The organism is Streptomyces tritici (assembly GCF_048500665.1).
GTDB lineage: Bacteria > Actinomycetota > Actinomycetes > Streptomycetales > Streptomycetaceae > Streptomyces > Streptomyces tritici.
In genome coordinates this window covers 4767132-4824268 of sequence record NZ_CP183183.1, presented here as the reverse complement: position 1 = coordinate 4824268, position 57137 = coordinate 4767132, and the positions used below count along the sequence as shown (strand labels likewise).

Here is a 57137-nt window from a genome sequence, read left to right as displayed (position 1 = left end):
CTTCGCGCCGTCCTTCGGCAGGACCGTCACCACGGCCTGCGAGGCGGCGTTCTCGACCTGGCCGCCGCCCTTGCCCTTGTCCCCCGAGGCGCCCGGCCCCTCGGCGTCCCCGCCGCCGCAGGCGGTGACGAGAAGCAGCATCGCCCCCGCCGCCAGCGCCCGCAGACGCACGCCCCCACGCACGCCTCCGCGGCCGGCCACGGCCGATGCCCCGGATATCGGCTGCCCGTTCACTCTGGTCCACTCCCCTCGCACGGCCTGGCCCCGCCACGGCCCGCACCCCCGGGCGCAGTCCTCTCGCGCCCACGGCGCTAGATAATCACACCGCGGCCACGGAAAGTTCACTGGGAATGTCACCGTTCAGTCCCAACTCGTCCGGGACGTGCCGGGGGCCGCGCAACGGCGGCGAGCGGGGGCGTGACACCGGGTCAGCGCAGCGCGGAACCGGCCTTCCAGCGGTCCCAGTCCATGTTCCACCCGCCCAGGCCGTTGTCGGGAGCGACCTTTCGGTCACGGGAGTTCACGACCTCCACGACGTCCCCGATGAGGGTCCGGTCGAAGAACCACCCGGCGGGGCTGTCGGAGCTGCCGCCCTTCTCGTCCTGCAGGCCCACGCAGCCGTGGCTGACGTTGGCGTTGCCGAAGGTGTCCTCGGAGGCCCAGTAGTTGCCGTGCAGGAAGGTGCCGGAGCTGGTGAGCCGGATCGCGTGGGGCACGTCCTTGATGTCGTACTCGCCGCCGAAGCCGACCGTGCGGCCGTCCATCCGCGTCACGTCGTACATCTCCGTGACCACCATCTTCCCGTTGTACGTAGTGGTCTTCGGGGCGCCCGCGGTGATCGGCAGCGTCGCCAGGAGCTCGCCGTCCCGGCGCACCTCCATGGTGTGCGCGGCGGCGTCCACCAGGGAGACCTGGGAGCGGCCGACGGTGAAGCCGACCGTCTTGCGCTGGATGCCGTAGACGCCGGGCGCGCCCTCGACGTCGCGCAGCGCCAGCTCGACGGTGACCTCCGTGCCCGGCTCCCAGTAGTCACGGGGCCGGAAGTCGAGCCGCTCCTTGCCGAACCAGTGGCCGGCGATCTCGACGGGCGGGTCCGCGGTGACGCGGATGGCGCGCTCGACGGCGGCGCGGTTCTCGATCGGCCGGTTGAAGCCGAAGGAGACGATCATGCCGGTGCCGACGGTCGAGCGGTTCTCCGGCTTGAAGTAGCCGATGAAGCGTTTCTCGGGGACGACCGTGGCGAAGGTGGTGTGCCGGGCGGAGCGGCGGCCCTCCCCGTCCAGGGCGACCACGTCCACGCTGTACTTGGCGGCGAGCGCCAGCCGGGCCCCGGCGGCCGGGCGCCAGCGCAGCCCGTCGTCGCTGATCGTGCCCTCCAGGCGGGCCGGGCGGGCGTCCTCGATCTGGACGACGGAGACCCGTTCGAGCCGTCCCTCGTCGACGGCGATCTCGACCGGGCCGTCCGCGGGGACGGCCTTCGCGCCGTCCTCCGGGCTGATCCGGATGACGTCGCCGGGGGCCTTGGCCCGGCCGGGCAGCGGCAGCGTGAACCCGCCGCCCTTCTCCCCGCCGGGTCCGCCGTCGCCGGTGCAGCCCGTGGTCGCGGCCAGGAGGCCGGCCGCCGCCAGGGCGAGGCCCAGGCAGGTCCTCGCCCGCTTCAGTGCATGTCTCACGCCCGGCCCAACGACTGCCCCCCTCCAGGGGAAACGTGGGCGCCGGTCATGTTGGGAGCACGGCGCTCCGGGCAGAACAGGTGGGAGGCCCCGTGCGGGGAGGGGCGGCCGGGACGCCGCCGCTCGCTGGCGGCACGGGGCCCGACGAGCCGCGGGAGGCCGACAGGTGTCGAGCGCAGCCGAACAGGAGGCGGTGCGGGAGGGAGCGGCGCCCTCCCCTGCCGTGGAACAGGTCGCGGTGCCCCCGCGGCCGAGAGTGTGGCCGGGCGCCCCGACGCCGCTGGGGGCGCGCTGCCGGACCGGGCCGGACGGGGTGGCGGGCACCAACTTCGCGCTGTGGGCGGGCGGGGCGGAGGCGGTGGAGCTGTGCCTGTTCGCGCCGGACGGCACGGAGACCCGGCTGCCGCTGACCGAGCTGACCCACGAGATCTGGCACGGCTTCGTGCCGGGGGTGACGGCCGGGCAGCGGTACGGCTACCGGGTGCACGGCCGCTGGGACCCGTGGACGGGGGCCCGCTGGAATCCGGCCAAGCTGCTCCTCGACCCGTACGCGCGGGCCGTCGACGGGGACTTCACGCTGCCGCCGGAGGTGTACGGGCACGTCCGGGACTGGCCGCAGCAGCACGTGGCGGACACCGTGCGCGACGAGCGGGACTCGGCGCCGTTCGTGCCCAAGGGCGTCGTCGTCCAGGACGACGACGACTGGGCGGACGACCGCCGGCCGAAGACCCCGTGGCCGGACTCGGTGATCTACGAGCTGCACGTGAAGGGGTTCACGAAGCTCCACCCGGGCGTCCCGGAGCACCTGCGGGGCACGTACGCGGGCCTCGCGCACCCGGCGGCGATCGAGCACCTGACGCGGCTGGGGGTGACGGCGGTGGAGCTGCTGCCGGTGCACCAGTTCGCGCACGAGGACCACCTGCTGCGCCGGGGGCTGCGCAACCACTGGGGCTACAACTCGATCGGCTACTTCGCCCCGCACGCCGCGTACAGCGCCTCGGGGACGGCCGGGCAGCAGGTCGGCGAGTTCAAGCGGATGGTGCGGGCGCTGCACGCGGCGGGGATCGAGGTGATCCTCGACGTGGTCTACAACCACACGGCGGAGGCGGGCGAGCTGGGCCCGACGCTCTCCCTGAAGGGCATCGACAACCGGGGCTACTACCGGCTGCAGCCCGACGCCCGCCGGTACGCCGACTACACCGGCTGCGGCAACACCCTGCACGTGGTGCAGCCGCAGGTGCTGCGGCTGATCACCGACAGCCTGCGGTACTGGGTGACCGAGATGGGCGTGGACGGCTTCCGCTTCGACCTGGCGGCGGCGCTGGCCCGCTCGATGCACGACGTCGACATGCTGTCCCCGTTCCTCGCGGTGATCGCGCAGGACCCGGTGCTGCGCCGCGTGAAGCTGATCGCCGAGCCGTGGGACGTGGGCAACGGCGGTTATCAGGTGGGCGCGTTCCCGCCGCTGTGGACCGAGTGGAACGACCGCTACCGGGACGCGGTACGGGACTTCTGGCGCGGCGCGCTGCCCGACGTGCGGGACCTCGGCTACCGGCTGTCCGGCTCCAGCGACCTGTACGCCTGGGGCGGGCGCCGCCCGTACGCCTCGGTCAACTTCGTCACCGCGCACGACGGGTTCACGCTGCGGGACCTGGTCACGTACGAGCGCAAGCACAACGAGGCCAACGGGGAGGGCAACCGGGACGGCACGAACGACAACCGGGCCTGGAACTGCGGGGTGGAGGGCGAGACCGACGACCCCGCGGTCAACGCGCTGCGCCGCCGCCAGATCCGCAACCTGCTCACGACGCTGCTGCTGTCGACCGGGGTGCCGATGCTGGTCGCCGGCGACGAGATGGGCCGCACGCAGGGCGGCAACAACAACGCGTACTGCCAGGACAACGAGCTGGGCTGGGTGGACTGGTCGCTGCCGGAGCAGGAGGGCCCCCGCGGGCTGCTGGAACTGACCTCGCGGCTGCTGGCCCTGCGCCACCGCCACCCGGTGCTGCGCCGCCGCGCGTTCTTCGACGGCCGCCCGCAGGGCGCGGACGGGCTGCGGGACCTGGCCTGGTTCACGCCGGACGGCGCGGAGATGACGGAGCGGGACTGGTACGCGCCGACGTCGACGATCGGCCTGTACCTCTCGGGCCGCGACATACCGGGCCGGGACGCCCGGGGCGAGCAGGTCACCGACGACAGCTTCCTCGCGGTCCTGCACGCCTCGCCCCGCCCGGTGGAGTTCACGCTGCCGGGCCCGCCGTGGGCGGAGTCGTACGAACTGGTCGTGGACACCTCCCGCGAGGACCAGTCCCGGCCCCCCGGGACGCTGCACCGCGGCGGCGAGCGCTTCACGGTGGCGGAACGCTCGGTGGTGCTGCTGCGGGTGGCGGGTTAGGACTTCTGGGTTCCGGGGCCGCCGAGGATGCCGCGGTCGTAGGCGGTGGCGACCGCGGCGGCGCGGTCCTTGGCGTCGAGTTTGGCGAAGATGTGGGTGAGGTGGGTCTTCACCGTGGCCTCGCTGATGAAGAGTTCGGCGGCGATGGCCTTGTTGGAGGTGCCCTTGGCCACCAGGGCGAGGACCTCCGTCTCGCGCGCGGAGAGCGTGTCGTCCACGGGTCGCGCGGCCGGGGTGCGGACCCGGGTGACGAGCCGGGAGGCGACGGCCGGGGAGAGCACGGTGCGGCCGTCGGCGGCGGCGCGGACCGCGGCGAACAGCTCCTCGCGGGGCGCGTCCTTGAGCAGGTAGCCGGTGGCGCCCGCCTCGATCGCGGGCAGGGTGTCGGAGTCCGTGTCGTACGTGGTGAGGACCAGGACCCGGGAGCGGGCGCCCCGCCGGGTCAGCTCGGCGATCGCGTCGACGCCCCCGCCGCCGGGCATGCGCAGGTCCATCAGGACGACGTCGGGGTCGAGGCGTTCGGCGAGCGCGACGGCCGCGACGCCGTCCGGCGCCTCGCCGAGGACGGTGAAGGCGGAATCGGCGGCGAACATGCCGCGCAGCCCGTCGCGGACGACCGGGTGGTCGTCGACGATCAGCAGGGTGATGGTCCGGGGCTCAGTCATGGCGCACCAACGGTACGCGGGCGCTCACCGCGGTGCCCGCCCCCGGTTCGGCCTCGACCGCGACCTCGCCGGCGATCCGGGCGGCGCGGGCCCGCATGCCGGGCAGGCCGAACCCGCCCTCGGCGGTGCGGCCACGCAGGGCGGCCGGGTCGAAGCCGCGGCCGTCGTCGCGTATGTCGAGGGTGACCTCGTCGCCCATGTACGAGAGGGTCACGCCGGCGCGCGTGGCTCCGGCGTGCTTCGCCGTGTTGGCCAGGGCCTCCTCGGCGATCCGCAGCAGCGTGGCGGCGACCTCGTCGTGGAGCGGCTCCTCGGCGCCGGTGACGGTGAACCGGGCGTCCACGCCGGTGCGTTCGGCCCAGAGCGTGACGGTCTTGCGCAGGGCCCCGGGCAGTCCGTCGTGCTCCAGGGCCGCCGGCGCCAGGTTCTGCACGGAGCGGCGGGCCTCGCCGAGGGAGTGCCGGGCGAGGGCCTGCGCCCGGTCGAGGTGGACGCGGGCCGCCTCGGGGTCCTCGGCGGCGGTGACGGCCTGCAGCTGGGCGATGATGCCGGTCAGGCCCTGCGCGAGGGTGTCGTGGATCTCGGCGGCGAGCCGGCGGCGCTCGTCGGCGACGCCGGCCTCGCGGGCCTGGACGACGAGCTGTGCCTGGAGCGCGGCGTTCTCGGCGAGGGCGCGCTCCAGGGCGTCGATGGTGGCGGCCTTCTCGCGGGCGTGCTCTGCCTCCTTGGCGCTGATCTGCCCGAAGACCGCGGAGAGCCCGGCGTTCACCGCGAACAGACCGCCGAAGACCAGCCATTGGGTGGTCGAGCGGGGCGGCAGCCCGCCGGACTGCGAGCCGGCCATGGTGGCGGCGACGACCAGCAGCGCGGGGCGCAGCAGCCGCGGCCGGACCACGTGGGCCACGTCGAAGTAGCCGATGGAGGCGTGGATGGCGAAGAACGGGTTGAGCCAGGTGAGCGCGAAGGCGAGCACCGTGCGCGTCGCGTAGTAGCACTCGCCGCGCAGCGAGGGTCGGGGCAGCGCCAGGCCGTTGGCGGCGCTCCACCACCCCTGCAGGGCGAGCATCGCGACGAGCAGGACACCGGCCGCGTACAGCTCGCCGGTCGTCATGGTCTCGCCGACGATGGCGGCGCCGACGGCCGTGGACAGGGCGAGCAGCGCGTACGGGCCGTACGCGTAGAACTGGGCCCAGCGCTGCTCGGCCGGTGTCGGCGTCACGCGTCCCTCACTCCCAGGTGAACCGGCGTCGGGCGAAGGCGACCAGGACCACGGTCCAGACGGCGGTCACCGCGAGGTGCGTCCACCCCGGCCACTGGCCGGCGGCGGCCTGATCGAGGGCGCGGGCGGAGGCGCCGAAGGGGGTCAGGCCGACGATGTCGCGCAGGGTGCCGGGCATGGCCGCCACGGGGAGCCAGACGCCCGAGGTGAACATCGCCGGGAAGAATACCGCCGAGCCGACCGCCTGGGTGATCTTGGTCGTGCGGCTGATCGCGGAGATCGCCGCGCCCAGCGCGAGGGCGGAGAGCGCGGCCAGGACCAGGGCCGGCAGATAGCCGCCGAGCTGCCGGGGCAGGGCCACGCCGAAGACGAGCCGGCCGACGGCCAGGGCGATCAGTGCCGAGGCGAGGACGGCGGCGCCGTGCAGGGCGATCTGGGCGCCGATGAGCGCCCCCGGCTTCATGGGCGTGGTCGCCATGCGGCGCAGGATGCCGCGCTCGCGGTAGCCGGTGAGCAGCGGCGGCATGGACTGGATCCCGGAGGTGATGGTGGCGAGCAGGATCGCGATCGGCACGTAGAGGTCGACCGTGCGCAGCCCGCCGAGGTCGGGACTCGGCTCCCGGAACACCGGGATGCAGCCGATGATCACGAGCAGCAGCGTCGGGAAGGCGAGGATCCAGAACAGGGCGGCCGGTTCGCGGGTGAAGAGCCGGGCCTCGGCCTTCAGGACGGCGGTGTGGGTGCGGCGGAGGGTCGCGGTGCTCACTGGTCGGTTCCTGTCAGGTCGAGGAAGGCGTCGTCGAGCGTGGCGTCGGAGACGCGCAGGTGGTGGGCGGTGACGCCCTCGCGGGCGAGGTGGGACAGCAGCGCGGCGGTGCTGTCGTCGGTGCCGGTCACGGTGATCCGGCCGTCCCGCGCCTCGTCGACGGAGACCACGGCGTCCAGGACCTCCAGGGCGCGGACGTCGAGCGGCGCGGAGGGCAGGAAGGTGACGACGGTGCGGGCGGCGGCCCGGCCGATGAGACCGGCGGGGGTGTCGAGGGCGGTGATCCGGCCGCCGTCGACGAGCGCGATCCGGTCGCACAGGCGCTGGGCCTCCTCCATGAAGTGGGTGACCAGCAGGACGGTCACCCCGCCGGCGCGGACGTCCTCGACGAGCCGCCAGGTGTCGCGACGGGCCCGCGGGTCGAGGCCGGTGGTCAGCTCGTCGAGGACCACGACGCGGGGGTTGCCGATGAGGGCGAGGGCGATGGACAGGCGCTGCTTCTGTCCGCCGGACAGCTTCGCGAAGCGGACGCCGAGCCGGTCCGCGAGACCGAGCCGTTCGGCGAGTTCGCGCCAGTCGGCGGGGTCCGGGTAGCAGGCCGCGTACAGCTCCAGCGCCTCACGGACGGTCAGCTTGCCCTGCAGTTCGCTCTCCTGGAGCTGCGCCCCGAGCAGCAGGGTCACCCGGTCCCGGTCGGCGACCGGGTCGTACCCGGCCACCCGTACCGTCCCGGCGTCCGGGACCCGCAGCCCCTCCACGCACTCCACGGTGGTGGTCTTCCCGGCCCCGTTGGGCCCGAGGATCCCGAAGATCTCCCCCTCGGCGACCTCGAAGGACACCCCGTCGACGACCGTGCGACCGCCGTACCGCTTGCGCAGTTCCCGTACCTCGATCATTGCCATGCCCTCAGGCTGCCGGGCGGCGCGGGGCGCGCGCATCGGCCGATCCGCTCGTCCCCGGGATCAACCGATCGGCCGATGGCGCGGCCGGAAATGGAGATGAGCCGCGTCAGGGGCGAACCCTACGATCGGGCCTGATGTCCGAGAAACGTGAGCCCGCCAGGAACCGGTCCGCCGTACGTTCGCTGCTGCGCCTGTGGCCCTATCTGCGGCCGGTGCGGCTGCGCTGGGGGACGGCGGCCGTGGTGGCCGTCGTCGCCTCGTGCCTGGGGCTGGTGATCCCGCTGGTGCTCAAGTGGATCGTGGACGGCCCGGTGGCCGAGCAGGACCCCGGCGGGGTGTGGCTCGGCGCGCTGTACGTGCTGCTGCTCGGCGTCGCGGAGGCGGGCCTGTTCGGGCTGCGGCGCTGGCTGGTGGCCCGGCCGCTGGCCGGCGTCGAGGCGGCGATGCGGGCGGACCTGTACCGGAGGCTGCAGCGGCTGCCGATCTCCTTCCACGACCGCTGGGCCTCGGGACAGCTGCTCTCCCGGGGGACGGCGGACCTGAGCCTGCTGCGGATGTTCCTGGCCTTCCCCCTGACCTTCCTGTTCGTCAACGCGGTGACGATCGTGGCGGGGTACGTGATCCTGCTGGGCCAGGAGTGGACGCTGGGGCTCGTGCTGCTGGTGCCGGTGGCGCCGCTGGTGGTGCTCTGCTTCCTGTTCGAGACGCGGTACTCGCTGGTCGCGCGGCGCGCCCAGGACCAGGTCGGCGACGTGACGACGGTGATCGAGGAGAGCGTCCTCGGCATCCGGATCGTCAAGGGCTTCGGCCGGCACCGCAGTCAGCAGCTGGCGTTCCGGGCGCTGACCGGCCGGCTGCGCGGCACGGAACTGGAGAAGGCCCGGCTGCTGGCCTGGATCTGGGCGCTGATCACGTTCCTGCCCGAACTCGCGGTGGGCGCGGCGCTGGTGCTCGGCACGATGCAGGTCGCCGACGGGGAGCTGTCGGCGGGCACGCTGGTCGCCTTCCTGTCGACCACGCTGGCGCTGCGCTGGCCGGTGGAGTCGATCGGCTTCCTCATCGCGATGAGCCAGGAGGCGGCGACGGCCACGGAACGCTTCTTCGAGGTGATGGACGAGGCGGAGGAGGAACCGGGCGGCGCGGTCACGTCCGTGCCGGCCGCCGGGGACGGGGTGCGGTTCGAGGGGGTGTCGTTCCGTTACCCGGACGCGCCCGAGGACGCGCGGCCGGTGCTCGACGGGGTCGACCTGCACATCCGGGCCGGGGAGACCATGGCCCTGGTCGGCGCGACGGGTTCCGGCAAGACCACGCTCACCGCGCTGGTGCCGCGGCTGCACGAGGCGACCGGCGGGCGGATCCTGCTGGACGGCGAGGACATCACGGCGATGCCGCGGGAGCGGCTGCGGGAGCTGGTGTCGGTGGCCTTCGAGGAGCCCACGCTGTTCTCGGCGACGGTGGCCGAGAACGTGCTGATGGGCGCGGGCCCCTCGGGCGACGACGACACGGAGGCGCTGGGCCGGGCGCTCGCCGTCGCGCAGGCCCGGGACTTCGTGGACGCGCTGCCCGAGGGCGCCGGTACGCAGGTCGGCGAGCAGGGCCTGAGCCTGTCCGGCGGTCAGCGCCAGCGCCTCGCGCTGGCCCGCGCGGTGGTCGGCCGGCCCCGGTTCCTGGTCCTCGACGACCCGCTGTCCGCGCTGGACGTGCACACCGAGGCGCTGGTCGAGGCGGCCCTGCGGGAGGTGCTGCGCGGCACGACCGCGCTGGTCGTCGCCCACCGGCCGTCCACGGTGCTGCTCGCGGACCGGGTGGCGCTGCTGTCCGAGGGCCGCGTGAAGGCGGTGGGCACCCACCACGAACTGCTGCGCAGCGACCCCGAGTACGCCTGGCTGATGTCCGGCACCGAGCACGGCAGGGGGACCGACCCACGATGACCACCGACCCGAAGGCCCCGAGGAACGCGGCCGACCCGGACGGACCCCCGTACGCGACGGACGCGGCGGACCCGAGGAACGCGGCCGGCCCAGCCGACCCGGACGGACCCCCGTACGCGACGGACGCGGCGGACCCGAGGAACGCGGCGGACCCGGACGATCCCCCGTACGCGGCCGACCCGCCCGCTCCGGACGGCCCTCCGTCCGTGGCCGCCCCTGCCGGCCCGTCCGGACCGGCCCCGTCCGGTGACCCGTTCGACCGGGACGAGTTGCCGGCTCCGCCCCGGGCGACCGGGCGGCTGCTCGGTTCGCTGCTCGGCCCGCACCGGGCCAGGGTGCTGCTCGCCGCCGTTCTGCTGCTGCTCCAGCAGGCGGCGGTGCAGGCCGGGCCGCTGCTCGTCGCGTACGCCCTCGACCGCGCGGTGCCCGCGCTGCGCCGTGACGCGTACGGCCCGCTGGTCGCGGTGGCCGCGGGTTATCTGGGCTGCGCGGCCGCGGCCGGGTTCCTCCAGTACGCGTTCAGCCGGGTCTCCGCCCGGGTCAACCAGGACGTGCTGCGCGAGCTGCGGGACCGGATCTTCCGGCACGCGCAGGCGCTCAGCCTGGACTTCCACGAGCGCTACACCTCCGGCCGGCTGATCTCGCGGGCCACGGCCGACGTCGAGTCGCTGCGCGAACTCCTCGCGGAGGGCCTGCAGGAACTCGTCGGCGTGGTCCTCGCGTTCGTGTACATCTCGGCGATGCTGCTCTGGCTGGACCTGGGGATCGGGGCGGTGGCCGTGGCCTCGTTCGGCCCGCTGTACCTGATGATCCGGCGCTACCGGCGGCGCGCCTCGGTGGTGTTCGCGGAGCGGTCCACGGCGATCGCCGGGGTGATCGTGAAGTTCGCGGAGACGATGAACGGGATCCGTCCGGTCCGCGCGTTCCGGCGGGAGGCCGCCAACGACGCCGAGTTCGGGCGGCTCAACCACCGTCACGAACGGGCCAACGGCGACGGCCTGCTGGAGATGGCGCAGTACGTGGTGGGCTCGCGGCTGATCGCCAACACCGCGGTCGCGGGCATGGTGCTGTGGGGCGCGTACCGGGTGGCCGGCGGGACCCTGGCGCTCGGGGTGCTGGCGGCGGCGGTGCTGTACGTGCGGCGGCTGTACGACCCGATCGACCGGCTGGGCATGTTCCTCAACTCCTACCAGTCCGCGGCGGCCTCGCTGCAGAAGATCGCCGGGCTGCTGGCCCAGCCGCCGACCGTGCCGGAGCCGGTCGCGCCGCGCGCGCTGCCGGCGCGGGCGGACGGCCGGCCCGGGCGCGAGGTGGTGTTCGAGGACGTGCGGTTCGCGTACCGCACGGGCGGCGAGGTGCTGCCCCGCTTCGGCCTGACGATCCCGGCCGGGCAGACGGTGGCGGTGGTCGGCTCGACGGGGGCCGGCAAGTCGACGCTGGCGAAGCTGCTGGCCCGGTTCTACGACCCGACCGAGGGCCGGGTGCTGCTGGACGGGGTCGACCTGCGGGATCTGGCCACGCCGGAACTCCGGCGGGGTGTGGTGATGGTGACGCAGGAGGCGTTCCTGTTCTCGGGGACGGTCGCACAGAACATCGCGATCGGCCGCCCGGACGCGAGCCGCGAGGAGATCGAGCACGCGGCGAAGGCGATCGGCGCGCACGACTTCATCGCGGGCCTCCCGGACGGCTACGACACCGATGTGCGCAAGCGGGGCGGCCGTATCTCGGCGGGCCAGCGCCAGTTGGTGGCCTTCGCCCGCGCGCTGCTGGCCGACCCGGCGGTCCTGATCCTGGACGAGGCGACCAGTTCGCTGGACGTGCCGGGCGAGCGGGCGGTGCAGCGCGCGATGGACACGGTGCTGGCCGGGCGTACGGCGGTGGTGATCGCCCACCGGCTGTCGACGGTGGAGATCGCCGACCGGGTCCTGGTGATGGAGTCCGGCCGCATCGTGGAGGACGGCACACCGGCCGAACTCGCCGCGGAGAAGGGCCGGTTCGCGGGCCTGCACCGCGCGTGGCAGGACAGCCTCGTCTGACGCGCACGGGCGCGGCCCGCCCGTCCCACCCGGCCGGGGCGGCTGGGGCGTACGGGCCCGGGCCGCGCCGGAGGTGGCCCCGGGCCGCATGATGTCCGGTCAGCGAACGGCGGCTTACGGGCAGCGAACAGTTTCCGGCCATTTTGCCGACGCACTCATGACAGGTCCCCGTCATTACTGTCACTCTCTCCCCGGCTCTTCGCACCACCGTTCGCGCTCCACAGCTCTGTTTGCTCCGCCCGGGCGGTCCACCCAACCGTCCGGTACCCCCCTCGCAAAAGGAGTTCGCGTGAGATCCACGCCAAGCCGTCGCGCCACCGCGACGGGCGCGCTGATCGCGGCCGCCGCGATGCTCGCCGCCGGTTTCCAGGGTTCCGCCAACGCCGACGGCTTCGCCGCCGCTCCCAAGGCGCAGGCGGCCGGGAAGGCAAACCCCGGCAAGCTGCCCGCCGCCCTCTCCCCCGCCGAGCGCACCGCGCTCATCAAGGCCGCCGACGCCGACAAGGCCGACACGGCCAAGGCCCTCGGCCTCGGCGCGCAGGAGAAGCTGGTCGTCCGCGACGTCGTCAAGGACCGCGACGGCACCACGCACACGCGTTACGAGCGCACCTACGCCGGCCTGCCCGTCCTGGGCGGCGACCTGATCGTCGCCGAGTCCGCGGCCGGCGTGACGCAGTCGGTCACCAAGTCCTCCCGCGCCCAGCTGAAGAACGTCGACCTCAGCGCCGACGTCGCCCCGGCCGCCGCGGAGAAGCAGGCCGTGGCCGCGGCGAAGGCCGAGGGCTCGAAGGACTCCGCCGCCGAGCGCGCCCCGCGCAAGGTCGTCTGGATGGCGCAGGGCGCCCCCGTCCTCGCGTACGAGACCGTCGTCGGCGGCCTCCAGCACGACGGCACGCCCAACGAGCTGCACGTCGTCACCGACGCCCGCACCGGCGCGAAGCTCTACGAGTGGCAGGCGATCCACACCGGCACCGGCAACACGCAGTACAGCGGCCAGGTGACGCTGGGCACCGCCCCCTCGTACACGCTGACCGACACCGCCCGCGGCAACCACAAGACGTACAACCTCAACCGCGGCACCTCCGGCACCGGTTCGCTGTTCACCAACAGCACCGACGTCTGGGGCAACGGCACCCCCCAGAACCTGGAGACGGCCGGCGCGGACGCGCACTACGGCGCGGCGCTCACCTGGGACTACTACAAGAACGTCCAGGGCCGCAACGGCATCCGCGGCGACGGCGTCGGCGCGTACTCCCGGGTCCACTACGGCAACGCGTACGTGAACGCCTTCTGGTCGGACTCCTGCTTCTGCATGACCTACGGCGACGGCGCCAGCAACCTCAAGCCGCTGACGTCGATCGACGTCGCCGCCCACGAGATGACGCACGGCGTCACCTCGAACACCGCCGGCCTGGTCTACAGCGGCGAGTCCGGCGGCCTGAACGAGGCGACCTCCGACATCTTCGCGGCGGCCGTCGAGTTCTACGCCAACAACGCGCAGGACCCGGGCGACTACCTGGTCGGCGAGAAGATCGACATCCGGGGCAACGGCACGCCGCTGCGGTACATGGACAAGCCGAGCAAGGACGGCTCGTCCAAGGACTACTGGTACTCCGGCATCGGCAGCATCGACGTCCACTACTCGTCCGGCCCGGCGAACCACTGGTACTACCTGCTCTCCGAGGGCAGCGGCACCAAGACGGTCAACGGGGTCACCTACGACTCGCCGACCTCCGACGGTCTGCCCGTCACCGGCATCGGCCGGGACAAGGCCTCGCTGATCTGGTTCAAGGCGCTCACCACGAAGTTCGGCTCCAGCACCAACTACGCCGGCGCCCGCACGGGCACCGTCGCGGTGGCCACCGAGCTGTACGGCGCGGGCAGCCCCGAGGTGCTCGCGGTCGAGCACGCCTGGGCCGCGATCAACGTCGGCTCCCGCCCCGGCGGCGGCGAGCCGCCGACCGGCAAGGTCTTCGAGAACACCGCCGACGTGTCCATCCCGGACAACGGCGCCGCGGTGACCTCGACGGTCAACGTCACGGGCATCGCCGGCAACGCGCCGTCGACGCTCAAGGTGGACGTGAACATCGTCCACACCTACCGCGGTGACCTCGTCGTCGACCTCGTCGCCCCCGACGGCTCGGTCTACAACCTGCACAACCGGTCCGGCGGCAGCGCCGACAACCTCGTCCAGACGTACACCGTGAACGCCTCCTCCGAGGTCGCGAACGGCGCCTGGAAGCTGCGCGTCCAGGACAAGGCCTCGATCGACACCGGCTACATCAACAGCTTCAAGCTGACCTTCCCGTAAGCCGGGAGGACCCGTGAGCGGCGGCCCGGAGGGACTTCCCTCCGGGCCGCCGCGCGTGCGCCGCCTAGGCTGGAGCGCATGATCAGGGTGCTGCTCGCGGACGACGAGACGATGATCCGGGCCGGGGTGCGGGCGATCCTCGGGGCGGACCCGGACGTCGAGGTCGTCGCCGAGGCGGCGGACGGCCACGAGGCGGTGGAGCTCGCGCGTCGGCACCGGCCGGACGTCGCGCTGCTGGACATCCGGATGCCGCGCCTCGACGGGCTCGCCGCGGCGGAGGAACTGCGGCGGACGCTGCCGGAGACGGCGGTCGTGATGCTGACGACGTTCTCCGAGGACGCGTACATCGCCCGCGCGCTCGGCGGCGGGGCGAGCGGCTTCCTGCTGAAGTCCGGGGACCCGCGCGAACTCCTGGCGGGGCTGCGCGCGGTGGCCGGCGGCGCGGCGTTCCTCTCGCCCGAGATCGCCCGCCGCGTCATCGACACCCTCGGCGGCGAACGGCTCGCCCGCACGAGCCGCGCGCGGGACCGGCTCGCCCCGCTCACGGAGCGGGAGCGCGAGGTGGTGGCCCTGGTGGGCGCCGGCCTGTCGAACCAGGAGATCGCGGACCGGCTGCACGTGGTGGAGGGCACCGTCAAGGCCCATGTCAGCGCGGTCCTCGCCCGTTTCGCCCTGCGCAACCGCGTCCAGCTGGCCGTCCTGGCGTACGAGGCGGGCCTGGTGACCGAGGCGTGACCGGGCGGTGGCGGCGCGGGCTCGTGGACGGCGGGCTGTGGGCGCTGGTGAGCCTCCCGGTGCTGCTGCGGTCCGACCCGAACGACGGCGGCTCGTGGGCCGAGGTCGCGGCCGGGCTCGCGGTGCTCGCGCTCGGCACGGCGCTGTGCCGGCGGTGGCCCCTCGCGCCGCTCGGCATCGCGCTCGGCGCGAGCCTGGTGGTCTCGGCGGAGCTGTACAGCGCCTCGTTCACCCCGGCGCTGCTCGCCTTCGGCTATCTCGCCGGCCGCCGGCAGGAGCGCAGCCGCCCCGCGCTCTGGCTGCTGGGCGCCGCCTCGGCCGGCGGGCTCGCGCTGACGCTCGTCACGGGCGCCCCGCTCGGCCAGTGGTTCACCCAGCTCCTCGTGCTGGCCCTGGCCGTGGTCGCGCCGTGGCTGATCGGCCGGTACGTGCGCACGTACGACCGGCTGGTCCGCAACGGCTGGGAGCTGGCGCACCGGATGGAACGCGAGCAGGCCGCGGTCGCGGACCGCGAGCGGCTGCGCGAACGGTCCCGCATCGCCGGGGACATGCACGACTCCCTCGGCCACGACCTGTCCCTGATCGCCCTGCGCGCCGCGGCGCTCGAGGTCGACCCGGCGCTGGGCAGGGCCCAGCAGGAGGCGGCGGGCGAGCTGCGCCGCGCGGCGGCGGACGCGACGGCGCGGCTGCGCGACGTGATCGGCGTGCTGCGCGCGGACGAGCCGGGGGCGCCGGCCCCGACGACGCCGGCGGACGAGTCCGTCGAGCATCTGGTGGCCCGCGCCGCGGCGTCGGGCGTCCCGGTCACGCTGACGGTCGCCCCGCACGGCCTGCCGGAGCTGCCCGCCATGTCCGCCCGGGCCCTGCACCGCGTGATCCAGGAGGCGTTGACGAACGCGACCAAGCACGCGCCCGGGGCCGAGGTGACGGTGGAGCTGCGGGCCTCCCGGGACGAGGCCGAGGCCGTCGTGGTCACCGGCCCCGGCACGCCCCTCGGGCTCGCCTCGGGCGGCACCGGGCTCGTGGGCCTGGACGAGCGGGTCCGGCTCGCGGGCGGCAGCCTGGTGCACGAGGCCACGCCGGACGGGGGGTTCCTCGTACGGGCGCGGGTGCCGCTGGTGGCCGCCCCGCCCGCGCCGGTCGCCGCGCCGACGTCGGCGCGGGAACTGGACCGTGCCCGCCGCGAGGTGCGGCGCGGGCTGGCGCGGGTGGTGTGGGTGCCGCTGGCGCTGCTGGCCGGGCTCGCGGCGCTGATGGCCGGGGTCGGGCTGTACACCCAGTACCAGTCGTACCTGCCGCGCGAGCGGTACGAGGCCGTGCACACCGGGCAGACCCGCGCCCAGGCCGCCGCGCTGCTGCCGGAGGCCCCCCTCGACGGCCCGCCGCACGGCGCGCCGCCGGAACCCGCGGGCGCGGACGCCTGCCAGTACTACCGCACGACCCTCCTGGCGGCGGTCCCGGTGTACCGGCTCTGCTTCACGGACGACCGCCTGACCGACGTCGCGGTCATCGCCTGAGCCGGTCGGGAGGAAAGGCGACGGGGGCGGCGGCGAGGCCGCCCCCGTGCGCCGTCAGCGCAGCAGGACGCCCGCGCCCTCGCCCCGCGACTCCGCCGGGAGGGCCGTCAGGCCCATGTCGGCCGGGTCGGGGAGCAGCGGATGGCTCGGCAGGGCGCGGACCGTGCAGCCGAAGGGGCCGGTGCGGTCGAGGACCAGCGGACCCTCGTACAGCCGGCGGCCCTCCAGGTCCGGGGCGCCCGTGGGCTTCAGGACGCTGACGCGGGCGCCGGTGATCGCGTCGTCCGGGTCGACGCGGCCCGCGACCGCCTGCACCTCGACGTCCTCGGGCCGGAGCGTGCCGAGCGCGACGCGGACCCGGACGACGAGCGTCGCGCCGAGCTCCGCCTCGCCGAGGTCCTCGCCCAGCTCCACGTGCTCGACCCTGACCTGCGGCCACGCGGCCCGCACCTCGGCCTTCCAGGCGGCCAGTTCCCGCGCGGCCTCGGCGCCGAGGGCGCGGTGCGCCTGCGCGGCGGGGGCGTACAGGCGCTCCACGTACTCGCGGACCATGCGGTCCGCCAGGACCTTCGGGCCGAGGTCGGTGAGCGTCCGGCGGACCATCTCCGTCCAGCGGAGCGGGACGCCGTCCGGGCCGCGGTCGTAGAACCGGGGCGCGACGCGCTTCTCGACGAGCTCGTACAGGGCGTGCGCCTCCAGGTCGTCGCGCCGCTCCTCGTCGAGCGCGGCCGCGCCGTCCGCGGTGGGGATCGCCCAGCCGAAGTCCGGCTCGAACCACTCGTCCCACCAGCCGTCGAGGACCGACAGGTTGAGACCGCCGTTCAGCGCGGCCTTCATGCCGCTGGTGCCGCACGCCTCCAGCGGGCGGAGCGGATTGTTGAGCCAGACGTCGCAGCCGGGGTACAGCCGCCGGGCCATGGCCATGCCGTAGTCCGGCAGGAACACGATCCGGTGCCGCACCTTCGGGTCGTCGGCGAACCGCACGAGCTCCTGCACGAGCCGCTTGCCGCCGTCGTCCGCCGGATGCGCCTTGCCCGCGACGACGATCTGCACGGGCCGTTCGGGGTGCAGCAGCGCCCGGGTGAGCCGCTCCCTGTCGCGCAGCATGAGCGTGAGCCGCTTGTACGAGGGGACGCGGCGGGCGAAGCCGATGGTGAGCACGTCGGGGTCGAGCACCGAGTCGATCCAGCCCAGTTCGGCCGAGCCGGCGCCGCGCTGCCGCCAGGAAGCCCGCAGCCGTTCGCGTACCTCCGCGACGAGCTGTTCGCGCAGGGTGCGCCGCAGGTCCCAGAGTTCGCGGTCGGGCACGTCGGCGGCCCGGCCGCAGAGCCCCGCCAGTTCGGGGGCGACCCAGGTGGGCGCGTGGACGCCGTTGGTGATGGAGGTGAGGGGGGCCTCCTGGGCGTCGAAGCCGGGCCACAGCCCGGCGAACATCTGCCGGCTGACCGCTCCGTGCAGCGTGGAGACGCCGTTGGCGCGCTGGGCGAGCCGCAGGCCCATGACGGCCATGTTGAACACGCCCGGGTCGCCGCCCGGATAGGTCTCCCGGCCGAGCGTGAGCACCCGGGCCACGTCGACGCCCGGCAGCTCGCCGTCCTCGCCGAAGTGGCGGGCGACCAGCTCGCGGTCGAAGCGGTCGATGCCGGCCGGGACGGGGGTGTGGGTGGTGAACACCGTGCCGGCGCGCACCGCTTCGAGCGAGGCGTCGAAGTCGAGCCCGGTGCCCATCAGTTCGCGGATGCGCTCCAGGCCGAGGAAGCCGGCGTGGCCCTCGTTGGTGTGGAACACCTCCGGCTCGGGCCCGTCGGTGAGCCGGTTGTACGCGCGCACGGCGCGGACGCCGCCGATGCCGAGCAGCATCTCCTGGAGCAGCCGGTGCTCGCTGCCGCCGCCGTACAGCCGGTCGGTGACATCGCGTTCGGCGGGCCCGTTCTCCTCCACGTCGGAGTCGAGCATCAGCAGCGGCACCCGGCCGACCTGGGCGACCCAGATGTGGGCGTGCAGCCGCCGGCCGCCGGGCAGGGCCAGCGTCACGCGGGCCGGGCTGCCGTCGTGCTCGCGCAGCAGGGTGACCGGCAGCTCGCCGGGGTCGAGCACCGGATAGTGCTCCTGCTGCCAGCCGTCCCGGGAGAGCGACTGGCGGAAGTAGCCGTGCCGGTAGAGCAGGCCGACGCCGGTCAGCGGGACGCCGAGGTCGCTGGCGGCCTTGAGGTGGTCCCCGGCGAGGATGCCGAGGCCGCCGGAGTACTGGGGCAGGGCGGCGGTGACGCCGAACTCGGGCGAGAAATACGCGACGGCGGCCGGCAGCCGCTCGCTGTGCTGGGCCTGGTACCAGCGGGGTTCGCGCAGATAGCGGTCGAGGTCGTCGGCGGCCGCCGCGAGGGCGGCGAGGAAGTCGGCGTCGGCGGCGAGTTCGGTCAGCCGCGCCGCGGTGACGGAGCCCAGCAGCCGCACCGGGTCGCCCTCGGCCGCCCGCCAGCCGTCGGGGTCGACGGAGCGGAACAGCTCGCGGGTGGGCTCGTGCCAGGACCAGCGCAGATTGCGCGCCAGTTCGCTGAGGGGTCGAAGGGGGTCGGGGAGGACGGGACGCACGGTGAATCGACGGATTGCCTTCACGCGTTCCACCTTCGCAGGGCAGGTACGTTTCGGAGTGGACGCACCACGCTGTGCGACCGTTGTTCCGCACCCGAAGGTAGGACACTCAGCCGGTGCGGACCACGGCGCACAGGGGTCGCGCGCGGCGGCGCCCGCGAGCCGCCGGTCGGTCCTCCACAACCCCGCGGCCGGTTTCTTGTCCGGGAGACGTTCTTGCCGGGGACGCGACGCCCGAGTAGTTAACAAAGCGGCCGGATTGCCCTCCCGAATCGGGTGGGAAGGCTCACCGGTACGTACGAGACGCCATCCGACGCCCACCCCCTGATATCAGCCCCCGATGTCAGCCATCCGAGTGAACGCGGACAGGAGCGGCCATGCCCGCAACCCCTCTGCCGTCGACGGAGCTACAAAGAGCGCACCACCCGCACCCCCGTGAGCAACCCCCAGGTGATGCCGTGAACTCGCTGATTGGTCGCATTCCCGTCCTCGACGTCCGCCCATTGGTCGACTGCGGGCGCCGTCCCGCGAAGGCCGTGGTCGGCGAGACCCTCGAAGTGACCGCCACCGTCTTCCGCGAGGGCCACGACGCCGTCGCCGCGAACGTGGTGCTCACCGACCCGTCCGGGCGCCCCGGCCCGTGGACCCCGATGCGCGAACTCGCGCCCGGCACGGACCGCTGGGGCGCCGAGATCACCCCGGACGCCGAGGGCCGCTGGACGTACACCGTGGAGGCCTGGAGCGATCCGGTCGCCACCTGGCGGCACGCCGCCCGGATCAAGATCCCGGCCGGGATCGACACCGAACTCGTCCTCGCCGAGGGCGCCGAGCTGCACGAGCGCGCCGCGAAGGGCGTGCCGAAGAAGGGCGGCCGCCGCGAGGCGGTGCTGGCCGCCGCCGACGCGCTGCGCGACGAGGGCCGGCCGGCCGCGGCCCGGCTCGCGGCCGCGCTCGCCCCGCAGGTGACCGAGGCCCTCGACGCCCACCCGCTGCGCGAACTGGTCAGCTCCTCGCGGCCGTTGCCGCTGCTCGTGGAGCGGGAGCGGGCCCTGTACGGCTCCTGGTACGAGTTCTTCCCGCGCTCGGAGGGAGCCCGCCGGGTCCGCGGCCGGCTGGTCTCCGGCACGTTCCGCACGGCCGCCGAGCGGCTGCCGGCGATCGCGGCGATGGGCTTCGACGTGGTGTACCTGCCGCCGATCCACCCCATCGGCGAGACCAACCGCAAGGGCCGCAACAACTCGCTGTCGGCGGGCCCGCAGGACGTCGGCGTGCCGTGGGCGATCGGCTCGCACGAGGGCGGGCACGACGCGGTCCACCCGGACCTCGGCACCCTGGAGGACTTCGACGCCTTCGTGGCCCGGGCCCGCGAACTGCGGCTGGAGATCGCGCTGGACTTCGCGCTGCAGTGCTCCCCGGACCACCCGTGGGTGGACAAGCACCCGGAGTGGTTCCACCACCGGGCGGACGGCTCGATCGCCTACGCGGAGAACCCGCCGAAGAAGTACCAGGACATCTACCCCATCGCCTTCGACCGGGACATGGACGGCATCGTCGAGGAGACGGTGCGGGTGCTGCGGCACTGGATGGACCACGGGGTGCGGATCTTCCGCGTCGACAACCCGCACACCAAGCCGGTGGTGTTCTGGGAGCGGGTGATCGCGGAGGTCAACGGCCGCGACCCTGACGTGATCTTCCTGGCGGAGGCGTTCACCCGTCCCGCGATGATGAAGGCCCTCGCCGCGGTCGGCTTCCAGCAGTCGTACACGTACTTCACCTGGCGCAACACCAAGCAGGAGCTCACCGAGTACCTGACGGAGCTGTCCGGCGAGTCGGCCGACGTGATGCGGCCGAACCTGTTCGTGAACACCCCGGACATCCTGCACGCCTACCTCCAGCACGGCGGCCGGCCCGCGTTCGAGGTGCGGGCGGTCCTCGCGGCCACGCTGTCGCCGACCTGGGGGGTGTACGCCGGCTACGAGCTGTGCGAGAACACCCCGCTGCGGGACGGCAGCGAGGAGTACCTGGACTCGGAGAAGTACGAACTGCGCCCGCGCGACTGGGAGTCGGCGGAGCGCTCGGGCGCCACGATCGCCCCGCTGATCACCGCGCTCAACCGGATCCGGCGGCGCAACCCGGCGCTGCGCCGGCTGCGCGGGCTGACCTTCCACGAAACCGACAACGAGGCGGTGATCGCGTACAGCCGCCGGGCCGGTTCGAACACGGTTCTGGTGGTCGCAAATCTCGACCCCCACCACACCCAGGAGGCGACGGTCTCGTTGAACATGCCGGCACTCGGCCTGGACTGGCACGAGACCGCTCCGGTGCGCGACGAGCTCACCGGCGACACCTATCACTGGGGCAGGGCCAACTATGTGCGCCTGGAGCCGGGCGTCACGCCTGCGCACATCCTCGTATGCAGTGCCCTGCGACCGTCCCCGCAGACCGGAGGGTCACCCACATCATGATGATCAACGAACCCGTCCCCGACACCTTCGAGGACACCCCCGCCAAGGACCGCGATCCGGAGTGGTTCAAGCGGGCGGTGTTCTACGAGGTGCTGGTCAGGTCCTTCCAGGACAGCAACGGCGACGGCGTCGGCGACCTCAAGGGCATCACCGCCAAGCTGGACTACCTGCAGTGGCTGGGCATCGACTGCATCTGGCTGCCGCCGTTCTTCAAGTCCCCGCTGCGGGACGGCGGGTACGACGTGGCGGACTACACGTCGGTGCTGCCGGAGTTCGGCGACCTCGCCGACTTCGTGGAGTTCGTCGACGCGGCGCACCAGCGCGGGATGCGCGTGATCATCGACTTCGTCATGAACCACACCAGCGACCAGCACCCGTGGTTCCAGGAGTCGCGCAACGATCCCGACGGCCCGTACGGGGACTACTACGTCTGGGCCGACGACGACAAGCAGTACCAGGACGCGCGGATCATCTTCGTCGACACCGAGACGTCCAACTGGACCTTCGACCCGGTCCGCAAGCAGTACTACTGGCACCGCTTCTTCTCGCACCAGCCGGACCTCAACTACGAGAACCCGGCGGTGCAGGAGGAGATCCTCTCGGCGCTGCGGTTCTGGCTCGACCTGGGCATCGACGGCTTCCGGCTGGACGCGGTGCCGTACCTGTACCAGCAGGAGGGCACCAACTGCGAGAACCTGCCGGCCACCCACGCCTTCCTGAAGCGGGTCCGCAAGGAGATCGACGACCAGTACCCGGACACGGTGCTGCTCGCCGAGGCGAACCAGTGGCCGGAGGACGTGGTCGACTACTTCGGCGACTTCCGCTCCGGCGGCGACGAGTGCCACATGGCGTTCCACTTCCCCGTGATGCCGCGCATCTTCATGGCCGTACGGCGCGAGTCGCGCCACCCGGTCTCCGAGATCCTGGCCAAGACCCCGGCGATCCCGGCGGGCTGCCAGTGGGGCATCTTCCTGCGGAACCACGACGAGCTCACCCTCGAGATGGTCACCGACGAGGAACGCGACTACATGTACGCGGAGTACGCCAAGGACCCGCGGATGCGGGCCAACATCGGCATCCGCCGCCGGCTGGCACCGCTGCTCGACAACGACCGCAAGCAGATGGAGCTGTTCACCGCGCTGCTGTTCGCGCTGCCGGGTTCGCCGGTGCTGTACTACGGCGACGAGATCGGCATGGGCGACAACATCTGGCTCGGCGACCGGGACGGGGTGCGCACCCCGATGCAGTGGACCCCGGACCGCAACGCGGGCTTCTCGTCCTGCGATCCGGGACGGCTGTACCTGCCGACCATCATGGACCCGGTCTACGGCTACCAGGTCACCAACGTCGAGGCGTCGATGGCCTCGCCGTCCTCGCTGCTGCACTGGACGCGGCGGATGATCGAGATCCGCAAGCAGAACCCGGCGTTCGGACTGGGCTCCTACACGGAACTGCCCTCGTCGAACCCGGCGGTGCTCGCGTTCCTGCGGGAGTACGGCGACGACCTGGTGATGTGCGTGCACAACTTCTCGCGGTTCGCGCAGCCGACGGAGCTGGACCTGCGCCGGTTCAACGGCATGCGCCCGGTGGAGCTGATCGGCGGGGTCACCTTCCCCGCGATCGGCGAGTGGCCGTACCTGCTGACCCTGACGGGCCACGGCTTCTACTGGTTCCGGCTGCGCAAGGACAGCATCACGCTGCGGAGCGCGCCGGGAGTGCCGGCGCCGGCCGTCTCGACCAAGCACAGCCAGCAGAGCTGAACACGCCACAACTGACGTCATGTCAGAGACGGTCCGGGGCGGGGCGGTTTCCGCCGCGCCGCCCTGGGCAGTCTGACCCTCATACACCGAATCGGGTCCATACGGGCCTTCTTGCCGGGCCCATACGGATCTTCCCCATCCGACACGTCCCGCACAGCCGGACAGCCGTACCGCAATCCGGGACACTCTGCGCATACTCACACGAGCTGCGCCCGGGGAAAGGACGCGACATACATGCCGGAGACCGCCTCCACCACCCGGGCCCCGGCCGCCCTCCTCCCGTCCCTCGCGCCCCTGCTCCATGAATGGCTGCCCCGGCAGCGCTGGTTCGCGGGCAAGGGGCGCGCGGTGAACGGTTTCGCCCTGGAAGCGGCGACGGAACTGCTGCCTCTGGACGGCCCGGGACCGGGGCTGCTGCATCTGCTCGTCCGGGTCGAACAGCCCGGACTCCCCGCCGGAACCCCGGCGGACTGCTACCAGGTGCTGCTGGGGGTGCGCACCACCGTGCCGCCCCGGCTCGCGCCCACGCTGATCGGCCGGGTCCGCCAGGGCCCGCTGGCCGGCCGCGCGGTCTACGAGGGGCTGCGCGATCCGCGGCTCGCCGGGCTGCTGTACGAGCGGCTGCGCACCCCGGGCACCCTGGGGCCGCTGCGCTTCGCCCGCACCGCCCCGCTGCCGCCGGCGCTCGCCCCGCGGATGCTGGACGCCGAGCAGTCCAACTCCTCGCTGGTCTTCGGCGACGCGTACATCCTGAAGATCTTCCGGCGCGTCAGCGCGGGGGCCAACCCGGACCTGGAACTGCCGCTGGCACTGGCCGGTGCGGGCTGCTCCCGCGTGCCCGCGCCGGTGGCCTGGTTCGAGTCCGGCGACGCCACGCTCGGGGTGCTCCAGCCGTATCTGCGGGACTCCCGGGACGGCTGGCGGCTCGCCCTGGACGCGCTGGCCGACGGCCGGGAGTTCACCGAGGAGGCGCACGCCCTCGGGCGGGCCACCGCCGAGGTGCACACCGCGCTCGCGGCCGCCCTGCCGACCGAGCCGCTGGACCCGCCGCGGACCGAGCGGCTCGCCGAGGCGATGGCGGCCCGGCTCGACGCGGCGGTGCAGGCCGTGCCCGCGCTGCTGCCGTACAAGAAGGGGCTGCGGGAGGTCTTCGCCGCGTACGGCCGGCACACCCCGCGCACGGAGGGCGCCGCCCGGCTCGCCCAGCGGGTCCACGGCGACCTGCACCTCGGGCAGACGCTGCGCACCGGGGACGGGGCCTGGTCCGTCATCGACTTCGAGGGCGAGCCGGCCAAGTCCCTGACGGAACGGCGCCGGCCGCAGCCGCCGGTCCGCGACATCGCCGGGATGCTCCGCTCCTTCGACTACGCCGCCCGCACCCACCGCCCGTGGAACGACGGCTGGGCGGCCCGCTGCCGCGCCGCGTACTGCGCCGGCTACGCCGACGCCTCCGGGCTCGACCCGCGCGAGGACCCGGCGCTGCTACGCGCGTACGAGACGGACAAGGCGGTGTACGAGGTCGTGTACGAGGCCCGGCACCGCCCCGACTGGCTGCCCGTGCCCATGGCGGCGATCCACCGTTTGGCGGCGGGTTCGTGACGCCGTCGCCCGCGCACCCGTTCTCCGTACCGCTCACCCCCATCCGCTCCCAGGAGGCCACGAAGTGACCGCCCGACCGCCCGCGCGCAAGACGGCCCGGAAGACGACCGACGAGGAGATCCCGACCGTGAGGAAGGCGGCCGCGAAGCGAACCCGGCCCAAGCCGCCCGCGCCCCGGGAGGAGAGCGGGACGGCGGGCGCCGTGGCCAAGGACGACGCCGCCAAGGCCGCCCCCGCCCGCGGACTGCGCCGCGCCCCGGCCCTCGACCCGGGCGAGCGGGCCCGGCTGCTCGCCGGGGAGCACCACGATCCGCACGCGCTGCTCGGGGCGCGCCCGGTGCGCGGCGGGGTGCTGTTCCGGGTGCTGCGCCCCTGGGCCCGGCAGGTCACCCTGGTCACCAAGGGCCGTCGGGTGGAGCTGTTCGACGAGGGCGACGGCCTGTTCGCGGGCGTGCTGCCGCTGCTGCGCAAGGTCCCCACGTACGAGCTGCGGGTGCGCTACGACGGCGACGAGGTCGTCTACGACGACCCGTACCGCTTCCTGCCGGCGCTGGGCGAGTTCGACCTGCACCTGATCGGCGAGGGCCGGCACGAGCAGCTGTGGACGGCGCTCGGCGCGCGGACGATGACCCACGAGGGCGTGGCCGGCACCCGCTTCACGGTCTGGGCGCCGAACGCCCGGGGCGTGCGGCTCGCCACCGACTTCACGTACTGGGACGGCACCGGGTACCCGATGCGCTCGCTGGGCTCGACCGGCGTGTGGGAGCTGTTCGTGCCCGGGGTCGGCGAGGGCACGCTCTACAAGTACGACATCACCCGGCCCGACGGCAGCCACACCCTGCGCGCCGACCCGATGGCGCGGCGCACGGAGTGCCCGCCGAACACCGCCTCGGTGGTGACCGCCTCGCACCACGCGTGGTCCGACCAGGAGTGGATGGCCGGGCGCGGCGCCCGCCCGCACCACGAGGCCCCCCTGTCGGTGTACGAGGTCCATCTGCCGTCCTGGCGACCGGGGGCGACCTACCGCGAGCTCGCGGAGGAGCTGCCGCGGTACGTCAGCGACATGGGCTTCACGCACGTGGAGTTCATGGCGGTCGCGGAGCACCCCTTCAGCGGCTCCTGGGGCTACCAGGTGACCGGCTTCTACGCGCCGACCGCGCGGATGGGCACCCCGGACGACTTCAAGCACCTGGTGGACGCGCTGCACCGCGCGGGGATCGGCGTCCTGATGGACTGGGTGCCGGCGCACTTCCCGCGCGACGACTGGGCGCTGGCGGAGTTCGACGGGCGGCCGCTGTACGAGCACGAGGACCCGCGCCGCTCGGCGCACCCGGACTGGGGCACCCTGGAGTTCGACTACGGGCGCAAGGAGGTGCGGAACTTCCTCGTCGCCAACGCGGTGTACTGGTGCGAGGAGTTCCACCTCGACGGACTCCGCGTGGACGCGGTGGCCTCGATGCTGTACCTCGACTACTCGCGCGAGTACGGCGAGTGGGTGCCGAACGAGCACGGCGGCCGGGAGAACCTGGACGCGGTGCGGTTCCTGCAGGAGATGAACGCCACCGTCTACCGCCGCTGCCCCGGCGTCATCACCTTCGCGGAGGAGTCCACCGCCTGGGACGGCGTGACGCGGGCGACGGACCACGTCGGGCCGGGCGGCTTCGGCGGGCTCGGCTTCGGCATGAAGTGGAACATGGGCTGGATGCACGACTCCCTCGGCTACATGACCAAGGACCCGGTGCACCGCAAGTACCACCACAACGAGATGACGTTCTCGATGGTGTACGCCTACAGCGAGAACTACATCCTGCCGATCTCGCACGACGAGGTGGTGCACGGCAAGCAGTCCCTGGTGTCGAAGATGCCCGGCGACTGGTGGCAGCGACGCGCCAACCACCGCGCCTACCTGGGCTTCATGTGGGCCCATCCGGGCAAGCAACTGCTGTTCATGGGCCAGGAGTTCGCCCAGGGCGCCGAGTGGTCGCACGAGCACGGCCCCGAGTGGTGGCTGCTGGACGACTCCTACCACTCGGCCGGCGACCACCGGGGCGTGCGGGACCTGGTCCGCGACCTGAACCGCGTGTACACGGCGACGCCGGCGCTGTGGGAGCGCGACACCGCCCCCGAGGGCTTCTCGTGGGTGACGGGCGACGCGGCCGAGGACAACGTGCTGGCCTTCCTGCGGTACGACGCGGAGGGCTCGCCGCTGCTCGCGGTCTGCAACTTCTCTCCGGTGGTCCGGCACGACTACCGGCTGGGCGCGCCGGACCAGGTGGCCGCCTGGGCGGAGGTGCTGAACACGGACGCGGCCCGGTACGGCGGCAGCGACGTGGTGGGCACGGACCCGGTGAAGACCGAGTCCGTGCCGTGGCACGGCCGTCCGGCGAGCGTCCGGCTGACACTGCCGCCGCTGGCGACGGTGTGGCTCAGGCCGGCCTGATCACGCCGAGGCGCTGAGTGGCCCGGGTCAGCGCCACGTACAGGTCGTTGATGCCGTGCGTGGCGCCGGCCCGGATCGCGTCCGGGTCGACGACCAGGACCGTGTCGAACTCCAGGCCCTTGGCCTGGAGCGGGTCGATCAGGACGACGGGCCGCGTCAGGTCGGGCACCGGCCCGTACGAGGCGTCCGGCAGCGCCTCGGCGAGCCGCGGCAGCAGTTCCGCGGGGGCGATCACGGCGAGCCGCCCCTCCTCGCCGCGGGCGGCGGCGACCGCGTCGGCGGCCTCCTTGACCGGGTCGTCGACCGTCCGCTCCCAGGGCTCCACCCCGGTCGACCGGACCGAGTGCGGCGGCTCGAACGCCGGGTCCGCCTCGCGCCTGACCCGGGCGGCGACGGCCATGATCTCGGCGGGTGTGCGGTAGTTGACGCCGAGCCGGACGTGCTCCCAGCGGTCCTCGACGTACGGGGCGAGGATGTCGTGCCAGGAGCCGACGCCCGCCGGGTCGCCGGTCTGGGCCGGGTCGCCGACGAGGGTCATGGAGCGGGTGGGGCTGCGGCGCATCAGCAGCCGCCACATCATCGCGGACAGCTCCTGCGCCTCGTCGACGATGATGTGGCCGAAGGCCCAGGTGCGGTCGGCGGCGGCGCGTTCGGCGGCGCTGCGGTGGTCGGCCTCCTCGTGGCGCTCGGCGAAGCGTTCGGCGTCGATGATGTCGTGGGCGGAGAGCACCTCGGAGGCGTCCTTGTCGAGCTCCTCCTTGTCCTCGAACTCATAGGTGCGGGAGGCGTAGGAGACGTCGAGGACGCCCTGCGCGTACTGGACCGCCCGGAGCCGTTCGGCCTGTTCGGCGCGGCGGGCGGCGGAGTCGTCCTCGCCGAGGAGTTCGGCGGCCTCGTCGAGCAGCGGCACGTCGGCGGGGGTCCATGCGCCGCCGGCGGGCCGCCTGATCGCGTCGAGGTCCACCTCGTCGTCCAGGTGGGTCGGCTCGGCGAGGTAGTCCGCGAGGAACTCCTGCGGGGTGAGCGGGGGCCACAGGGTGTCGATCGCGGCGTGCACGTCCGGGTTGGCGGCGATGCCCTTGGCGAGCAGGGCGCGGTCGTCGGGGCCGAGGAAGTTGGGGCCGCCGTAGGGGTCGGCGCCGATCCGGTCGGCGAGCTGCTCGGCGAGCGCGTCGAGGATGCGGAACACGAAGTAGGGGCGGGCGAGGTTGTGCGGGAGCAGGGTCTCGCGGGCCTTGTGGCGGGCTTCGAGGGCCATGTCCCAGTCGATGACGAGGTCGCCGTCGTCGTGCGGGACGACCAGCGGCTCGCCGCGCTCGGGGACCTGCTGCCGGTCGCGTACGGCCTCCCGGAGCGCCTCGGCCATGCGCGCGGAGCCCTTGACGGCGGCGGCGCGCGGGGTGTCGGTCCCGGTGGCGTGGACGCCGGGGAACAGCTCGCCGGGGGTGGCGAGCAGGACGCCGGTCTCGCCGAGGGAGGGCAGGACGTTGCCGATGTAGCCGAGGAAGGCGGGGTTGGGGCCGACGATGAGCACGGCGCGCTTGGCGAGCTGCTCGCGGTGGGCGTAGAGCAGGTACGCGGCGCGGTGCAGGGCGACGGCGGTCTTGCCGGTGCCGGGGCCGCCCTCGACGACGAGGACGCCGCGGTGCGGGGAGCGGATGATGTGGTCCTGCTCGGCCTGGATGGTCTGCACGATGTCGTGCATCCGGCCGGTGCGGGCCGCGTCGAGGGCGGCGAGCAGCACCTCGTCGGCGTCGCGGCTCTCGTGGCCGGTGCGGGTGCGGTCGGCGAGGTCCAGCACCTCGTCGTGCAGCGAGACGACCTCGCGGCCCTTGGTGGTGATGTGCCGGCGGCGGCTGAGGCCCATGGGCTCGTAGCCGGTGGCGAGGTAGAACGGCCGGGCGACGTCGGCGCGCCAGTCGATGACGAGCGGGGTGCGCTGGGGGTCGTCCTTGCGCAGGCCGAGCCGTCCGATGTGGTGGTCGGCGCCGTCCCGGAAGACGAGCCGTCCGAAACAGAGCCCGGTCTCCCCCGCGTTGTACGCGGCGAGCAGCCCGGACTGCTCGGCGACCAGCACGTCCCGCTCCCGGCGCGCCTGCATGGTGCCGCCGGGAGCGGACCTGAGCGCGTCGGCGACCGCGCGCTCGGCCCGGTCGCGCAGGTCGTCGAGGCGGGCGTAGAGGCCGGCGATGAATTGCTGTTCGTTCCGGAATTCCTCGGTTGACAATTCGACTCCCGCCGCGATACAGTGCTTTTACTGAATGGTGCGCGGGCGCGTTTTCACACCCGCACAGAGCCACCCAATATAGCTCGCGAATAACCTCGACTGTCAATTCTAGTCGGGGTATTTTTGTGCGCCATGGGGATGGGAAGTCGTTCTGCGGCCGTCGAGCTGCTCAGGTCCTGTGGCGCGGAGTCGGTCGAGCACCCGGGGGGCACGCTGCTGGCCCACCTGGAACGCGTCGAGTCCCGGCTCGCGTCCTGGGGCGCCCGGGAGTCACTGCGCCTGGCGGGCCTCTGCCACGCCTTCTACGGCACCGACGGCTTCGCCGAGAGCCTCCTCCCGCTCGACCGGCGCCCCGTCCTGCGCGAGGCGATCGGCCCCGAGGCCGAGGCCCTGGTCCACTTCTACGCGAGCTGCGACCGCGACTTCTCGTACACCGGCCTCACCACCCCGTCCGGCCTCTTCCGCGACCGCTTCACGGGCGAGGAGTACGCACCGACCGCCCGGCAGCGCGCGGATTTCGCGGAACTGACGGCGGCGAACGAACTGGACCTGCTGGCCGTGAACGTGAATTTCCGGCGGGAGTACCGGGGCCCGCTGCACCGCCTCCTCACCGGCTGGCAGCCGCTCCTCAGCGAACCGGCCTTCGCCTTCGCCATGGGGTTGCTGTCGATGACCGTCGACGAACGTCGCGCCTTCCTCCGCGAAGGGCTGCGCAAGGGCCAGGTCCTGACCGGCCGGGTCTCGTCGATCGAGAACTTCGGCGTCTTCGTCGACATCGGCGGCGTCGACGGGATGATCAACGTGACCGAACTGTCCTGGCACCACATCCGCGCCCTCACGGACGTCGTACAGGTCGGCGACGAGGTCGCCGTCGAGGTCCTCGACATCGACCTGGACCGCGAACGGATCGCCCTGTCCCGCAAGGCCCTGCTGCCCGACCCGTACCCGGAACTCGCCCGCACGCTGCAGGGCCGCACGGTGACCGGGCCGGTCACCAAGGTCGTCCCGTTCGGGGTCTTCGTGCGCGTCGCCGACGGCATCGAGGGGCTCGTGCACCACGACCACCTCGACGGCCGCCGGCCCTCCGAAGGGGAGGAGCTGCGGGTCGAGGTGGCCGAGGTGGACGTGGTCCGGCGACGGGTCTCGCTGCGCGCGATGCGGTGACGTCCCGCGGGGTTCAGTCCCACTGTTCGTCGGCGAGGGACTCGACCGGCTTGGGCTTGCCGATGAGGGCGAGGGCGCTGAAGAAGCCGATCTGGCCGATGGCGACCGTCAGGGTGGCCAGGGCCTTCTCGTCGTAGTGCTTCGCCGCCTCGGCGTAGATCTCGTCGGTGACCCGCTCCCGGCCGTGCGGGGCCGGCTGGAAGGTCGCCTCCACCAGGGCCAGCGCGGCGCGCTCGGCGTCGGTGAAGTACGGGGCGTCCTGCCAGGAGGCGACCGCGGTGATGCGGGTCTCCGAGACGCCCGCCTTCCGCAGGAAGGCGGTGTTGAGCATGGTCAGGTACGTGTTGTGGACGATCTGGCCGGCGCGCAGGTGGATCAGGTTGATCGTGCTGCGCGGCACGGACTGGTTGCCGGTGGCCCGGAAGAGCGCGGCGCTGACGTCCTTCAGCTCCGGGATGTACTGGCCCGGGTCGGACATCCGGGAGATCGCGGGGGTGGCGGTCGTGGTGGTCGTGGCGGTCATCAGGGGCTCCTTCTCGGCTTGCCGTGCGGCGTCTTCACTGCACTGACGGATGCCGGGGAGGAGGTGTGACAGGATCCCGGAAGTTTTTTCCGGGAGACTTCCGGGACCCTGTCCGCTAGCGCGTCAGGACGTCCTCCAGCTCCTCCAGGAGCTTGCGCTTGGGGCGGGCGCCGACCATGGAGCGGACCGGTTCCCCGTCGCGGAAGACCATCAGCGTCGGGGTGGCCATCACCCCGTACTCCACCGCCAGCTCCGGGTTCCGGTCCACGTTCAGTTCCACGACCTTCAGCCGGTCCGCCGCCTCCTGCGCGACCGCGCCGAGCACCGGCGCGAGCTGTCGGCACGGCGGGCACCAGTCCGCGGTGAACTTCACCAGGACCGGCAGCTCCGCGCCCAGCACCTCCGCCCCGAAGTCCGCGCCCGTCACCTCGGCCACGCCGTACGTTCCCGTCGTCATTCCTCAGCCTCCCAGTTCGCAGGTGGGCTCCGGGCCGCCCGGCAGCTCCGCCTCGGCCCGCAGCAGTTGCGCCGCGACCTGCTCCCGTACCGCGAGGAGCCGGTCGACCATCCCGTCCAGCTCGGCCAGCTTCCGCCGGTACACCTCCAGCGACGCCGGGCAGGAGTCCCCCGCCGGATGCCCCGCCTGCAGGCACTCCACGAAGGGCCGTGTCTCCTCCAGTTCGAACCCGAAGTCCTGCAGGGTCCGGATCTCCCGGAGCAGCCGCAGGTCGTCCTCGTCGTACTCGCGGTACCCGTTCTCCGTCCGCCGGGCGGGCAGGAGCCCCCGGGACTCGTAGTACCGCAGAGCCCTCGTGGTGGTTCCGGCCCGTTCGGCCAGCTCGCCGATGCGCATGCGTACGAACGTATGCCTTGACGCCGACGTCAAGGCAAGCGCTCCCCGGCGGCCGGGCCCCGCCGTGGTAGGCAGGGCCCATGAAGCACGCCGAACTGCTCGGGTTCCTCCGCGCCCACAAGCTCGCCGTCGAGGCCTCCGTCACCCCGGACGGCACCCCGCAGGCGGCGGTCGTCGGCTACGCCGTCTCCGACGACCTGGAGCTCGTCTTCGACACCGTCGACTCCTCGCGCAAGCACCACAACCTGAGCACCGACCCCCGGATCGCCCTGGTCGTCGGCTGGGGCGAGGCGACCCTGCAGCTGGAGGGCCTGGCGGACTTCCCGCTCGGCCCGGAGCTGGAGCGGCTGCGCGAGGTGTACTTCACCGCCCACCCCGACGGACGGGAACGGCTCGCCTGGCCGGGGATCACCCATGTCCGCGTACGGCCCCGCTGGGTCCGGTACAGCGACTTCGCGCAGGAACCCCCGCTGATCGAGGAGCTCACCCTCTAGGCGCCTCGCCCGCCCAGTCCCAGTCGGTGATCATGGCCCGCATCAGCCGGGCGGCGGACGACAGATGGCTGCCCGCGCCCCAGTGGAGGGTGAGGGTGCGCCGGCAGTCGGGGCTGTCGACGGCGATCCAGGCGGCCGGGACGCGGCTCGCGACCCGGCGGGCGATGTCGGGGACGAGGCCGATGCCGAGCCCGGCGCTGATCAGGTCGGCTATGGCGCTCAGTTCGTCGCCCTCGCAGACGACCCTCGGGCTGAGCCCCCGCGCGGCGAAGAGCCGGTCGAGCAGCCGGCGCTGCCAGTGGCCCCGGCTCGCCGTGACGAAGGGCTCGTCGGCCAGTTCCTCGACGCTCACCGACGTACGGCCCGCCAGCCGGTGGCCGAGCGGGGTGACCACCCACACCGGCTCGTCGTGCAGCCGCACCGACTCCAGCCCCTCCTCGGGGATCGGCTGCGAGGCCACGCAGAGGTCGATGTCCTGGGCCCGCAGCCGTCGGGCCATGTCCTCGGCCGCGAGCTGGTGCAGCACCACCTCGGCGGCGGGATGGGCCCGCTTGTACGCGGCGAGCGGTCCGGTGAGGGTGAGGAAGGTCTCCGACCCCAGCCGGACGCTGCCGAAGCCCTGCTCCGCGGCCTCGGCGACGGCCCGCCGCCCCGCGTCGAGCTCCCCGAGCGCCCGCTCGACATGGCCGCGGAAGAGCCGCCCGGCGTCGTTCAGCCGGAGCCGGCCGGCCCGGTCGAACAGCGGCGTGCCGAGTTCGCTCTCCAGCCGGGCGATCGTCCGGCTCAACGACGGCTGGGCGACGTGGAGTTCCTCGGCGGCGCGGCTGAGGTGCTCCAGGCGCGCCACGACGAGGAACTGCCGAAGCATGTTCAGGTCCATGGCCCCCACCTTGCCCGCCGGCGCGACGCGGACGCGAAAATCCGTGGTCCCCGGGCCGGAGGGGACGCAGACTCGTCGTCATGGCGGACACGGGACTCACGACGGACATGGACGCGTTCCGGGAGGCGGTCGCCGGGTGGGCGGCCGGCGGTCCCGGCGAACCGGCGCTGGACCTGGCGGCGCGGCTGCCGGTCCGTACGGTCGTGCTGCTCGAAGGGCGCAGTGACGTCGCGGCGGTGGAGGCGCTGGCCGGGCGCCGCGGCCGGGATCTGGCGGCCGAGGGAGTGTGCGTGCTGGCGATGGGCGGCGCGATGGCCGTGGGCCGGTTCACGCGGCTGCTCGGGCCGCAGGGGGCGGGGCTCCGCCTCGTCGGGCTGTGCGACGAGGCGGAGCGCGGGTACTACGCCCGCGGCTGGGAGCGGGCGGGGGTGCCGGGGCCGGGGTTCTTCGTGTGCTCGGCGGACCTGGAGGACGAGCTCATCCGCGCGCTGGGCGTCCCGCGCGTGGTGGAACTCGTCGCCCAGGAGGGCGATCTGCGGCCGCTGCAGACCTTCCTGCGGCAGCCGGCCCAGCAGGGCCGGGCGGAGGAGCGGCAGCTGCGGCGCTTCCTCGGCACGAAGAAGGGCCGCAAGATCCAGTACGGCCGGGTCCTGGTCGAGGCCCTGGATCCGGGCGTGGTCCCCGCCCCGCTGGACGCGCTGTTCGCCGCGCTCTGACGGCGCCCACTGCGCTGAGGCCGCTCACGCCAGGCCCCGCAGCAGCGGGACGATGTGCTCCTCCTCGTACGCGAAGTGGGCGTCCAGCTCCGCCCGCAGCGCGTCGACCTCGGCGCGGATCGCCGCCGGTTCGGCCTCGTCGAGCCGGGCGAGCAGGGCCTGCAGCTCGTCGAGGATCCGCGCGACCGTGCCGTGCTCGGCCCGCAGCCGCTCGAACGTCCCGGCGTGCTCGGGGAACTCCCGCGCCAGGTAGGGGAAGAGTCCGGCGTCCTCGCCGCCGTGGTGCACGGCCATGGCGGAGCAGAACGTCAGGCAGTGGCGGCGCAGTTCGACGGTGAGCCCGGGGGCGGTGTGCGCCCCGAGCCCCTCGGCGAGCGCGGCCAGTTCGGTCCGCAGCCACTCGTGGATCTTGATCAGCTCGTCGGCGAGCGCGTCGAGCCGGTTCGGCGGCCGGTAGTCGTCCTCGGGGATCCGGTGGAGCACGACGACCGGCAGCACCCGGTCGGTGCCCTTCTGGTAGTCGGCGTACCCGGGGGCCGCGGCGACCACCTTCGCGAACAGCTCGTCCCGTTCGGCGCCGGTCGCGGCCACGGCCGTGGCCTGCCAGGTCTCGGTGCCGGTCTCGACCGTGACGGTCGGGTTCACGAGGATGTTCCGGTACCAGTCGGGGTGCCGGTCGGAGCCGCCGGCCGAGCCGACGACGAGCAGCCGCTCGCCGTCCTCGACGAAGCCGAGCGGGGTGGTGTGCGGCTTCCCGGACCGGGCGCCGGTGGTGGTGAGAAGAAGGAGCACCCAGCCTTCGAAGGGGCCGGAGAGCTGTCCGGCGCGGCTGCGGAACTCGTCGATGATCTGCGTGTTGAAGTGGAGAGGCAAAGCCGTCCCTGCTGTCCTCTTGCCTCCATGCCTCCGCTTTCCAGCGCGGACCGGCACGCGACGCGAGTTCCTTCATCTCAACGGCGGGGACGGCGCGTTGTCAAGCGCCTTCGTGCGGCGGCAGGGGTTTGCGTTCGACCGGGGAGGAGAGGACCACCGAGGTCGTGGTGCGGCCGAAGGCGGAGATCTGTTCCAGGATCTCCTCCAGGTGGATGGTGTCGGTGACGGCGACCTTGAGGATCCAGCAGTCCTCGCCGACGACGTGGTGCGCCTCGCGGATCTCGGGGCGGGCGGTCAGCTCCTGGGTGCGGGGGTGGCGCAGGGTGTAGCCGCCGTGCGGGTCGACGCGGACGAAGGCCTGGAGGCCGTAGCCGAGGCGGGCGGGGACGACGTGGGCGCCGTAGCCGGTGATCGCGCCGCTCGCCTCCAGGCGGCGGACGCGTTCGGTGACGGCGGCGGGGCTGAGCCGGACCCGGCGGCCGAGCTCGCTGAGCTTGATGCGGCCGTCGGTCTGGAGCAGCTCCAGGATGTGCCGGTCCACGGGGTCGAAACCGGCCCGTCCGGTGGTCGCCGAGGTTTCGACGGCGGCGGCGCGCAGATGCCGTGGTTCCTTCGGTGCGGTGCCCTCGACTCCCATGTTTCCCCCTTCAGACGGCGACGGCACAACGTAACACTGGAGCCATGGAGATTCTGATCATCGGGGGAAACCGCTATTTCGGGCGGCGGTTGACCGAGCGCCTGGTGCGCGCCGGGCATTTTGTGACCGTGCTCAATCGGGGCTCGTCCGCCCCGCCCGAGGGCGCCGCACGTCTCGTCGCCGACCGCGACGACGAAAGGGCGCTGGAAAAGGCGCTCGGCGGGCGGACTTTCGACGTGGTCGTCGACCAGGTCTGCTACACGCCGCGGCAGGCCGTCGTCGCGCGGCGCGTGCTCGGGCCGCGCACGAAGCGGTATGTGATGACCTCCACGGTGGAGGTGTACGAGTACGAGGACTCGGCCCTGCCGCTCGGCGAGGACGCCCTCGACCTGGGCTCGGTCGCCGTGGACACCGGACTGCCGTGGCACGAGCCGGCGTTCCTCGACGCGCATTACGGGGAGGGCAAGCGGCAGGCGGAGGCGGTGTTCGCGCAGGGCGCGGAATGCGCGTACGCGACGGTGCGCGTGGCCCATGTCCTGGGCGGCGCGGACGATTTCACGGGGCGCGTCGCGCATTACGCCGAGCGCATCCGGGCCGGTGCGCCCATTGCCGTCCCGGTGGTGAATCGACCGGCGACGTACGTGTACGTCGAGGAGATCGCCGCATTCCTGGAATGGGCGGCGTTCCGGGAATTCACCGGGCCGGTCAACGCGCATTCCCACGGGCCGCTGACGACCGCGGAGATCTGCGCGGAGATCGAGCGGCGGGTGGGCGGGCGGACCGTCTTCCGGGAGGTGGAGGTCGGCGAGGTGTCGCCGTTCTCGTTCCGCCGCTCGTACGGAATGGACAACGCGCGGGCGGAAGCGCTCGGTCACCGCTTCTCGCACACCTCGCAATGGCTGGGGCGGGCGATCGGGGAGACGCTGGGATGAGGTACCGCACTCTGGGCGGTCTGCGGGTGAGCGCGATCGGGCTCGGCACGATGCCGCTGTCGATCGAGGGCGCCCCGGACGAGCGGCGCGCGCTGGCGACCGTGCACGCCTCGCTGGACGCCGGCGTGACGCTGCTGGACACGGCCGACTCGTACCATCCGCCGGGCGGCGAGCCGGGCGCCGGGGAGCTGCTCGTGGCCCGCGCGCTGAAGGCGTACGGCGGTCGCACGGACGACGTCCTGGTGGCGACGAAGGGCGGCCGGGGCCGCACGGACGACGGCGGGTGGACGGTCGACGGGCGGCCCGAGCACCTGCGGCGGGCGGCGCAGGACTCGCTGCGCCGGCTCGGCACGGAGGCGATCGGGCTGTACCAGCTGCACAAGCCGGACCCGGACGTGCCGTACGCCGAATCCCTGGGCGCGGTGAGGGAGTTGCTCGACCTCGGCACGGTCCGTCTGGCCGGGATCTCCAACGTGGACGCGGCGCAGATCCGGCTCGCCCGGGAGATCCTCGGCGAGCGGCTGGTGTCGGTGCAGAACCGGTACTCGCCCGAGGTGCGGGACTCCGAGGAGGAGCTGCGGCTCTGCGCCGAGCTGGGGCTGGCGTTCCTGCCGTGGAGCCCGCTGGGCGGGATCTCGCGCAGCTCGCTGGACGGCGCCTCGGCGCGGGAGGAGGACCCGCGCTTCGGGGCCTTCCACCGGATCGCGCGGGAGCGCGGGGCGAGCCCGCAGCAGGTGGCGCTGGCCTGGCTGCTGGCCCGCTCCGGGACGGTGATCCCGATTCCCGGCGCGAGCCGCCCCGAGTCCGCCCGCTCCTCCGCGCAGGCGGCAGAACTCGAGCTGAGCAAAGCGGAGTCGGCCGAGCTGGACGCCCTCTAGTTCCCGGGGGTCGCCGCCACGGAGAACGGCCCCGGTCGCCGCGTGCGACCGGGGTCGTCCCGTGCCCGGGGCCCGGATCCGGCTCAAGGCCCGGGACCCGGGAGCCGTCAGACGGCGGCCGGGGTCTTCGCCCCGCCGTCGCCGGCTCCGTCGCCGTCCCGCGGGTCCGGCAGCTCGCCGGCGGCCGGGGCGGCGTGGTCGTCGACGAGCGTCGTCTCGTCGAAGGGAACCTTGCCCGCCAGGACCTCCGTCACCCGCGCCCGGTCGATTTCCTTCGTCCACGTACCGACGAGGACGGTCGCGACCGCGTTGCCGGCGAAGTTGGTCAGCGCGCGGGCCTCGCTCATGAAGCGGTCGATGCCGACGATCAGACCGACGCCGTCGACCAGTTCGGGGCGGTGCGACTGCAGGCCGCCGGCGAGCGTGGCCAGGCCCGCGCCGGTGACGCCGGCCGCGCCCTTGGAGGCGATGATCATGAAGACCAGCAGGGAGATCTGCTCGCCGAGCGACAGCGGGTCGCCCATCGCCTCGGCGACGAAGAGGGAGGCCATCGTCAGGTAGATCGCGGTGCCGTCCAGGTTGAAGGAGTAGCCGGTGGGCACGGTGATGCCGACGACCGGCTTGGAGACGCCCAGGTGCTCCATCTTGGCGATCAGCCGCGGCAGCGCGGACTCCGAGGAGGAGGTGGACAGGATCAGCAGGAACTCCCGGCCGAGGTACTTCAGCAGGCTGAGGATGTTGATCCCGGCGACCAGCCGCAGCAGCGCGCCGAGCACGACGAAGACGAAGACCGCGCAGGTCAGGTAGAAGCCGATCATGATGACGGCCAGCGACTTGAGGGCGTCGAGACCGGTGGCCCCGACCACGGCGGCGATCGCGCCGAAGGCGCCGACCGGGGCCGCCCACATGATCATGGCGAGGATGCGGAAGACCAGGCGCTGGATGTGGCCGATGCCCCGCAGGATCGGTTCGCCGGTGCGGCCCATGGCCTGCAGGGCGAAGCCCGCGAGCAGGGCGACGAGCAGGGTCTGCAGGACCTCGCCCTCGGTGAAGGCGGAGACGATCGTGGTCGGGATGATGCCGAGCAGGAAGTCGACGGTGGACTCACTGGCCCCGGCGGCCTGCTGGGAGCCGGCCTCGGCGACCTCCTTCGTGAGCTGCAGCCCGGAGCCCGGCTCCAGGACGTTGCCGACGACCAGACCGATCGCCAGGGCGACGGTCGACATCACCATGAAGTAGCCGAGGGCGAGACCGCCGACGGCGCCCACCTTGGCCGCCTTGCGGACGGAGCCGACGCCCAGCACGATCGTGCAGAAGATGATCGGGGAGATCATCATCTTGATCAGGTTCACGAAGCCGGTGCCCAGCGGTTTGAGCTCGACGGCGACCCCCGGCGCCACGAAGCCGACGACGATGCCGAGCAGTACGGCGCCGATGACGGCGAGATAGAGATAGTGGGTACGGTCCCGTCGTGCGGCCACGGGGTCCTCCTCGGTGATGAGACGTCCACGTCCCGGTGGATCCCCGCGACTATCCATCACCCTGTGACCCGGGTCACCGTTGCGTTCCTTTCGTTCACGCATTTCCCCCGCCCTTTTTCCCGAGCCCTTTCCGGCCAGGCACACTGACGGCATGCGCATACCCGTCCCCCGGCCCCGGAGCCTCGCCGGCCAGCTCTTCGCGATGCAGGTCGTGCTGGTCGCCGCGGTGGTCGCGGGCTGCGCGGTGTTCGCGTACCTGACCGACCGGGAGCAGGCCGAGGAGACGGCGCGCCGGCAGTCGACGGCGACGGCCTCGGCGGTCGCGAAGTCGCCCGCGGTGATCGCGGCGGCTCGGTCCGCGGACCCGACGGCGCGGCTGCAGCCGTACACGGAGGCGCTGCGCAAGGACGCCGGGGTCAACTTCGTGGTGATCATGGCGCCGGACGGGCGCCGGTGGACCCACCCGGAGCCGAGGGAGATCGGACGCACGTACCTCGGCCACATCGAGCCCGCGGTGCGCGGCCGGATCTTCTCGGAGACGCACCTCGGCGTGCTCGGGCCCTCGGTCCGCACGGTCGCGCCGGTGTACGACGGCAGCCGGGTCGTCGCCCTGGTCAGCGCGGGCATCACCATCGAGCGGATCAGCGAGCAGGTACGGGAGCAGGTGACGGCGCTGCTCGGGATGGCCGGGGCGGCGCTGGCGCTCGGCGGGGCCGGCACGTACGTGATCAACGCGCGGCTGCGGCGGCACACGCACGGGATGAACGCGACCGAGCTGAGCCGGATGCACGACTACCACGAGGCGGCGCTGCACGCGGTGAGCGAGGGCCTGGTGATGCTGGACGGACAGCGGCGGATCGCGCTCATCAACGACGGGGCGCGCGAGCTCCTCGGTCTCACGGACCCGGACGTGGTCGGCCGCTCGGCCGCCGAGCTGGGACTGCCGGCCTCGCTGACCGGGGCGCTGCTGTCGTCCGGGCCGCGGGTGGACGAGCTGCATCTGACGGCGGACCGAGTGCTGGTGGTCAACACCCGGCCGGTGGTCGGTGGGGAGCGGCGCGGGACGGTCGCGACGCTCCGGGACCGTACGGAGCTCCAGGCGCTGGCCGGCGAGCTGGACTCGGAGCGGGGCTTCACGCAGGCGCTGCGCTCGCAGGCGCACGAGGCGGCGAACCGGCTGCACACGGTGGTCTCGCTGATCGAGCTGGGCCGGGCGGACGAGGCGGTGGAGTTCGCGACGGCGGAACTGGAGCTGGCGCAGGCGCTCACCGACCGGGTCGTCGACGCGGTCGCCGAGCCGGTGCTCGCCGCGCTGCTGCTCGGCAAGGCGGCGCAGGCGAACGAGTCGGGCGTGGAGCTGGTCCTGACGGAGGACAGCCGGATCGACGACGGGCTGCTGCCGGACACCCTGCCGGCGCGGGACCTGGTGACGATCCTCGGCAACCTGATCGACAACGCGGTGGAGGCGGCGAGCGCGGAGGCCCTGCAGTCCCCGGCGGGCCGGGCCCGTGTCACGGTCACCGCGGCGGCCCGCGACGGCGAGCTGGTGGTCCGCGTGGCGGACTCGGGCCCCGGCGTCCCGGCCGAGCACCACGAGGCGGTCTTCGACCGCGGCTGGTCCACGCGGGGCACGGGCCGCGGCCTGGGCCTGGCCCTGGTCCGCCAGACGGCCCACCGCCACCGCGGCACGATCACCCTGACCCCGAACACCCCCACGGGCGCCACGTTCACGGTCCGGCTTCCCCTGGGCCCCCCGGCGACCCCCGAGGCGGCCGGCCTTCGCGTGGCGGAGGGCGGCCCGGTCGGGGCGGAGGGTGCCCCTGTCGGCGCGGAGGGCGGCCCGGTGACGGCGAAGGGCTACTCGGTCACGGCGGAAGGCGGCCCGGTCGGGGCGGAGGGGCGGTCGTGAGCCGGGCGGGGGACGACATCCGGGTGCTGGTCGTCGAGGACGACCCGGTGGCGGCCGACGCGCACGCGCTGTACGCCGGGCGGGTGCCCGGGTTCAGCGTGGTGGGCGTGGCGCATTCGCGGGCCGCGGCGGTGCGGGCCCTGGAGCGGACGGCCGTCGACCTGATCCTGTTGGACCTCTACCTGCCCGACGGCCACGGGCTCCAGCTGCTGCGGGCGCTGCGCGCCGCCGGACACTCCGCCGACGTCATCGCCGTCACCTCGGCCCGCGACCTCGCGATCGTCCGCGAGGGCGTCTCGCTCGGCGTCGTCCAGTACGTGCTGAAGCCCTTCACCTTCGCCACCCTGCGCGACCGGCTCGCCCGGTACGCCGAGTTCCGCGCCGCCGCCGGCGAGGCCTCCGGGCAGGACGAGGTCGACCGGGCGCTCGCCGCCCTGCGCACCCCGCAGCCCGCCGCCCTCCCGAAGGGCCTGAGCGCGCCGACCCTGGAGGCCGTCACGCGCACCCTGCGCGACGCGCCCGACGGGCTGACCGCGGCGGAGGCCGGCGCCGCCGTCGGGATCTCCCGGATCACGGCCCGGCGCTATCTGGAGCACCTCGTGTCGGAGGGCCGGGCCGCCCGGGCCCCGCAGTACGGTCAGATCGGCCGCCCCGAGCTGCAGTACCGCTGGCTCACCGGCCCCCGTCCCTGACCGCGCGCATCCGGACGGTTACCCACCGGTTCTCACATTCCTCCAGCGTATGACGTTGGGTGAACGCACCGTAGCCACTCGTCACGGCGCGGCCTACGGTGGCCGGGTGCAAGCCTCCGTACCGCCCTCCCCACCGTTCAACGCCCTCGCCGCCCGCCGGCTCCGCGAGGGCCTGGGCATGGCTCCGGGTCACGTCGCCTACGGCCTCCGGGCCCAGTACGGCATCGCCGTGACGCCCGAGACCGTCGTCGCCTGGGAGCGCGGGCAGCTCGCCCCCACCTCCCGCGAGCTGTCCGCCCTCGCCGGCGTGCTCTGGTGCGCCCCCGCCGACCTGATCGCCGCCGCGACCACCCTCCGGGAACACCGGATGGCCCGCGGCCTCGCGCTGGAGGACCTCGCGCGCCGGGTCGGCATGGACCCGGTGGCGTACCGGCGCATGGAGGAGACCGGCCGCTGGCGCGGCAACGACCGCCAGACCGCCGCCCTCGCCGAGACCCTGCGGCTCGGCCCGCGCGAGCTGCTCACCGCCACCGGCCGCGACGAGGATCTGGCCGGGGTGCTGCGGGACGCGGCGACCACGCGCTGGCAGGCGTACGTGAAGCCGGCGGCCAAGCTGCTGCCGCTGCCGCGCCCCGCCCTGGAGGCCGCGCTCCAGCGGCTCCACGGCGAGTACCACGCGCGGATGGCCACCACGAGCAGCTGGGGCGCGTCCGGCGGCAGCGGCGAGGAGGGCCGGGCGTACCTGGACCGCATCGTCGAGCACTTCTGGGCGGCCGTCGGCTGACGGCGGCCGTCGGATGACCCGCCCCGCGCCTCCTACGGCCGCCGGTCGAAGCTGAACAGCTGGCCGCGCCGGCCGCGCGCGTCCTCCGCGCACGCGGCCGTCTCCAGGCGGGACCACGGCGCGCGCAGGTCGCCCGTCACCGTGACGCAGAGCGCGGAGGCGCCGGGCCGGATGAGGTAGCCCTGCACCGGGGTGCCGTACGGCTCCAGACGGAACGTCTCGGTACGGCCCTCCTCCCCGCACTCCGAGTCGTGCAGCGGCGCCGCGGGCCTCGACGCGGTGCCGGGCACGCCCGAGCAGCCGGGGCCGAACTCGGGGTGGTGGGTGACCAGCCGCCAGCGGCCGGCGTCCGCGCCGGTGAGCGGCAGCAGCTCGTACCTCGGGACGTCCGCGCCCGCGCACTCGCGCTGGTACACCTGGCCGCTGCGGTCGCTCGCCCGCTCGCCGAGGCAGAGCCCCGACTCCATGGAGCGGATCAGGACCTGCCCTGCGGCGGGCGCGACCGGCTGCCCCACGACGCGCCGTGCGCCGTCCCGGACGAGGGTGACGACGCTGACCACGGCGATCACGAGCGCCACGACCGCGACCAGTCCGACGGCCGTCCGGCGCACGCGCGAGCGGCCCGTGGGGGCGGGGACGGGCGCGGAGCCGTCGGCGGGAGCGGCCTCGGCGGGCCACGACGCCCCGCCCGAGTCGTCACCGGCCGCGAGCAGCCCGGACGCCGGCTCGTCCCCGGGCCGGGACTCGGGCTCGGGCTCGCGCATCCCGCCCACCGCCAGTTCCTTGCGGACCGTCAACCAGGCGTCGCGGTCCCCCGGCGGGACCCCGCAGGCGCGGACGAAGGCGGCGAGCAGTTCCTCGCGCGGCAGGCCCGCCACCCGGGCGAGCATGTTGGCCACCGTGGACCGCGGCAGGACCTCGCCGACCGCCTCCGCCCGCGCGGCCAGCTCCCGGTACGTCAGTCCTGACCACTCCTTGAGCTCCTGCAGCAGCGCCAGGAACTCGCCCGGGGTGCGCGCGCCCTGTGGATCGGGAGCTCTCTCCCCCGCGGCCATGCGGCCCTCCCCTTCCTCGCCGGTTACCGCCCGGTTGGGACATGTCCCGGACAGGCGTAAGCCTTGTTGATCGAGCTGTTCGACTCAAGAGTGGGGAGCGGCAATTCCGCTCGGGGGGCGGCGGACTGCCGTACGAGACGGGCGGCCCCGCTCGCCCACGGGGGAGACGAACGGGGCCGCCCGGCGGGCCGTGCCACAGGGCTCCGCGGGCCACCGGGCCTCAGAAGACGGACTCGGCCTCCGCCATCCGGTCCTCCGGCACGGTCTTCAGCCGCGTCACCGCCTCCGCGAGCGGCACCATCCGGACGTGCGTGCCGCGCAGGGCGGTCATCCGCCCGTACTCGCCGCGGTGCACCGCCTCGACCGCGTGCCAGCCGAAGCGGGTGGCGAGCACCCGGTCGTACGCGGTGGGGGTGCCGCCGCGCTGGACGTGGCCGAGGATGACCGGCCGGGCCTCCTTGCCGAGGCGCTTCTCCAGTTCGGCGGCGAGCCGGTTGCCGATGCCCTGGAAGCGCTCGTGCCCGTACGGGTCGATCTCGCCCTTCTTGTAGTCCATGGTGCCCTCGGCCGGGTGCGCGCCCTCGGCCACGCAGATCACCGCGAACTTCTTGCCGCGCGAGAAGCGCTCCTCGACCATCTTGACCAGGTCCGCCGGGTCGAAGGGCCGCTCGGGCAGGCAGATGCCGTGCGCGCCGCCCGCCATGCCGGACTCCAGCGCGATCCAGCCCGCGTGGCGGCCCATCACCTCGACGACCATGACGCGCTGGTGGGACTCGGCGGTGGTCTTGAGGCGGTCCATGGCCTCGGTGGCGACGGTGACGGCGGTGTCGAAGCCGAAGGTGCGGTCGGTGGACGAGATGTCGTTGTCGATGGTCTTGGGCACGCCGACGACGGGCATCCCGGCGTCGGAGAGCATCCGCGCGGCGGTCAGGGTGCCCTCGCCGCCGATCGGGACGAGGGCGTCGAGCCCGTACTCGCGCTGCAGCGCCACACAGTTCTCGGCGGCCTCGCTGAGGCGGGCGCGCTCCATGCGGGCCGAGCCGAGGATGGTGCCGCCGCGGGCGAGGATGCCGCTGACCTCGTTGAGGTCGAGGGGCCGGTAGTGGCCGTCCAGGAGGCCCTTGAACCCGTCCTCGAAGCCGATGACTTCGTCGCCGTACCCGGTGAGCGCCCGGTGCACGACCGAGCGGATCACGGCGTTCAGGCCGGGGCAGTCGCCGCCTGCGGTGAGAACTCCGATGCGCATCGTGTCTCGTCTCCTGCTCCCTGGGGGCCGGGCGGGGCCCGCGGTCGTTCAGGGTGGGCCCGTCTGTCGATTCTCACACGGTGGTGCCGCGCCCCGCGTCTCCTGCTACTCCGCGCCTCTATCCACGCCCGAGGGTATTGTCAAGAGGGCATTGCCACTCTTACGTGTGTTTCTGGTCCGACCGGACCGAGGCTTCCGGTCCGACCGGACCGACTGGACCGACAGGAGACGACGGCGTGACGCGCAGCGTGTACGTGACCGGGATCGACCGGGGGGACGGCCGGCAGGTCGTCGAACTGGGGGTCATGGAGCTGCTGACCCGGCAGGTGGACCGGGTGGGGGTGTTCCGTCCGCTGGTGCACCACCGTCCCGACCGGCTGTTCGACCTGCTGCGCGCCCGCTACCGGCTGACCCAGGACCCGGCGTCGGTGTACGGCATGGACTACCACGAGGCCTCGGCGCTCCAGGCCGAGCGCGGGCCGGACGAACTGGTGTCCCGGCTGGTGGAGAAGTACCACGCGGTGGCCCGGGAGTACGAGGTCGTGCTCGTCCTCGGCACCGATTTCGCCGCCACCCAGCTCCCCGACGAGCTTGCCCTGAACGCCCGCCTCGCGAACGAGTTCGGCGCGTCGGTGATCCCGGTGGTCGGCGGCAAGGGGCAGACCGCCGAGTCGGTGCGGGCCGAGGCGCGCAACGCCTTCCGCGCGTACGACGGCCTCGGCTGCGACGTGCTGGCGATGGTGGTGAACCGGGTCGCCGCCGAGGACCGCGAGCCGCTCGCGGAGCGGCTGGCCGCCCGGCTGCCCGTCCCCTGCTACGTGCTGCCCGACGAGCCGGCCCTGTCCGCGCCGACGGTGGCGCAGATCCGGCAGGCGCTCGGCGCGGAGGTGGTGCTCGGAGACGACGCGGGGCTGTCCCGCGACGCCCTGGACTTCGTCTTCGGCGGGGCGATGCTGCCGAACTTCCTGCCCGCCCTGACCCCGGGCTCGCTGGTCGTCACCCCCGGCGACCGGGCCGATCTGGTGGTCGGCGCGCTGGCCGCGCACTCGGCCGGCACCCCGCCGATCGCCGGCGTGCTGCTGACCCTGGGCGAGCGGCCCAGCGACGAGGTCCTGACGCTGGCCGCCCGGCTCGCGCCCGGCACCCCGGTGCTCTCGGTGGCCGGCAACAGCTTCCCCACCGCAGCCGAACTGTTCTCGCTGGAGGGCAAGTTGAGCGCCGCGACGCCGCGCAAGGCGGAGACGGCGCTGGGCCTGTTCGAGCGGCACGTGGCCACCGCGGATCTGCTGAAGCGGATCTCGGTGGCCCGCAGCAGCCGGGTCACGCCGATGATGTTCGAGCACGACCTGCTGGAGCAGGCGCGCGCCGACCGCCGCCGGGTGGTGCTGCCCGAGGGCGCCGAGGAGCGGGTGCTGCGCGCCGCGGACGTGCTGATCCGCCGGGACGTGTGCGACCTGACGCTGCTCGGCGACGTGGAGACGATCCGGAAGAAGGCCGCGGACCTGGGCGTCGACCTGTCCGCGCCGTCCGTGCAGCTGATCGACCCGCAGACCTCCGAGCTGCGCGACGCGTTCGCGGAGAAGTACGCGGCGCTGCGCGCCCACAAGGGCGTCACGGTGGAGCTGGCGTACGACGTCGTCTCGGACGTCAACTACTTCGGCACGCTGATGGTCGAGGAGGGGCTGGCGGACGGCATGGTGTCGGGGTCGGTGCACTCCACCGCCGCGACCATCCGGCCCGCCTTCGAGATCATCAAGACCAAGCCGGACGCGTCGATCGTCTCGTCCGTCTTCTTCATGTGCCTGGCCGACAAGGTGCTGGTGTACGGCGACTGCGCGGTGAACCCGGACCCGAACGCGGAGCAGCTCGCCGACATCGCCGTGCAGTCGGCGGCCACCGCGGCCCGCTTCGGCGTGGAGCCGCGGATCGCGATGCTCTCGTACTCGACCGGCACCTCCGGCTCCGGCGCGGACGTCGACAAGGTGCGCGAGGCGACCAAGCTGGTCCGGGAGTCCCACCCGGAGCTGCGGATCGAGGGCCCGATCCAGTACGACGCGGCCGTCGAGCCGTCCGTCGCCGCCACGAAGCTGCCGGACTCGGAGGTGGCCGGCCAGGCGACCGTGCTGATCTTCCCGGACCTCAACACCGGCAACAACACCTACAAGGCCGTGCAGCGCTCGGCCGGCGCCGTGGCCGTCGGCCCGGTCCTGCAGGGCCTGCGCAAGCCGGTCAACGACCTGTCGCGCGGCGCGCTCGTCAGCGACATCGTCAACACGGTCGCCATCACCGCCATCCAGTCCCAGGCCCAGGAGCTCCCCGCATGACCGCCCGTCCCTCCTCGTCCGCGCCCACCCGCGTTCTCGTCCTCAACTCCGGCTCCTCGTCCGTGAAGTACCAGCTGCTCGACATGCGCGACGGCGCCCGGCTCGCGGTCGGCCTGGTGGAGCGGATCGGCGAGGAGACCTCGCGCCTGGTGCACACGCCGCTGCGCGGCGGCGGCGAGAAGCGGGAGCGGACCGGTGCGGTCCCCGACCACGCGGCCGCGCTGAAGGCGGTCGCCGGGGAGCTGGCCGCGGACGGCCTCGGCCTGGACTCCCCCGAACTGGCCGCCATCGGCCACCGGGTGGTGCACGGCGGGCTGCGGTTCACCGCGCCGACGGTGATCGACGACGAGGTGCTGGCGGAGATCGAGCGGCTGGTGCCCGTCGCGCCGCTGCACAACCCGGCGAACCTGATCGGCATCCGTACGGCGACGGCCCTGCGCCCGGACCTGCCGCAGGTGGCGGTGTTCGACACGGCGTTCCACACGACGATGCCGGAGTACGCGGCGCGGTACGCGATCGACGTGGAGACGGCGGACGCGCACCGGATCCGCCGCTACGGCTTCCACGGCACCTCGCACGCCTACGTCTCCCGGGCCGCGGCCGAACTCCTCGGCAAGGCGCCCGAGGACGTCAACGTGATCGTGCTGCACCTGGGCAACGGGGCGTCGGCCTCGGCGGTGGCGGGCGGCCGCTGCGTGGACACCTCGATGGGCCTGACGCCGCTGGAGGGCCTGGTGATGGGCACCCGGTCCGGCGACGTCGACCCGGCGGTGACGTTCCATCTGGTGCGGGTCGCGGGGATGTCGACGGACGAGGTCGACGCGCTCCTCAACAAGCGGAGCGGTCTGGTCGGGCTGTGCGGCGACAACGACATGCGCGAGATCCGGCGGCGGATCGACGAGGGCGACGAGCGGGCGCGGCTGGCCTTCGACGTCTATGTGCACCGGCTGAAGAAGTACATCGGGGCCTACTACGCGGTACTCGGCCGGGTGGACGCGGTCGTGTTCACGGCCGGAGTGGGTGAGAACGCGGCCCCGGTGCGGGAAGCTGCGATCGCGGGTCTGGAGGAGCTGGGCCTCGCGGTGGACGCCGGCCGCAACGCGGTGCGGTCGGACGAGCCGCGGCTGATCTCGCCGGATCACGCGCGGGTGGCGGTGGCCGTGGTGCCGACGGACGAGGAGCTGGAGATCGCCCGCCAGACCTACGCACTGGTAGTCGACTGAGCGGACCCCTGCCCATTTGTACATTCCACCAGACGGAATATTCCGCGATGAAACAAACCGATAGGATCCGCCTCATGCGCCGTTCCAAAATCGTCTGTACGCTGGGCCCCGCCGTCGACTCCTACGAGCAGCTGAAAGCGCTGATCGAGGCCGGCATGAACGTGGCCCGATTCAACATGAGCCACGGGACCCAGGCAGAGCACCAGGAGCGGTACGACCGTCTCCGCAGGGCGGCCGCGGACACCGGCCGCGCCGTGGGCGTGCTCGCCGACCTCCAGGGCCCCAAGATCCGTCTGGAGACCTTCGCCGAGGGGCCGGTCGAACTGGTCCGCGGTGACGAGTTCACCATCACCACCGAGGACGTCCCGGGCGACAAGTCCGTCTGCGGCACCACGTACAAGGGGCTGCCGGGCGACGTCTCCAAGGGCGACCAGGTCCTCATCAACGACGGCAACGTCGAGCTCCGGGTCGTCGAGGTCGACGGCCCCCGGGTGAAGACCGTCGTCATCGAGGGCGGGGTCATCTCCGACCACAAGGGCATCAACCTGCCCGGTGCCGCCGTCAACGTCCCGGCCCTGTCCGAGAAGGACGTCGAGGACCTCCGCTTCGCGCTCCGCATGGGCTGCGACATGGTCGCCCTCTCCTTCGTCCGCGACGCCGCCGACGTCAAGGACGTCCACAAGGTGATGGACGAGGAGGGCCGCCGGGTCCCGGTCATCGCCAAGGTGGAGAAGCCGCAGGCCGTCGAGAACATGGCGGAGGTCGTCGCGGCCTTCGACGCGGTCATGGTCGCCCGCGGCGACCTGGCCGTGGAGTACCCGCTGGAGCGGGTCCCGATGGTGCAGAAGCGCCTCGTGGAGATGTGCCGCCGCAACGCCAAGCCGGTCATCGTCGCCACCCAGATGATGGAGTCGATGATCACCAACTCCCGTCCGACCCGCGCCGAGGCGAGCGACGTCGCCAACGCCATCCTGGACGGCGCGGACGCGGTCATGCTGTCCGCCGAGTCCTCGGTGGGCGCGTACCCGATCGAGACCGTGAAGACGATGTCGAAGATCGTCGCCGCGGCCGAGGAGGAGCTGCTCTCCAAGGGCCTGCAGCCGCTGGTGCCCGGCAAGAAGCCGCGTACGCAGGGCGGTTCGGTGGCTCGCGCGGCCTGCGAGATCGCCGACTTCCTGGACGGCAAGGCGCTGATCGCCTTCACCAAGTCCGGCGACACCGCCCGCCGGCTGTCCCGCTATCGCGCCGCGCAGCCGATCCTGGCCTTCACCACGGACGAGTCGACCCGCAACCAGCTCACCCTGAGCTGGGGCGTGGAGTCCTTCCTCGCGCCGTTCGTGGAGACCACCGACGCCATGGTCGAGCTCGTCGACGCGGCCCTGCTGAAGCTGCAGCGGTACAACGAGGGCGACACCATGGTCATCACCGCCGGCTCGCCCCCCGGCGTCCCCGGCACCACCAACATGGTCCGGGTGCACCACCTGGGCGGCGGCGGGCGCGACTGACCCGCCGGAAGCACGACGAGGGCCCCGTCCGGGAATCGGACGGGGCCCTCGTCGTGTGCGGCTCCCGGAAGGGTCGGTACGCGCGTCAGTTCGGCTCGATGGTGTTGCGCAGGCCGGGCACGGTCAGCGTGCCGCCGAACTGGCCGGCCTGGATGACCTCCACGTTCGTGAAGAACGCGAACGGGACGTCGAGCGGCGGCGGGGTCTGCGGGTTGAACGTGACCGGGATCAGCCCGAAGAGGTTGCCCTTCAGCTGCTCCGTGTACATGGTCACGGTGCCGTTGCGCATGGTCGACGTCGAGCCCTTGTCGGAGCGGACGTGTCCGGTCATGCCGTCGGAGTGGACGGTCTTCTGGTGCAGGTCCTTGATGTCCACGCCGTCGCTCGCGGTGAACTTCAGGACCTTCTTGACCTTGCCGCTGCCGGTCTTCACCTCGACGATGCCGTGGTACTTCAGACCCTTGAGCGTGAGCAGGGTGCTGTCGAGGACCCACGGCTCGTCCGGCAGGAGCGGCATGCCCTCCTCCAGCTCCGCCGCCGCGAGCGCCTCCGGGTCGGGCGTCGGACAGGGGAAGCGGGGCTTGGCCTCGTCCGGTATGTCCGTGTCCTTCTTGGGGTCCAGGCCCTTGGCGTCCTCGTCCAGCTCCTCCACCGTGGCGCCGGCCTTGTCGGCGGCCTCCCGGATGGCGTCCTTCGTACGGTCGGCCGCGTCGTCCAGGGTCGGCTTGGCCGTCGGCTTCGCCGTGGGCGCGGCGGTCGGCTGCGCGGTCGGCGCGGTCGTCGGCGCGGTGGACGCGGTCGGCGTCGGGGTGGCCGTCGGCTCGTCGGGGCCGTCGAAGAAGTCCTTGATCTTGTCGCCGACGCCCAGCGGGTCCAGCGGGTTGACCGTCTTCGTCGGCGTCGGGGTCGGCGTGGGCGTCGGGGTGGCCGACGGCTTCACGGCGTCGGTCACGGTCTTCTGCGCGCCGTCGGCGCTCGCGGAAGGGCTCGCGGACGGCGCGGGCTCCTCGGCGCCGCCGTCGCCGCCGGTCCCGCCGTCCTCGTCCGGCGCGGTGCTGGCGCTCGGCTCGGGCGACTTCGTGGCCTCGGGGCTCTTGGACTCCTCGGGCTCGACCGGCTCGTCGGAGCGGGTCACGCACGGACCGGGCGCGAAGGGGATGTCCTTCTCGTCGGCCAGCGCCAGCTTGGGCGTCAGGCCCATGCCCACGAGGACCGCGGTCGGCATGGCGGCCAGGGCCATCGCCTTGCCGGCGGGCACCTGGAGCTTGGTCAGCAGCGACTTCCGGGGGGCCGCGTGACGCGGACCCCTTCTCGCCGGAGCGGCGTCGCCCCCAGCCGTCGCCGACTGTGTTTCGTCACCCCGCACTGTTCCTCCCGCCGTTGGCGTCGATCGTGGTCTCGGTCGCGTGCTCGTTCGGGGCCTGCTCCTGGCCGTCGCGCTGCTCCGGCAGCGCCAGCGGCTCGATCATGGCGACCTCGTGCGCCGGCACCGGCTCCGCCGCCGGGGCGGGCGCGGCCGCGAGGGCCCCCTCGCCGGCCGCCTCGTCCACCGGGACGCCGGGCGCCCAGGCCGCGGAGAGGCCGCCGCCCACCAGCGCGCAGATCAGTCCGATGCCGAAGCCGCCGAGGTTGGCGACCGGGATGGACACGAGCGCGAGCACGATGGCGGCGACGCCCGCGAAGACGCGGACCGCGGACTGGAACCACATCGTCAGGCCGAGGGTGACCAGCAGCACGCCGATGATCAGCGAGCCGGCGCCGGCCGTGGTGGCCATGGCGATCGTCATGTTGCCGAGCCGCATGTCCGCGTACGGCAGGTAGGCGATCGGCAGACCGCCGATCATGGTGAACAGACCGCCCCAGAACGGCCGGTTGCCCCGCCACGCCCGGAAGCGCAGCCGCCAGTAGGTGAATCCGCGGGAACCAATGGACTCGGCGCTCATGGAAAACAGCTCCCTGGAAGCGGTGTTGCTGAGAAGTTGGAGATGTGCCGCGCCGCGGCGGCGGATCCGTCGGCGGGCGGGACCGTGGACACGGCCCCGCCCGCCTGCCGAGTACTACTCGGTGAAGCACTCCTTGGTGCCCTTGTGCAGCTTCAGGCTCAGGTCGGGGAGCTTGAAGGTGCCGGCCGTGGTCGCCCAGGCCTTCTGCTCGACGTTCGACAGCTTCGCCGTCTTGGCGCGCTGCGAGAAGCCGTACGGGTTGGCCTGGGTGCCCGGCTGGATGCCCGGGTCCTTCAGCTGGCCCGCGGCCACACCGATGTCGATGTTGCCGAACTCGGCGTCGGCCTTCAGCGAGGAGACGTCGAGGTAGATGTCCTTGGCGTAGACCCGCTTCGCCGGGTCCTTCGCGCCCTCGGTACCGGCGCGCAGCTCGAGGCTGACGTTGCCGATGAACGGGACGTTCGGAGTCACCACGGACTGGCACATGTTGGTGATCCAGGCCTCGGAGAAGCCCGAGACGCCGACCGGCTCCGCGAAGGGCTTGCCCTCGAGGGTCTTGCCGCTGGCGACGCTGCCGTACTGGACGAAGTCATTGCCGACGAGGCTGTCGGCCTTCACCTTGAACTCCTGGCCGGAGATGCTGAAGGACGCGGCCAGCGCGCCCTGAGCCAGGCCGACGCCGATCGCGGCCGTCGCGGCCACGCTCGGCACCATGACGACGGCGAACCGCTTCCATCTGGTCCCGCCACGAACCTGGGACTTCATGAGAATTCCTCCTTCTCGGACGTACATCTCCGGATGGGCCCAGGGCCCGTCCTGGGATGGGAGAAGTGCTACGTCCTCGGGAAGGAGAGCGCCGAACCTTCAGGCGCGACGCGCGTCCGAATCACCGGCGATCACCCCCGAGCGACAACCACTGGCCACGCCTTGCGCGCAACCTGCTGGACAGGCCCTGCCATCACGAGCAGGAACCCCCCTGTCCACGACCGCCGGCACCGCCGTCGGTCCGCCCGGTGGGGACCCTCGCCACGGTCCCGGTTGGTTGCCGGGGGTGTGGAGAGGACCGAGCGTCGCCGATCGTGGTCCATTCCGGGCCGGGGCACAAGGGGGTTCGTTACTGGCTAGTAACGGGTGGATAACCACGCCACGACAGCGCGCCGCCGGGCGGCCACACAGGGTGCCGCCGGCTCTGCCGACATAGGGGAGGAACTCCGGAACAACCCGGACAGAAATCCAGGTTCGATTTACTGCGAGTAACAGCGGCCGCGATTACCAAGTTTTGGTAAAGCGCGGCCGCGTCCGGTCACTCTGTCGCCAAATCGACGGGCGACGAAGGGTCAGAAGAGCACCCGGGCGAGCGCCTGCCGGGCCGCCGTCACGCGCGGGTCCTCGGCGCCGATGACCTCGAACAGCTCCAGCAGCCGCACCCGGGCCGCGTCCCGGTCCTCGCCCGCCGTGACGCGCACGGTGTCGACCAGCCGGCCGAAGGCGTCCTGCACATGACCGCCCACCAGATCCAGGTCGGCGGCGGCGATCTGCGCGGCCACGTCCTTGGGGTTGTCCGCGGCGTTCTTGCGCGCCTGCTGGGGGTCCAGCCCCTGCACCCGGGCGAGCAGTTCGGCCTGGGCGAGACCCAGCTTGGCCTCCGGGTTGCCCGGGTCGTCGGCGAGCACGTTCTTGTACGCCTGGATCGCCCCGCCCAGGTCACCGGAGTCCAGCGCGGACACGGCGGCCGAGAGCAGCGCGTCGTACGGGCCGGCCGGGACGGCGGCGGCCGATTCGCCGCTCGCGTCCCCGTCCACGACGAGACCGGTCAGACCGAAGCGCTCCTCGCCGACCTGGATCAACTGGTCGAGGGTGGCGCGGATCTGCGCCTCGGGCGCGGCGCCCTGGAAGAGCGGCAGCGCCTGACCGGCGACCACCGCGAAAACGGCCGGAATCCCCTGGATCCCGAACTGCTGCATCAGCATCTGGTTGGCGTCGACGTCGACCTTGGCGAGGAGGAAGCGCCCGTTGTATTCGACCGCGAGGCGTTCGAGGAGGGGACCGAGCTGCTTGCAGGGCTCGCACCACTCGGCCCAGAAGTCGATGACGACCGGGACCTCGGCGGAGCGCTGCAGGACGTCGCGCTCGAAGCCCGCCTCGTCGACGTCGATCACCAGGGCGGACGGGGCGACGGCGCCGCGGCCGCCGCTGCGGGCCGCCTCGGCCCGGGCCTGCTCCGCCTTCGCCTTGGCCTCGCCGGCCGCCTTCACCGCGGCAAGGTCGACGACGCCGCTCATGGACATGTTCCTAGGCTGCATGCGTACATCCTCCCCCTTCCGCGCGCGTAACCGGAAAGCCATGGCCGAACCGCGCCGCCCGGATGCTCCCCGCCGGGTGCGGGGGCGTACGGACGGGCCCGGTCCGGTGGGCCGTTCGCCGTGCCGTTCTGGTCTGTGCACCGGGTCCCCACCCGGTGCCTGTGGTTGTCGCGCGGGTCGGTCCGAGACCCTTTCGCTACGGGTCGTAGCGTAACTGGATCGGCGCGGGCGCGGGAAGGACTCGCGCGTGAACTGCCTCACAGGACGAGCCCCTGGCGCCCTACTTACCGGCGGGTATGGTCGCCTGCATGTGTTCTCGCACCACCGCCCGCAGCCGCACCGGACGCCCCCGGTCCGCCGAGGCCGACACCGCGATCCTCGACGCGACGCGGGCGGCCCTGGTGGAACTGGGCTGGTCGAAGCTGACGATGGGCGACGTGGCGGCACGGGCCGGGGTCGCCAAGACCACCCTCTACCGGCGCTGGGCCAACAAGAGCGAACTCGTCGTCGACGCCGTCGCCGTCCTCTTCGATGAACTCCAACTGCCCGATCTCGGTTCCCTGCGGGCCGACATCGAGCACGTGGTGCTTGAGTTCGCCGCGCTGCTGGAGCGTCCCGAGACCAAGACCGCGCTGATGGCGGTGGTCGCCGAGTCGACCCGGGACGAGCCGCTGCGCGACCGCATCCGCGCCTCGATCGTCGACCGCCAGAAGCGCCTCGTCCTGGAGGGCCGCCAGCGGGCGCAGGAGCGCGGCGAACTGCCCGCGGACCGGGACCCGGCGACCGTGGCGGCCGTCGACGCCCTGATCTTCGACGTCGTCGCGGGCGCGGTGGTGAACCGCTCCCTGGTGACCGCCGAACCGGTCGACCGGGCCTGGGCGGAACGTCTCTCCGCCCTCCTCGTGGGGGGCCTGAGCGCGGCCGCCGAGAGCGGTACGGACGCGCTCCGGGAGCCCGGGGCCGCCCGCTAGAAGCCCGGCGGCTCCGTGTAGACGCCCCACTCCTCCCGCAGGGCGCCGCAGATCTCGCCGAGCGTGGCCTCGGCGCGTACCGCGTCCAGCATCGGGCCGATCATGTTCGACCCGTCCCGCGCGGCGGCGAGCATCGCGTCGAGCGCGGCGCGCGCCTGCGCGTCGTCCCGGCGTTCCCTGCGCTCGCCGACCACCCGGACCTGCTCCCGCTCCACCTCGTGGCTGACCCGCAGGATCTCCAGGTCGCCGGTGACCGAGCCGTGGTGGACGTTGACGCCGACGACCTTCTTCTCGCCCTTCTCCAGGGCCTGCTGGTGGCGGAAGGCCGACTCGGCGATCTCGCCGGTGAACCAGCCGTCCTCGATGCCGCGCAGGATGCCGGAGGTCATCGGGCCGATCGGGTGCCGCCCGTCGGGGTGGGCCAGGCGGCCGCGTTCCCTGATCCGGTCGAAGATCTTCTCCGCGTCGGCCTCGATGCGGTCGGTGAGCTGCTCCACGTACCACGAACCGCCCAGCGGATCCGCGACGTTGGCGACGCCGGTCTCCTCGAGCAGCACCTGCTGGGTGCGCAGGGCGATCTCGGCGGCCTGCTCGCCGGGGAGGGCGAGGGTCTCGTCGAGGGCGTTGGTGTGCAGGGAGTTGGTGCCGCCGAGGACGGCGGAGAGCGCCTCGACCGCGGTGCGCACCACGTTGTTGTACGGCTGCTGGGCGGTGAGCGAGACGCCGGCGGTCTGGGTGTGGAAGCGCAACCACTGCGCCTTGTCGGTCCTGGCCTCGTAGACGTCGCGCATCCAGCGGGCCCAGATCCGGCGGGCGGCGCGGAACTTGGCGATCTCCTCGAAGAAGTCGAGGTGCGCGTCGAAGAAGAAGGAGAGCCCGGGCGCGAAGACGTCCACGTCCAGGCCGCGGGAGAGGCCGAGCTCCACGTAGCCGAAGCCGTCGGCGAGGGTGTACGCGAGCTCCTGCGCGGCCGTCGCCCCGGCCTCGCGGATGTGGTAGCCGGAGACGGACAGCGGCTTGTACGCGGGGATGTTCCGCGCGCAGTGCTCCATGAGGTCGCCGATGAGGCGCAGGTGCGGCTCGGGCTGGAAGAGCCACTCCTTCTGCGCGATGTACTCCTTGAAGATGTCCGTCTGCAGGGTGCCGTTCAGCACGGCGGGGTCGACGCCCTGCCGCTCGGCGGCGACCAGGTACATGCAGAAGACGGGCACGGCGGGGCCGCTGATCGTCATGGAGGTGGTGACGTCGCCGAGGGGGATGTCCTTGAACAGGACCTCCATGTCGGCGGCGGAGTCGACGGCGACGCCGCAGTGGCCGACCTCGCCGAGGGAGCGGGGGTCGTCGGAGTCGCGGCCCATGAGGGTGGGCATGTCGAAGGCGACCGAGAGCCCGCCGCCGCCGGCGGCCAGGATCATCTTGTAGCGCTCGTTGGTCTGCTCGGCGTTGCCGAAGCCGGCGAACTGGCGGATGGTCCAGGGGCGGCCGCGGTAGCCGGTGGAGTACAGGCCGCGGGTGAAGGGATACTCCCCCGGCCAGCCGATCCGCTCGAAACCCTCGTATCTGTCACCGGGCCGGGGCCCGTAGACCGGCTCGACCGGATCCCCGGAGAGCGTCGAGAAGTCCGCTTCACGCTTCTCGGCCCGGTCGTAGCGGGCCTGCCAGCGGCGGCGGCCCTCTTCGATGGCGTCGGCGTCCATACCCTCGAAGTTACGAGGACGTCCTCGCACCTGTCGACGGGAGAACCCCCGCGCGGATGGGCACGGGGGTTCGGGAGGGCGCCTCAGGCCTTGGCGGGCGCCGGCTCCGCACCGCTGACCAGCGGAAGCGTCTCGCGGACGACCTTGCGCTCGACGAAGAAGGCCGCGAAGGGAATCGTGCCGGACAGCAGGATCCACAGCAGCTTCCCGAACGGCCACTTGGCCTTGGAGCCCAGGTCGAAGGCGAAGATCAGATAGATGATGTACAGGACGCCGTGGGCCTGGGAGACCATGAAGGTCACGTCCTCGCCCGTGTCGAAGCCGTACTTGAAGACCATGCACGTGCAGAGCACGAGGAGCATGACGGCGGTCACGTACGCCATGACGCGGTAGCGGGTCAGCACGCTGGATTTCATGGTTCCGAGGGTAACCGCCCGTACCGGGCGATCTTCGCGCGGGTCAGGACTCCTCGAAGTCGTGCGCCGCCACCCGCAGCGGCCGCAGCAGGGCGAAGATCTCGGCGCATTCCTCCGCGTCGTACGCGCCGAGGCCGAACTCCATCGCCATGAGGTCGCGGGTCGCCGCCTCGACGACCTCGCGGCCCTTCTCGGTGATCGAGGCCAGGGTGCCGCGCCCGTCGTTGGGGTTGGGGCGCTTGGAGACGAGGCCGGACTTCACCAGGCGGTCGACGGTGTTGGTGACGGAGGTCGGATGGACCATGAGCCGCTCGCCGATCTTCGACATCGGCAGCTCGCCGGCCTTGGAGAAGGTGAGCAGCACCAGCGCCTCGTAGCGCGCGAAGGTGAGCCCGTACGGCTTCA

The 57137-nt window shown here is 73.0% G+C and carries 46 protein-coding genes (2 of these 46 cut by a window edge); 22 read left to right on the top strand and 24 right to left on the bottom strand.

Going from position 1 to position 57137, the window contains the following annotated elements; all coding sequences use genetic code 11:
- A protein-coding gene (locus ACNJ93_RS22545) for a L,D-transpeptidase (protein WP_418959238.1) crosses the window boundary here: on the bottom strand, positions 1 to 234 show its start. It extends 1020 nt beyond the left edge of the window; 234 of the gene's 1254 nt are visible here — the first part of the coding sequence; the start codon lies at positions 232 to 234; its stop codon lies off the left edge, out of view.
- 194 nt (positions 235 to 428) lie between these two features.
- Positions 429 to 1673, bottom strand: coding sequence for an Ig-like domain-containing protein (locus ACNJ93_RS22540; RefSeq protein ID WP_418959237.1), 1245 nt, complete (start codon positions 1671 to 1673; stop codon positions 429 to 431).
- A 193-nt stretch (positions 1674 to 1866) separates the two neighbouring features.
- On the opposite strand from ACNJ93_RS22540, the gene glgX reads away from it, so the two are divergent.
- Positions 1867 to 4068, top strand: a complete 2202-nt coding sequence (glgX, locus tag ACNJ93_RS22535) for a glycogen debranching protein GlgX (protein ID WP_418961493.1) — start codon at positions 1867 to 1869, stop codon at positions 4066 to 4068.
- Here glgX and ACNJ93_RS22530 read toward each other — a convergent pair.
- From ACNJ93_RS22530 to ACNJ93_RS22515, 4 genes are read right to left on the bottom strand one after another with little or no spacing between them, the layout of a single operon-like run.
- Entirely contained in the window at positions 4065 to 4733 is a 669-nt protein-coding gene (locus ACNJ93_RS22530) for a response regulator (RefSeq protein ID WP_418959236.1), read from the bottom strand. The two genes, glgX and ACNJ93_RS22530, sit on opposite strands and share 4 nt — an antisense overlap.
- Complete coding sequence (locus tag ACNJ93_RS22525) at positions 4726 to 5952, bottom strand: sensor histidine kinase (protein WP_418959235.1); 1227 nt, start codon at positions 5950 to 5952, stop codon at positions 4726 to 4728. Before ACNJ93_RS22525 ends, ACNJ93_RS22530 begins: the two co-directional genes overlap by 8 nt.
- 7 nt (positions 5953 to 5959) lie before the next feature.
- The gene (locus ACNJ93_RS22520) at positions 5960 to 6718 is read right to left on the bottom strand and encodes an ABC transporter permease (RefSeq protein WP_418959234.1); all 759 of its coding nucleotides are present in this window, start codon (positions 6716 to 6718) and stop codon (positions 5960 to 5962) included.
- On the bottom strand, positions 6715 to 7620 hold the full coding sequence (locus ACNJ93_RS22515) for an ABC transporter ATP-binding protein (RefSeq protein ID WP_418959233.1): 906 nt from the start codon (positions 7618 to 7620) through the stop codon (positions 6715 to 6717). Before ACNJ93_RS22515 ends, ACNJ93_RS22520 begins: the two co-directional genes overlap by 4 nt.
- Before the next feature lie 134 nt (positions 7621 to 7754).
- Between ACNJ93_RS22515 and ACNJ93_RS22510 the strand changes: the two genes are divergently transcribed.
- The 5 genes from ACNJ93_RS22510 to ACNJ93_RS22490 all read left to right on the top strand — a co-directional run bounded on the left by ACNJ93_RS22510 (position 7755) and on the right by ACNJ93_RS22490 (position 16150).
- Entirely contained in the window at positions 7755 to 9551 is a 1797-nt protein-coding gene (locus ACNJ93_RS22510) for an ABC transporter ATP-binding protein (protein ID WP_418959232.1), read from the top strand.
- Positions 9548 to 11587: an ABC transporter ATP-binding protein gene (locus ACNJ93_RS22505; protein WP_418959231.1), complete on the top strand. Its 2040-nt coding sequence runs from the start codon at positions 9548 to 9550 to the stop codon at positions 11585 to 11587. The genes ACNJ93_RS22510 and ACNJ93_RS22505 overlap by 4 nt, the downstream gene beginning before the upstream one ends.
- A gap of 289 nt (positions 11588 to 11876) precedes the next feature.
- Positions 11877 to 13898: a M4 family metallopeptidase gene (locus tag ACNJ93_RS22500; protein ID WP_418959230.1), complete on the top strand. Its 2022-nt coding sequence runs from the start codon at positions 11877 to 11879 to the stop codon at positions 13896 to 13898.
- Positions 13899 to 13976: 78 nt separating this feature from the next.
- A complete protein-coding gene (locus ACNJ93_RS22495) occupies positions 13977 to 14633 on the top strand; it encodes a response regulator (protein ID WP_418959229.1) in 657 nt (218 codons plus the stop codon).
- The gene (locus ACNJ93_RS22490) at positions 14630 to 16150 is read left to right on the top strand and encodes a sensor histidine kinase (RefSeq protein ID WP_418959228.1); all 1521 of its coding nucleotides are present in this window, start codon (positions 14630 to 14632) and stop codon (positions 16148 to 16150) included. The genes ACNJ93_RS22495 and ACNJ93_RS22490 overlap by 4 nt, the downstream gene beginning before the upstream one ends.
- A 54-nt stretch (positions 16151 to 16204) precedes the next feature.
- Here ACNJ93_RS22490 and glgP read toward each other — a convergent pair whose 3' ends face one another.
- Positions 16205 to 18766: an alpha-glucan family phosphorylase gene (gene glgP / locus ACNJ93_RS22485; RefSeq protein ID WP_418959227.1), complete on the bottom strand. Its 2562-nt coding sequence runs from the start codon at positions 18764 to 18766 to the stop codon at positions 16205 to 16207.
- Between the two features lie 443 nt (positions 18767 to 19209).
- Here glgP and ACNJ93_RS22480 point away from each other — a divergent pair, with 443 nt between their 5' ends.
- The 4 genes from ACNJ93_RS22480 (at position 19210) to glgB (ending at position 27006) form a co-directional block, all read left to right on the top strand.
- Positions 19210 to 21207 carry an alpha-1,4-glucan--maltose-1-phosphate maltosyltransferase gene (locus tag ACNJ93_RS22480; protein ID WP_418961492.1) on the top strand — a complete coding sequence of 666 codons (1998 nt, stop codon included), beginning with the start codon at positions 19210 to 19212 and terminating at the stop codon, positions 21205 to 21207.
- Positions 21204 to 22967 (top strand): maltose alpha-D-glucosyltransferase, encoded by a 1764-nt coding sequence (treS, locus tag ACNJ93_RS22475; RefSeq protein ID WP_418959226.1) that lies wholly within the window; start codon positions 21204 to 21206, stop codon positions 22965 to 22967. Before ACNJ93_RS22480 ends, treS begins: the two co-directional genes overlap by 4 nt.
- Before the next feature lie 234 nt (positions 22968 to 23201).
- A complete protein-coding gene (locus ACNJ93_RS22470; protein WP_418959225.1) occupies positions 23202 to 24566 on the top strand; it encodes a maltokinase N-terminal cap-like domain-containing protein in 1365 nt (454 codons plus the stop codon).
- Between the two features lie 244 nt (positions 24567 to 24810).
- Positions 24811 to 27006: a 1,4-alpha-glucan branching enzyme gene (glgB, locus tag ACNJ93_RS22465; RefSeq protein WP_418961491.1), complete on the top strand. Its 2196-nt coding sequence runs from the start codon at positions 24811 to 24813 to the stop codon at positions 27004 to 27006.
- Here glgB and ACNJ93_RS22460 read toward each other — a convergent pair.
- Positions 26993 to 29233 (bottom strand): HelD family protein, encoded by a 2241-nt coding sequence (locus ACNJ93_RS22460; RefSeq protein WP_418959224.1) that lies wholly within the window; start codon positions 29231 to 29233, stop codon positions 26993 to 26995. The two genes, glgB and ACNJ93_RS22460, sit on opposite strands and share 14 nt — an antisense overlap.
- Positions 29234 to 29365: 132 nt before the next feature.
- On the opposite strand from ACNJ93_RS22460, the gene ACNJ93_RS22455 reads away from it, so the two are divergent.
- Positions 29366 to 30397, top strand: a complete 1032-nt coding sequence (locus ACNJ93_RS22455; protein ID WP_418959223.1) for a S1 RNA-binding domain-containing protein — start codon at positions 29366 to 29368, stop codon at positions 30395 to 30397.
- Positions 30398 to 30410: 13 nt separating this feature from the next.
- Here ACNJ93_RS22455 and ACNJ93_RS22450 read toward each other — a convergent pair whose 3' ends face one another.
- The 3 genes from ACNJ93_RS22450 to ACNJ93_RS22440 form a co-directional block, all read right to left on the bottom strand.
- Positions 30411 to 30920, bottom strand: a complete 510-nt coding sequence (locus ACNJ93_RS22450; protein WP_418959222.1) for a carboxymuconolactone decarboxylase family protein — start codon at positions 30918 to 30920, stop codon at positions 30411 to 30413.
- A 115-nt stretch (positions 30921 to 31035) separates the two neighbouring features.
- A complete protein-coding gene (locus ACNJ93_RS22445) occupies positions 31036 to 31377 on the bottom strand; it encodes a thioredoxin family protein (RefSeq protein WP_418959221.1) in 342 nt (113 codons plus the stop codon).
- 3 nt (positions 31378 to 31380) lie between these two features.
- A complete protein-coding gene (locus ACNJ93_RS22440) occupies positions 31381 to 31773 on the bottom strand; it encodes a MerR family transcriptional regulator (protein ID WP_418959220.1) in 393 nt (130 codons plus the stop codon).
- Between the two features lie 80 nt (positions 31774 to 31853).
- Here ACNJ93_RS22440 and ACNJ93_RS22435 point away from each other — a divergent pair, with 80 nt between their 5' ends.
- Complete coding sequence (locus ACNJ93_RS22435; protein WP_418959219.1) at positions 31854 to 32267, top strand: pyridoxamine 5'-phosphate oxidase family protein; 414 nt, start codon at positions 31854 to 31856, stop codon at positions 32265 to 32267.
- On the opposite strand, the gene ACNJ93_RS22430 is transcribed toward ACNJ93_RS22435, so the two are convergent.
- Positions 32257 to 33147, bottom strand: a complete 891-nt coding sequence (locus ACNJ93_RS22430; protein WP_418959218.1) for a LysR family transcriptional regulator — start codon at positions 33145 to 33147, stop codon at positions 32257 to 32259. The genes ACNJ93_RS22435 and ACNJ93_RS22430 overlap by 11 nt on opposite strands.
- 80 nt (positions 33148 to 33227) lie before the next feature.
- Between ACNJ93_RS22430 and ACNJ93_RS22425 the strand changes: the two genes are divergently transcribed.
- A complete protein-coding gene (locus ACNJ93_RS22425) occupies positions 33228 to 33863 on the top strand; it encodes a TOPRIM nucleotidyl transferase/hydrolase domain-containing protein (protein ID WP_418959217.1) in 636 nt (211 codons plus the stop codon).
- A gap of 24 nt (positions 33864 to 33887) precedes the next feature.
- Here ACNJ93_RS22425 and ACNJ93_RS22420 read toward each other — a convergent pair whose 3' ends face one another.
- A complete protein-coding gene (locus ACNJ93_RS22420; RefSeq protein WP_418959216.1) occupies positions 33888 to 34736 on the bottom strand; it encodes a nitroreductase/quinone reductase family protein in 849 nt (282 codons plus the stop codon).
- 100 nt (positions 34737 to 34836) lie between these two features.
- On the bottom strand, positions 34837 to 35373 hold the full coding sequence (locus ACNJ93_RS22415; protein WP_418959215.1) for an Lrp/AsnC family transcriptional regulator: 537 nt from the start codon (positions 35371 to 35373) through the stop codon (positions 34837 to 34839).
- Positions 35374 to 35417: 44 nt separating this feature from the next.
- Between ACNJ93_RS22415 and ACNJ93_RS22410 the strand changes: the two genes are divergently transcribed.
- Both ACNJ93_RS22410 and ACNJ93_RS22405 read left to right on the top strand, forming a co-directional pair.
- Positions 35418 to 36305, top strand: coding sequence for an NAD-dependent epimerase/dehydratase family protein (locus ACNJ93_RS22410; protein WP_418959214.1), 888 nt, complete (start codon positions 35418 to 35420; stop codon positions 36303 to 36305).
- Positions 36302 to 37183, top strand: coding sequence for an aldo/keto reductase (locus ACNJ93_RS22405; protein ID WP_418959213.1), 882 nt, complete (start codon positions 36302 to 36304; stop codon positions 37181 to 37183). The genes ACNJ93_RS22410 and ACNJ93_RS22405 overlap by 4 nt, the downstream gene beginning before the upstream one ends.
- Positions 37184 to 37290: 107 nt before the next feature.
- Here the strand turns inward: ACNJ93_RS22405 and ACNJ93_RS22400 are convergent, their stop codons facing one another.
- Entirely contained in the window at positions 37291 to 38721 is a 1431-nt protein-coding gene (locus ACNJ93_RS22400) for a cation:dicarboxylate symporter family transporter (protein WP_418959212.1), read from the bottom strand.
- A 94-nt stretch (positions 38722 to 38815) separates the two neighbouring features.
- On the opposite strand from ACNJ93_RS22400, the gene ACNJ93_RS22395 reads away from it, so the two are divergent.
- The 3 genes from ACNJ93_RS22395 (at position 38816) to ACNJ93_RS22385 (ending at position 42049) form a co-directional block, all read left to right on the top strand.
- On the top strand, positions 38816 to 40573 hold the full coding sequence (locus ACNJ93_RS22395; RefSeq protein ID WP_418959211.1) for an ATP-binding protein: 1758 nt from the start codon (positions 38816 to 38818) through the stop codon (positions 40571 to 40573).
- Complete coding sequence (locus tag ACNJ93_RS22390; RefSeq protein ID WP_418959210.1) at positions 40570 to 41265, top strand: response regulator; 696 nt, start codon at positions 40570 to 40572, stop codon at positions 41263 to 41265. Before ACNJ93_RS22395 ends, ACNJ93_RS22390 begins: the two co-directional genes overlap by 4 nt.
- 178 nt (positions 41266 to 41443) lie before the next feature.
- Positions 41444 to 42049, top strand: coding sequence for a helix-turn-helix domain-containing protein (locus ACNJ93_RS22385; RefSeq protein ID WP_418961490.1), 606 nt, complete (start codon positions 41444 to 41446; stop codon positions 42047 to 42049).
- Between the two features lie 32 nt (positions 42050 to 42081).
- Here the strand turns inward: ACNJ93_RS22385 and ACNJ93_RS22380 are convergent, their stop codons facing one another.
- Together ACNJ93_RS22380 and ACNJ93_RS22375 are read right to left on the bottom strand one after the other, a co-directional pair.
- Positions 42082 to 43104: a helix-turn-helix domain-containing protein gene (locus tag ACNJ93_RS22380; protein ID WP_418959209.1), complete on the bottom strand. Its 1023-nt coding sequence runs from the start codon at positions 43102 to 43104 to the stop codon at positions 42082 to 42084.
- A gap of 220 nt (positions 43105 to 43324) precedes the next feature.
- On the bottom strand, positions 43325 to 44350 hold the full coding sequence (locus tag ACNJ93_RS22375; protein ID WP_418959208.1) for an ATP-dependent 6-phosphofructokinase: 1026 nt from the start codon (positions 44348 to 44350) through the stop codon (positions 43325 to 43327).
- A gap of 236 nt (positions 44351 to 44586) precedes the next feature.
- Here ACNJ93_RS22375 and pta point away from each other — a divergent pair, with 236 nt between their 5' ends.
- From pta to pyk, 3 genes are all read left to right on the top strand, one after another.
- Positions 44587 to 46674 (top strand): phosphate acetyltransferase, encoded by a 2088-nt coding sequence (pta, locus tag ACNJ93_RS22370; RefSeq protein ID WP_418959207.1) that lies wholly within the window; start codon positions 44587 to 44589, stop codon positions 46672 to 46674.
- Complete coding sequence (locus ACNJ93_RS22365; RefSeq protein ID WP_418959206.1) at positions 46671 to 47897, top strand: acetate kinase; 1227 nt, start codon at positions 46671 to 46673, stop codon at positions 47895 to 47897. The genes pta and ACNJ93_RS22365 overlap by 4 nt, the downstream gene beginning before the upstream one ends.
- A 74-nt stretch (positions 47898 to 47971) precedes the next feature.
- Positions 47972 to 49402, top strand: coding sequence for a pyruvate kinase (pyk, locus tag ACNJ93_RS22360; RefSeq protein WP_418959205.1), 1431 nt, complete (start codon positions 47972 to 47974; stop codon positions 49400 to 49402).
- 85 nt (positions 49403 to 49487) lie between these two features.
- Here the strand turns inward: pyk and ACNJ93_RS22355 are convergent, their stop codons facing one another.
- The 4 genes from ACNJ93_RS22355 to ACNJ93_RS22340 form a co-directional block, all read right to left on the bottom strand.
- Positions 49488 to 50768 (bottom strand): hypothetical protein, encoded by a 1281-nt coding sequence (locus ACNJ93_RS22355; protein ID WP_418959204.1) that lies wholly within the window; start codon positions 50766 to 50768, stop codon positions 49488 to 49490.
- Positions 50758 to 51345, bottom strand: coding sequence for a DUF6114 domain-containing protein (locus ACNJ93_RS22350; protein WP_418959203.1), 588 nt, complete (start codon positions 51343 to 51345; stop codon positions 50758 to 50760). The genes ACNJ93_RS22355 and ACNJ93_RS22350 overlap by 11 nt, the downstream gene beginning before the upstream one ends.
- A gap of 114 nt (positions 51346 to 51459) precedes the next feature.
- Positions 51460 to 52110: a DUF6230 family protein gene (locus ACNJ93_RS22345; protein ID WP_418959202.1), complete on the bottom strand. Its 651-nt coding sequence runs from the start codon at positions 52108 to 52110 to the stop codon at positions 51460 to 51462.
- 572 nt (positions 52111 to 52682) lie between these two features.
- On the bottom strand, positions 52683 to 53648 hold the full coding sequence (locus tag ACNJ93_RS22340; RefSeq protein WP_418959201.1) for a tetratricopeptide repeat protein: 966 nt from the start codon (positions 53646 to 53648) through the stop codon (positions 52683 to 52685).
- A 308-nt stretch (positions 53649 to 53956) separates the two neighbouring features.
- Here ACNJ93_RS22340 and ACNJ93_RS22335 point away from each other — a divergent pair, with 308 nt between their 5' ends.
- On the top strand, positions 53957 to 54619 hold the full coding sequence (locus ACNJ93_RS22335) for a TetR/AcrR family transcriptional regulator (protein ID WP_418959200.1): 663 nt from the start codon (positions 53957 to 53959) through the stop codon (positions 54617 to 54619).
- Here ACNJ93_RS22335 and ACNJ93_RS22330 read toward each other — a convergent pair.
- From ACNJ93_RS22330 to ACNJ93_RS22320, 3 genes are all read right to left on the bottom strand, one after another.
- Entirely contained in the window at positions 54616 to 56316 is a 1701-nt protein-coding gene (locus tag ACNJ93_RS22330; RefSeq protein WP_418959199.1) for an acyl-CoA mutase large subunit family protein, read from the bottom strand. The genes ACNJ93_RS22335 and ACNJ93_RS22330 overlap by 4 nt on opposite strands.
- 83 nt (positions 56317 to 56399) lie before the next feature.
- Complete coding sequence (locus ACNJ93_RS22325) at positions 56400 to 56732, bottom strand: DUF3817 domain-containing protein (protein ID WP_418959198.1); 333 nt, start codon at positions 56730 to 56732, stop codon at positions 56400 to 56402.
- Between the two features lie 43 nt (positions 56733 to 56775).
- A protein-coding gene (locus ACNJ93_RS22320) for a MarR family winged helix-turn-helix transcriptional regulator (RefSeq protein WP_418959197.1) crosses the window boundary here: on the bottom strand, positions 56776 to 57137 show its 3' portion. Its footprint extends 148 nt past the window's final position; the window shows 362 of its 510 coding nt (coding positions 149-510); its start codon lies beyond the right edge, outside the window — the gene reads right to left on this strand; the stop codon is at positions 56776 to 56778.

What these genes read in the sequence shown, in the direction of transcription:
- ACNJ93_RS22340 (WP_418959201.1), bottom strand. Translation starts at nt 53,648, where the DNA reads ATGCAGCCTAGGAACATGTCCATGAGCGGCGTCGTCGACCTTGCCGCG.
- ACNJ93_RS22440 (WP_418959220.1), bottom strand. Translation starts at nt 31,773, where the DNA reads ATGCGCATCGGCGAGCTGGCCGAACGGGCCGGAACCACCACGAGGGCT.
- ACNJ93_RS22495 (WP_418959229.1), top strand. Translation starts at nt 13,977, where the DNA reads ATGATCAGGGTGCTGCTCGCGGACGACGAGACGATGATCCGGGCCGGG.
- pyk (WP_418959205.1), top strand. Translation starts at nt 47,972, where the DNA reads ATGCGCCGTTCCAAAATCGTCTGTACGCTGGGCCCCGCCGTCGACTCC.
- ACNJ93_RS22470 (WP_418959225.1), top strand. Translation starts at nt 23,202, where the DNA reads ATGCCGGAGACCGCCTCCACCACCCGGGCCCCGGCCGCCCTCCTCCCG.
- ACNJ93_RS22365 (WP_418959206.1), top strand. Translation starts at nt 46,671, where the DNA reads ATGACCGCCCGTCCCTCCTCGTCCGCGCCCACCCGCGTTCTCGTCCTC.
- ACNJ93_RS22385 (WP_418961490.1), top strand. Translation starts at nt 41,444, where the DNA reads ATGGCTCCGGGTCACGTCGCCTACGGCCTCCGGGCCCAGTACGGCATC.
- ACNJ93_RS22425 (WP_418959217.1), top strand. Translation starts at nt 33,228, where the DNA reads ATGGCGGACACGGGACTCACGACGGACATGGACGCGTTCCGGGAGGCG.
- ACNJ93_RS22375 (WP_418959208.1), bottom strand. Translation starts at nt 44,350, where the DNA reads ATGCGCATCGGAGTTCTCACCGCAGGCGGCGACTGCCCCGGCCTGAAC.
- ACNJ93_RS22445 (WP_418959221.1), bottom strand. Translation starts at nt 31,377, where the DNA reads ATGACGACGGGAACGTACGGCGTGGCCGAGGTGACGGGCGCGGACTTC.
- ACNJ93_RS22345 (WP_418959202.1), bottom strand. Translation starts at nt 52,110, where the DNA reads ATGAAGTCCCAGGTTCGTGGCGGGACCAGATGGAAGCGGTTCGCCGTC.
- ACNJ93_RS22400 (WP_418959212.1), bottom strand. Translation starts at nt 38,721, where the DNA reads ATGGATAGTCGCGGGGATCCACCGGGACGTGGACGTCTCATCACCGAG.
- treS (WP_418959226.1), top strand. Translation starts at nt 21,204, where the DNA reads ATGATGATCAACGAACCCGTCCCCGACACCTTCGAGGACACCCCCGCC.
- ACNJ93_RS22335 (WP_418959200.1), top strand. Translation starts at nt 53,957, where the DNA reads ATGTGTTCTCGCACCACCGCCCGCAGCCGCACCGGACGCCCCCGGTCC.
- ACNJ93_RS22350 (WP_418959203.1), bottom strand. Translation starts at nt 51,345, where the DNA reads ATGAGCGCCGAGTCCATTGGTTCCCGCGGATTCACCTACTGGCGGCTG.
- ACNJ93_RS22455 (WP_418959223.1), top strand. Translation starts at nt 29,366, where the DNA reads ATGGGGATGGGAAGTCGTTCTGCGGCCGTCGAGCTGCTCAGGTCCTGT.
- ACNJ93_RS22380 (WP_418959209.1), bottom strand. Translation starts at nt 43,104, where the DNA reads ATGGCCGCGGGGGAGAGAGCTCCCGATCCACAGGGCGCGCGCACCCCG.
- ACNJ93_RS22410 (WP_418959214.1), top strand. Translation starts at nt 35,418, where the DNA reads ATGGAGATTCTGATCATCGGGGGAAACCGCTATTTCGGGCGGCGGTTG.
- ACNJ93_RS22515 (WP_418959233.1), bottom strand. Translation starts at nt 7,620, where the DNA reads ATGGCAATGATCGAGGTACGGGAACTGCGCAAGCGGTACGGCGGTCGC.
- ACNJ93_RS22405 (WP_418959213.1), top strand. Translation starts at nt 36,302, where the DNA reads ATGAGGTACCGCACTCTGGGCGGTCTGCGGGTGAGCGCGATCGGGCTC.
- ACNJ93_RS22510 (WP_418959232.1), top strand. Translation starts at nt 7,755, where the DNA reads ATGTCCGAGAAACGTGAGCCCGCCAGGAACCGGTCCGCCGTACGTTCG.
- ACNJ93_RS22325 (WP_418959198.1), bottom strand. Translation starts at nt 56,732, where the DNA reads ATGAAATCCAGCGTGCTGACCCGCTACCGCGTCATGGCGTACGTGACC.
- ACNJ93_RS22505 (WP_418959231.1), top strand. Translation starts at nt 9,548, where the DNA reads ATGACCACCGACCCGAAGGCCCCGAGGAACGCGGCCGACCCGGACGGA.
- ACNJ93_RS22450 (WP_418959222.1), bottom strand. Translation starts at nt 30,920, where the DNA reads ATGACCGCCACGACCACCACGACCGCCACCCCCGCGATCTCCCGGATG.
- ACNJ93_RS22330 (WP_418959199.1), bottom strand. Translation starts at nt 56,316, where the DNA reads ATGGACGCCGACGCCATCGAAGAGGGCCGCCGCCGCTGGCAGGCCCGC.
- ACNJ93_RS22435 (WP_418959219.1), top strand. Translation starts at nt 31,854, where the DNA reads ATGAAGCACGCCGAACTGCTCGGGTTCCTCCGCGCCCACAAGCTCGCC.
- ACNJ93_RS22530 (WP_418959236.1), bottom strand. Translation starts at nt 4,733, where the DNA reads ATGACTGAGCCCCGGACCATCACCCTGCTGATCGTCGACGACCACCCG.
- ACNJ93_RS22395 (WP_418959211.1), top strand. Translation starts at nt 38,816, where the DNA reads ATGCGCATACCCGTCCCCCGGCCCCGGAGCCTCGCCGGCCAGCTCTTC.
- ACNJ93_RS22415 (WP_418959215.1), bottom strand. Translation starts at nt 35,373, where the DNA reads ATGGGAGTCGAGGGCACCGCACCGAAGGAACCACGGCATCTGCGCGCC.
- ACNJ93_RS22430 (WP_418959218.1), bottom strand. Translation starts at nt 33,147, where the DNA reads ATGGACCTGAACATGCTTCGGCAGTTCCTCGTCGTGGCGCGCCTGGAG.